Source organism: Ureibacillus chungkukjangi, assembly GCF_003217295.1.
Taxonomy (GTDB): Bacteria; Bacillota; Bacilli; order Bacillales_A; family Planococcaceae; genus Ureibacillus; species Ureibacillus chungkukjangi.
On sequence record NZ_QJTJ01000027.1, the window covers coordinates 1 to 42,296 of the forward strand.

Genomic DNA, 42,296 nt, shown 5'->3' on the forward strand with positions numbered 1-42,296 from the left:
TACGTTCTCTTTTCATTGTCATTCGTCTCGACCTCCGTGTTTTTACTTTACTATACCACGTAAGCTCGATACGACATCTATCCTAACAGAGGGGGCTATCGCGGTAGCACCAGATGAAATTTATCAGCAAGAGGTGGATATCTTCGCACCTTGTGCACTTGGGGCAATCATCAATGATGAAACAATTCCTCAATTAAAAGCAAAGGTAATTGCAGGTTCTGCCAATAACCAATTAAAAGATTCAAAACACGGCGATATCATTCATGAAATGGGTATTGTTTACGCACCTGATTACGTAATTAACGCAGGTGGAGTAATCAATGTTGCAGATGAATTATATGGTTATAATAGAGAAAGAGCTATGAAGCGTGTAGAAACAATCTACGATAGCATTGCTAAAATATTTGAAATCTCAAAACGTGATAATATTCCAACATATCTAGCGGCAAATCGTCTTGCAGAAGAACGAATTGAACGTATGGCGAAATCCCGCTCACAATTTTTACAGAACGGGAAAAATATATTAAATGGAAGATAATCTTTTGATGATTTGAAAGTCAATGAGGGAAGTGAAGTAGAAAATCTTTGCTTCCCAATTTGGTTAGGAGGGAATTTATTTGTCTCAAGAATATGATTTAGTCATTCTGGGTGGTGGAACAGGAGGCTATGTAGCTGCAATAAGAGCCGCTCAGCTTGGACTTAAAACAGCGATCGTTGAAAAAGAACAATTAGGTGGTACTTGTCTTCATAAGGGCTGTATCCCAAGTAAAGCCTTATTAAGAAGTGCGGAGGTTTACCGTCAAACAGTTAATGCAAAAAGCTTTGGAGTAGAAGCTCCTGAGGTAAAGCTGAATTTCTCGCAAGTTCAAGATAGAAAGACATCCATCGTAGAGCAGCTCCATAATGGTGTTAAAGCATTGGTTAAAAAGGGGAAAATCGATGTTTATTATGGAATGGGTAGAATTTTAGGGCCATCTATTTTTTCACCGATGCCAGGAACAATATCGGTAGAAATGGCAGGGCAAGAAAATGAAATGCTGCTACCAAAAAATGTGATTATAGCAACGGGGTCAAGCCCTCGAAATTTAAATGGGATAAATGTTGACGGTCAAACGATTCTTTCATCAGATCACGCTTTAGAATTAGAAGTATTACCAACTTCCATTATTGTAGTTGGTGGGGGAGTCATCGGTATTGAATGGGCTTCTATGTTAGTTGACTTTGGGGTGAAAGTTACAGTCATAGAGTATGGTGAACGAATATTGCCAACAGAAGATGTAGAAGTATCAAATGAAATGGAAAAACACCTTGAAAAAAGAGGCGTAGAAATCGTAAAAAACGCAAATATTCTAGCCGAATCCATAGAGCTGGAGAATGGCATTAAGATTTCTGCCAGCATAAATGGAGAGAATCAATCCTTTGTGGCGGAAAAACTATTAGTAGCTGTTGGGCGGATTGGGAATATTGACGGAATCGGTTTGGATAATACAGAAATTGAATGTGAAGGTAATTTCATAAAAGTAAATGAAGTATATCAAACGAAAGAAAAGCATATTTACGCCATTGGAGATGTCATCGGGGGTATGCAATTGGCTCATATTGCTTCACATGAAGGAATTGCAGCGGTTGAACATATTGCTAATGGTGAAAAGAAACAAATTGATTATACAAATATTGCCCGCTGTATCTACAGTTATCCAGAGGCTGCAAGTATCGGTTTAACTGAAGAGCAAGCTAGGGGTAAGGGGATCAATATCAAAGTAGGAAAGTTTCCGTTTAAAGGCATTGGAAAAGCTTTAGTTTATGGCGATGCTGAAGGGTTCGTCAAGATTATTGCAGATAAAGAAACGAATGATTTAATAGGTGTTCATATGATTGGACCACATGTAACTGATTTAATTTCAGAAACAGCATTGGGCATGCTATTAGATGCAACACCTTGGGAGATCGGTCAAACCATTCACCCTCATCCATCACTTAGTGAAATTATTGGTGAAGCAGCACTTGCTGTTGAAGGAAAAGCGATTCATTTTTAAACAATAGATTAATAGAATTTTTATTAACAAATATTGATTCCTAAACTATTTTAAGGGATAGGGTAAATTATTGAAGCTTTCCACTTTAGCGAAAGGGGATGTTTTTGTGGGAGAAGAAAAGATTAAACATCAGCAATTAGGGCTATCTGATGAAGCAGTACTAAAAATGTATGAGACGATGTTAACAGCAAGACGACTTGACGAAAGAATGTGGCTACTTAACCGAGCAGGTAAAATTCCATTTGTTATTTCTTGTCAAGGTCAAGAAGCAGCACAGGTTGGAGCGGCTTTTGCATTAGATGAAACAAAGGATTATATCGCACCGTATTATCGTGATATGGGTGTCGTTTTACATTTTGGTATGACACCAAAAGATTTAATGCTTTCTGCCTTTGCAAAAGCAGAGGACCCAAATTCTGGCGGACGTCAGATGCCTGGCCACTTTGGACAGAAGAAAAATCGGATAATTACAGGGTCATCTCCTGTGGCGACACAAATACCACATGCGGTTGGTGTAGCACTTGCAGGGAAGATGAGAAATGAAGACTACTTAGCGTTTGTGACCCTCGGGGAAGGCTCTACAAATCAAGGAGATTTTCACGAAGGAGCTAATTTTGCTGGTGTTCATAAGCTACCTGTTATTATTTTAGTTGAAAATAACCAATATGCGATTTCTGTACCAATTGAAAAGCAATTGGGGTGTGCAAAGGTTTCTGATCGAGCTATCGGCTATGGAATGCCAGGTGTAACTGTTGATGGCAAAGATCCATTAGCAGTTTATGAAGTTGTTAAAGAGGCGGCAGATCGTGCGAGACGTGGGGAAGGGCCGAGCTTAATCGAAACGGTCACTTACCGTTTGACAGCGCATTCGTCAGATGACGACGACCGTCAATATCGCACTGCTGAGGATATTGCAGAAGGTAAAGCAAATGACCCAATCAAATTATTTGAGAACTATTTAATTGAGTCAAAGACAGCAACAGAAAATGATCTTGCACAATTGAATGAAAAAATAATGAATATCGTCAATGAAGCTACAAATTATGCGGAAAATGCTCCGTATGCACCTCCAGAGCATGCACTGAAATACGTGTACGAGGAAGGAGAAGAGAGCTAATGGCAGTGATTTCTTATATTGAAGCAATTCAAATGGCTATGAAGGAAGAAATGCAACGTGATGAGCGTGTTTTTATATTAGGTGAGGATGTTGGTCTTAAAGGTGGGGTATTTAAGGCGACAGCTGGCTTATATGATGAATTTGGTGAATATCGAGTATTAGATACTCCTTTAGCAGAAAGTGCGATTGCTGGTGTGGCAATTGGTGCCGCTATGGTTGGTATGCGTCCGATTGCTGAGATGCAATTTGCTGACTTCATCATGCCGGCGGTGAACCAAATCGTTTCAGAGGCGGCTAAAATCCGTTATCGTACAAATAATGATTGGAACTGTCCTATCGTAGTTCGTGCACCATTTGGTGGTGGAATTCATGGGGCGCTCTATCACTCTCAATCAGTAGAAGCCTTATTTGCAGGTACACCAGGATTGAAAATTGTTATTCCTTCCACTCCATATGATGCGAAGGGCTTGCTAAAGGCAGCAATACGAGACGAAGACCCAGTATTATTTTTCGAGCACAAGCGTGCATATCGTTTAATAAAAGGGGAAGTACCTTCTGAGGACTATGTACTGCCTATTGGTAAGGCCGACGTAAAACGTGAAGGCGATGACATCACGGTAATAACATATGGTTTAGCTGTAAATTTCGCTATTCAAGCCGCAGAACGACTTGCAGCAGATGGTATAGAAGCCCATATTTTAGACTTACGAACTGTTTATCCATTAGATAAGGAAGCAATCATTGAAGCAGCAAGTAAGACTGGAAAAGTATTATTAGTGACAGAGGATAACAAAGAAGGTAGCATTATGAGTGAGGTTGCTGCAATTATTGCAGAGCACTGTTTATTTGATTTAGATGCACCTATTAAGCGATTAGCTGGACCAGATGTTCCTGCTATGCCATATGCACCAACAATGGAAAAATATTTCATGATTAATCCTGAAAAAATAGAACAGGCAATGCGCAGCTTAGCCGCGTTCTAAAAGGGGGATATTATATGTCTATTGAAAATATTTTAATGCCACAGCTTGGAGAAAGTGTGACCGAGGGTACAATTGAAAAATGGTTGGTTAAGCCCGGTGATCAGGTCAACAAATACGATCCAATAGCGGAAGTGGTAACTGATAAAGTAAATGCAGAAATTCCTTCTTCTTTTACTGGAACGATTAAAGAGCTCATTGCAAAAGAAGGTGAGGCACTAGAGGTTGGTACGATAATTTGTTCGGTGGAAGTAACAGATGCTGCAACTGAAAAAGTAACTGTTCAACCTAAGAATCCAAATGTCAGCTCAGCAATCTTAAATGCCAATCAGCCTCAGCAAAAGGACGAATCCAAAGCCCTGAAAAAGGAATCAAATTCTTTAGGAGCTTCAAAAAAACGTTATTCGCCAGCTGTTTTACGAATTGCCGAGGAGCATAATATTGATTTACAGCTAGTGGAGGGCACAGGTTTAGAAGGACGTATTACAAGAAAAGATCTACAAAAGCTAATAGAAGACGGTCAAATACCGCAAGCAGATACTTCAGCCAAGATTGAAATGGAAACAATAGCACAACAGGTAGAAGAAAAACCTGTATCTATACCAACCAAGGAATCTTCAGTACAAAGTGTAAATGGGGACATAGAAATACCTGTTTCATCTGTGCGAAGAGCAATTGCAAAAAATATGGTTCGAAGTACGCAAGAGGTTCCACATGCCTGGATGATGATGGAAGTGGATGTTACGAATCTTGTAAGCTATCGAGATTCTATCAAAAATGAATTCAAAGCAAAGGAAGGCTTTAATTTAACTTATTTTGCTTTCTTTATAAAAGCAATAGCAAGAGCGTTAAAAGAGTTCCCGATGATGAATTCTGTTTGGGCGGATGATAAAATTATACAAAAGAAGGATATTCACATTTCCATCGCAGTTGCAACAGAGGATGCCCTTTTTGTACCTGTCATCAAACATGCAGACGAAAAGTCTATTAAAGGTATTGCTAAGGAAATTTCTGAACTGTCCACACTTGTTAGAAACGGAAAGCTTCGTTCAGAGCATATTCAAGGTGGGACATTTACTGTCAATAATACTGGCTCATTTGGCTCAGTTCAGTCTATGGGGATTATCAATTACCCACAAGCTGCTATTGTACAGGTCGAGTCGATTGTTAAAAGGCCAGTAATCATGGAAGGTGGCATGTTTGCTGCCCGTGATATGGTGAATTTATGTCTATCCCTAGACCATCGTATTTTAGATGGACTAATTTGCGGCAAATTCCTGAATCGAGTAAAAGAGATTCTGGAAAATGTAAACAAAGATACAATGTCGGTCTATTAAAAGCTTTAAAGAATATAGGTAAAAGAAAACACAACTCGCCATTGGTGTGGAGTTGTGTTTTTTATACTTTATTGGAAAGCTTTTCTAATGTAGAATTAATATATACTTTAATCTTTAACTAGATGAGTTGTGTTATGCATGAACTAGTTAAAAATGTACTATATGATTTTAAAATAGTGTCTTAGAAATCAAAGCGGATATAGTTAAAGGGGGAAGCTTTTAAGCGAGAATATGTCAATTCAAATGAAGGATATTCAATTTCCAGCTGTTAGTTATGATGAGTGGAAAGAACAAGCAATAAAAGCATTAAAGGGGAAACCGTTTGAAACATTATTTACAAATACTATTGAAGGTGTAACATTACAGCCTCTTTATACAAAAGAAATGCTAGTGGATAAATTAGACGAGCAATTAGAACAACAAATTTCAACTATCCGCTCATTAAAAGCAAGTGATACTTTTAATATTGCACAGCAAATTTATGGGGAAACGTCTGAGCAATTTTTTAGCTCTTTACAAGCTAGTATTGAAAAAGGGAATGACTGTATAACGATCAATAGTCTTGTTTCATTTTCCTGGAACGATGAAAATTTAACTAAATTAGCTCGATTTTTATCTGAAAATTCATTTAAAATTTTTGTAGAAAATGAAAATGACCCAATTTTAAATGTTTTCAGTATAATAGATAATCCGAATATAGAAGGGTTTATTCTTAGTAACGAACCAATTAGCTCGATTAATTTTGAAAAGGTTAAAACAGCTGCAGCAAATCTTGTGCCTTATCATAATGATGGTGCAAATGCTGTCCAAGAGTTGGCTATTGCTCTTGCTTTAGCCAACAAATATGCTCAATCTGTAGGTGATTTCGAAAAGTTCACAGCCCAATTTTTTGTAAACTTTGCTATTGATACAGATTTCTTTTCGGAAATCGCAAAGCTACGAGCATTTAAAGTGATGTGGAAAGCGTTTTCACAAGCCTATGGAATGGAAGAGGCTACAAAAATTTCGGTACTAGCAGAAAGCTCATTACGCAGTTATACAAAAGCCGATGAATTTGTGAATCTATTACGTGCGGGTAATGAAGCCTTTGCTGCACTAATTGGAGGAGCAGACTATTTTACAGTCCATCCACATGATTGCTTAACAAAGCCTAATGATAAATCAATGCGAATTGCTCGCAATGTTGCGTTAGTTTTAAAAGAAGAGTCCTATGTTGAAAATGTTTTAGATGCTTCTGGAGGCTCGTACTTTATTGAAACATTAACTGCTGAATATGTAGAAAAAGCCTGGGCACTTTTTTTAGATATCGAGAAAGCTGGGGGAATTGAAGCTTACACACATTCTGGTGAATTACAGTCTGATATCGATAAGGTATACAAAAATAGAGTTAAAGCTGTTGCTACGAGAAATCACTCACTAATTGGGACTAATATTTATGCTAATCCAAATGATGAAGTACCTGCGGATACACATGCTCAATTTGCAGATATTAAAAGGTTAGCGATTCCCTTTGAAAACCTGCGTGTGAACTACAAAAACCTTCAACCGAAAATTGCGATTTTAACCTATGGAAAATTAAAAGATTTTAAACCACGTGCAGATTTTGTGGAGGGCTTTATTGCTACTGCCGGGATCGTACCCGAGAAGTCAGGAGAACTACAAAGTGTTGAAGAAGCTATAGCTTGGTTAGAAAATGCAAATTATGATTATGTAGTGATTGCCGCAAAGGACGAAGATACAAGACTACTTGTCCCTTCAATTCTAGAGTCAAAACTGGAAGGCTTGCTATTAGATGCTGCAGGCAAATTTAAAGAAGAGCAAGAGGAATGGCTTGGAAAAGGTTTAAATGGCTTTATATTTGCTGGTCAAAATATTGTCGATAAGCTATCTGAGATTCTAGAAAGCTTGAAGGAGGTACAATGATGAGTAAGCCAAATTTCGAATCGATTCAAATTAAAGATGTTTTAGTAACTGAGAAGCTACGTTCTAGTCGCAGCTTTATGACAAACGAAGGCATTGAAGTAAATGAATTTTATAATAAGAAAGATATTGAAAATGCAGCTCATCTTAATGACGTTTCTGGAGTGGCACCAAATACACGTGGACCCTATCCAACGATGTATGTAGCTCGTCCATGGACAGTTCGTCAATATGCAGGGTTTTCTACAGCAGAAGAATCGAATGCATTTTATCGTCGTAATTTAGCAATGGGTCAAAAAGGGTTATCAGTTGCATTTGACTTAGCCACTCACCGTGGCTATGACTCTACACATCCAAGGGTAAAAGGGGATGTAGGGAAAGCCGGGGTTGCCATTGATTCAATTGAGGACATGAAAATACTATTTGATGGTATTCCATTAGACCAAATGTCGGTTTCAATGACAATGAATGGTGCTGTATTACCAATTATGGCCTTCTATATTGTAGCAGCAGAAGAGCAAGGGGTGACACCTGAGCAGCTTGCGGGTACAATCCAAAATGATATTTTAAAGGAATATATGGTGCGTAATACGTACATTTATCCACCTGAGATGTCTATGAAAATTATTGCTGATATCTTTGAATACACTAGTAAGTTCATGCCAAAATTTAATTCTATTTCTATTTCCGGCTACCATATTCAAGAGGCCGGAGCTACGAATGATATTGAATTAGCTTATACATTAGCTGATGGGCTGGAATATGTTCGTACCGGCTTGAAGGCAGGAATTGATATTGATTCATTTGCTCCTAGGCTGTCATTCTTCTGGGCAATTGGGATGAACTATTACATGGAAGTAGCCAAAATGCGTGCTGCTCGACGGATTTGGGCCCAAATGATGAGCACGTTTAATCCGAAAAATCCAAAGTCTCTTGCTTTACGTACTCATTCACAAACCTCGGGCTGGTCTTTAACTGAACAGGATCCGTTTAATAATGTGACGCGAACTCTTATCGAGGCAAATGCTGCTTCAATGGGACATACACAATCTCTTCACACAAATGCATTAGATGAAGCCATTGCCTTACCAACAGACTTCTCAGCTAGAATTGCTCGTAATACTCAGCTATTTCTTCAAGAGGAAACTGGAATGACAAAGGTAATTGATCCATGGGGCGGCTCCTATTATGTAGAGAAGTTAACTGAGGAGCTTACTCGAAAAGCATGGGAATTAATCAATGAAATAGAAGAGCTAGGTGGAATGGCAAAAGCAATCGAAACAGGCTTGCCTAAAATGAAAGTAGAGGAATCTGCTGCAAAACGCCAAGCGAAAATTGATTCTAAAGCAGAAACCATTGTTGGGGTAAATAAATATCTATTAGATAAAGAGGAACCGATCGATATTCTGGATATTGATAATACTATTGTTCGTCAAAAACAAATCGAGCGTTTAGAGAGATTAAAAGCAGAGCGTGATGAAGACGAAGTACAAAAACAATTAGATCGTTTAACGAATGCTGCACAAACTGGTGAGGAAAACTTATTGGCTGTTGCTGTGGATGCTGCCCGTGCTCGAGCGTCCTTAGGAGAAATCTCTGATGCAATCGAAAAAGTTTCGGGTCGACATAAAGCAGTCATCCGTTCAATTTCTGGTGTGTACTCTTCCAATTTCTCAGATGATGAGCTGATTAAAGAAGTAAAGCAAATGACAGAAGAATTTTTAGAAAATGAAGGGCGCCGTCCTCGTATCCTTGTAGCAAAAATGGGACAGGATGGGCATGATCGTGGAGCAAAGGTAGTAGCAACAGGCTATGCAGATCTTGGCTTCGATGTAGATATATCGCCATTGTTCATGACCCCAGAAGAAGCAGCACAAATGGCTGTTGAAAATGATGTTCATTGTGTAGGTGTATCTTCGCTTGCTGCTGGACACAAAACACTGGTGCCAGAACTAATTGAAGAACTACAAAAGCTTGGTCGCGAGGATATTATTGTTATTGTTGGTGGGGTAATACCGGCTCAGGATTATCAATATATATATGATGCCGGTGCAGTGGCTATCTTTGGACCTGGTACAGTAATCCCGGTTTCTGCTATAAAAATCATCGAAGAAATTTACCGACGTTTGGGATACGAGGAAGTGTCTGAATAATGGAACGTAAGGAAAACCTTCAGCAGGATAAGGGTGCATTAAATGTTAGATCTGGTGTAGAAGGTGGTCATGATGGACTAACCATTAAACCTAAAAAGTTTAAGAAGAAAAGTCCGGATCCTGTTAATATAAATCAGCTAGTAGAAGAAATTCGATTCGGACATCGAACGTCCCTTTCAAAGGCCATCACCCTTATTGAAAGCTCGCATCATGAGCATAAGGAACAGGCTCAAAGGCTTTTACAGGAGCTCCTACCCTATACGGGGAAAAGTATTCGGATAGGGATTACGGGGGTGCCTGGTGCAGGAAAGAGTTCTTTTATAGAAGCCTTTGGAACAATGCTATGTAATATGGGGAAAAAGGTAGCAGTTTTAGCAATCGATCCTAGTTCTACACTATCTGGTGGAAGTATTTTAGGAGATAAAACACGCATGGAGGAGCTGAGCCGGAACAAGAGTGCATTTGTACGGCCATCTCCAAGTGCAGGTACTCTAGGTGGCGTTCATAAAAAATCGAGAGAAACGATGCTTTTATGTGAGGCTGCGGGATACGATGTTATTCTAATAGAAACCGTTGGAGTCGGTCAGAGTGAGACATATGTGCGCGGAATGGTAGACTTTTTCCTTCTATTAGTGCTAACAGGTGCTGGGGATGAATTACAAGGCATGAAAAAAGGGATTATGGAGCTAGCGGATGGAATAGTTGTTCATAAAAGTGATGGTGATAATGTTCAGAAGGCTCGCAGGACAGTTCGTGAGTATATGCAAATTTTGCACTTTCTACAGCCAGCAACACCTGGGTGGATGAGTAGGGCTCTCCCTGCTTCCTCGATAGAAAAAACAGGCTTATCAGATATATGGGAGATGATTTGCGAATTTGAGCAAACCATTAAAAGAACAGATATTTGGGAATCTAGGCGTCTTGAGCAAACGAAAGAGTGGTTTCATACGATGATACGAGATTCACTGATCGATTCTTTTTTCCAAAATTCTAATCGTAAAATTCAAGTAAAGTCAATAGAAGAGGCCATACTACGAGGAGAAATTACTGTTACACAGGGTGTTTCAAAATTATTTCCTTAAAAGCAAGAATGTCTGCAATTTCACAGCTTTATGTTAAAATGAATAGTTGAGAGGAGCGATAAATCATGAATATGGATTACGATTTATTTATGGAAGAAATTAAAAGAACAGCACGTGCTGAAATTGAAGGTGCGGGCTATGAACAACTACGTACACCAGAAGAGGTTGAGGAAGCATTTGCTCGTCCTGGTACAACTCTTGTAATGGTTAACTCAGTATGTGGCTGTGCAGGTGGTATTGCACGTCCAGCAGCAGCGAACGCTATTCATTATGATAAACGTCCAGATCACCTAGTAACTGTGTTTGCTGGTCAAGATAAAGAAGCGACTGCTGCTGCGCGTCATTTCTTTGGAGATGAGCATATTCCATCATCACCAGCATTTGTTTTATTAAAAGATGGTAAAGTGGTTGCAGATGTTGGAAGACATGAAATTGAAGGTCATGATCCTATGTCAGTAGTTACAAACCTGCAAGGTAACTTTGAAGAGTACTGCGAAGAACTGTAATAGTTGTTTCTATTAAGAAAACCTAGTCTTAATTCATTTTGGGACAGGCTTTATGGATAAGATAGCAAATGGCTTCTTATTGCAAAATCGAAAACGAGGGCTGGTTGCTAAAAGCTTGGCAATCAGCCTAGTTTTCTAACATTTTATTTTGTCGCAATTTTCAGTATGGATGTTTAAAGGAGGAAGTCGATATTAAAAAATATAAAATCGGCTATCGAACTATTAAAACAGCAGTAGGTGCCACAATTGCTATCGCAATCGCGAGCTATTTCAATTTAGACTTTGCATCCTCAGCAGCTATTCTAACAATACTATGCATTCAGACAACAAAAAGAAAGTCTGTACATGCAGTCTATACAAGGTTGGTAGCGAGTTTTATAGGCATGGCATTTGCCTATCTTTTGTTTGAAAGCTTTGCTTATAACCCTATTGTGCTTGGGATTATGATTCTTTTATTTATACCTACAATTGTTTCAATAAATGTATCTGCTGGATTTATATCAAGTGTAGTAATTATTATGCACATATACTCAGAAGCTAACTTCACTCTTGAATTATTTCTAAATGAGCTTACCTTGATGGCAATAGGCTTTGGTACAGGTCTAGCGGTAAATATGTATATGGGCGATTACCAGAAGGACTTAGAACGATATATTGACGAGTTAGAGACCATTTACCGTTCGATCTTCTCTGAAATCGTGAAATACCTACGTAATGGTGATACCTCTTGGGATGGGAAAGAACTCATTGAGGCGGAAAATCTTTTAAATAGAGCAAAATCTTTAGCCTTCAAGGATGTTGAAAACCATTTAACCCGAAAACAGAATGAATTCTATCTTTATTTTGATATGCGTGAGAGACAATTTGAAATTATTGAACGCGTATTACCAAAAATTACAACATTGCCTGTTATGGTACAGCAAGCGGAGTTAGTGGCGGATTTTATGGAGGATTTGGCTGAAAATGTACACTCCGGCAACACAGCGAAAAGATTTAGAGAGAAATTAGAAATTGTGAAAAAAGAATTTGCAAAAATGCCTTCGCCAGAAACTCACGAAAAATTTCTTGCAATGGCATCACTCTATCAATTTATCGAAGAGATGGATGAGTACTTAGTTATTAAACAGTCTTACAAAGGAATAAAGAAAAAGGGAAGAAAAAAGGCGATTACAGAAGAATTGTAATCGCAAGGTTTTGATTTTAGAAGAATGATAGACCAAATGCTAAAGTAGAGATTACCATAATTGCTATCATACAATATACAACTATCTTCTGAAATTTTTTATTACTCATATTCGTTCTCTCCTTTGTTTCTTATTTTTAGTTTATCAAATTTAGAAAATAACACAAGTACGTAGCCAATTGTTTTCAAATTAGTTAAAATATAAATGTACTATAACAGAGGGGTGTTAGGATGGAGAGAGTGGACCATATTGGTATTGCTGTCAAAAGCTTGGATGAGAGAATTACATATTACACGGAGACGCTTGGGCTTAAATTACTGAAAATTGAAGAAGTTCCGTCTCAGCAAGTACGTGTCGCATTTATAGATGCGGGTAATGTGAAGTTTGAATTATTAGAGCCAACAAGTGAAGATAGTGCAATCTATAAACATATTGAAAAACGTGGTGAGGGTATTCAACATATAGCTTTTGGAGTTTCTGATATTCGTGAGAGAATGCAAGAATTAAGAGAAAAAGGGGTAAGGATTCTCTCGGATGAACCAAAACCAGGTGCAGGAGGAGCTGAGGTAGCCTTCTTACACCCAAAGGATTCTTTTGGTGTTTTATATGAGCTGTGTGACAAAAGTGGAAAAGGGGATAAATAAGCTATGGATATGTTTGATAAAATAAATGAAATGTATGACCGTAAGCGTGAAATCGAGCTTGGTGGGGGAGACAAAAGAATTGAAAAGCAGCATGAAAAAGGCAAGCTAACTGCTCGTGAGCGTATTGATTTATTGCTGGATAAAGGTACCTTCGTAGAAATCAATCCTTTTATTACCCATAGAACTTCAGACTTTGGGATGGACAAGCAGGTTGGACCTGGAGATGGTGTAGTGACAGGCTTTGGTAAAGTAAATGGGCGAAATGTCTATTTATTTGCACAAGACTTTACTGTTTTTGGTGGTGCCCTTGGTGAAATGCATGCCATGAAAATTGCAGCCGTTATGGATTTAGCAGCCAAAAATGGTACACCATTTATCGGCATTAATGATTCAGGTGGTGCGCGTATTCAAGAAGGCGTATTGTCTTTAGATGGTTATGGTCATATTTTCTATCGTAATTCAATCTATTCAGGCGTAATTCCACAAATCTCAGTAATTATGGGCCCATGTGCGGGTGGTGCAGTTTACTCGCCTGCAATTACTGATTTTATTTTAATGGTTGATAAAACCTCGCAAATGTTCATTACTGGACCAAAAGTAATCGAAACGGTAACTGGAGAAAAAATTTCTTCCGAAGATTTAGGTGGTTCAAAGGTGCATAACTCCATTAGTGGAAATGCTCATTTCCGTGCACCGTCTGAAGAGGAATCTATTGATCAAATTCGTAGATTACTAAGCTACTTACCTCAAAGCTATAAAGAAAAGGCACCAAAGCAACCAAGACCTGAAACAGATGATTATCGTCCAGATATCATTGACTATGTACCTATTGAACCGACAAAGCCCTACGATGTTCGAAGAGTAGTAGAGCAAGTTGTGGATGAAGGTTCATTTATGGAAGTGCATTCTGAATTTGCAAAAAATATTGTAGTAGGCTTTGCTCGTATTGCAGGGGAATCTGTAGGGTTAGTTTGTAATCAACCGAAAGCACTTGCTGGTGGTCTAGATATTGATTCATCTGACAAAGCATCACGCTTTATAAGAACTTGTGATTCCTTCAATATTCCGATTATCACTTTTGAGGATGTTTCAGGCTTCTTCCCGGGAGTTAAACAAGAGCATGGCGGAATCATCCGACACGGTGCGAAAATCCTATATGCATATTCTGAAGCAACTGTTCCTAAAATAACAGTTATTTTACGCAAAGCATATGGTGGAGCATATGTAGCACTAAATTCTAAAGCCATCGGAGCAGACTTAGTATTTGCATGGCCGAATGCAGAAATTGCAGTAATGGGTGCAGCAGGAGCAGCAAATATTATCTTTGCTAATGAAATTGCTAAATCGCAAGATCCTGATGCTACGCGTGCTGCTAAAATTGAAGAATATAAGGAGAAATTTGCAAACCCTTATGTAGCTGCATCACGTGGGATGGTAGATGATGTTATCGATCCTAGAGAAACACGTATTAAACTGATACAGGCTCTAGATATGCTGTCCAACAAAGAAGAAACACGCCCATCCAAAAAACACGGAAATATCCCATTATAAGAAAAACGCCTAAAAAGAGTTGTTCCTATTGTTAAAGGAACAACTCTTTTATCTATAGTTTTTCTTCTTTTTTGATGTCATCGTCATCTAAAACACCTTTAGTTGACTCTTTGAAGTTTTTCATGGACTCACCAATAGAACGACCTAATTTAGGGAGTTTGGAAGGTCCAAATATTAATAAGATAATCACTAAAATAATGACTAAACCTGGAATTCCAATTGTGCTTAGCATTCAAATTTCCCTCCAATACAAACACTATTTTTTCGAGCTGTCTTCTTTTTTAAGATCCACTAAGGTGAATTCTTCCTTCACTTCTTTAAACTCTCCTGTCACGTCATCAACAATCTCTTTTGTAGAATTTTTAAATTCCTTTAAGGTCTGTCCGACAGCTTTACCTAGTTGTGGCAATTTTGAAGGACCAAATAATATTAATGCGATGACAAGTATAATAACTAATCCTGGAACGCCAATGGACTGTAGCATGAAAACTCCTCCTTTTTGTGTTAGTATGTAGCTTGTCCATTTTTTTCTTTTTAACTTGTTTTTTATAAGTTTGCTCCAAAATGATGATACTTATTAAAATTAAACACTGATAATACTGCAGTGAAGTACATCATAACTGCTATCTTTATTAATAAATTAAATTTTTATCATTTAATTAGGAGTAACAATACGTAACTTAGTTAAAAATAAATTATCAACTTCTAAATTTAGAGTGTCCTACAAATTGCTTTTGTAGGTAGAAATGGAAAGTATCTAGGAGGAATCACATGACACAATATAACCGTGAAGAGCTATCATTGATTTTTCAAGTGTTAGCTGGAATATTAATAACTATGGGTGCTGCGTATGCCTTATCTGTATATTATGGGGCAATATCAGGACTTGCTTTAATAATTGGTGCTGTTGGCTTAGCGATTATTATAGGCTGTTGGGTTGGCATCAAGCATTTAGGATTTATGGTAACCATTATTATAGGGGCAATTATTTTTGCCTTTTGTTTTAATTTTGGAGCGTTGTTTCATTAAAAATGAAACAAGATTATATAAAAGCTGGTCATCTCTATAAAGAGGTGGCCATTTTTTAATACGATCGAAACTATTTACCAAATTAAACCGTATTTATTTTAAGGGGGGATGTTCAGGTGACATGGAATCAGCTTCATAAAGAACAAGAAGAAGTTTTCATACAGTTAAAAAGAATTGAGAAACTAAATAAACAAAAGGAAAACTTAACAGAACAGCTTACACATATCAAAAGAGAAATTGATAATTATAATTTAGAGCTTAAAGAAATAAGAAAGAAGCTTCAGCATTTGGATAGTTTTTCATTCATTAATTTAATTCAAAGCTGGACAGGTAAACAAGAAGAATTACGTGCACAAAAAATTGACAAGGCTGCAATACTTGAATTGAAAATGAATGAAGCAGAAAAAATGAAAGAAGATTTAACAAATGATTTAGTATTAACAACTTCTGAGCTTCAAAAAAGCGATCAACAAAAACTAAATAATAAATTAGAGCTGCTCATAGCAAAAAAACAAATATGGCTTAAAGAATTTGAGCCGGATAAAGCATTAAAATTACAGCAATTAGAAGAAGAAGAGCTCAATTGCAGCAAATTAAAAATAGAAATAGAAGAAGCAAGAGCGACAGGAAAAGATGCAATTCGGATATTGTCTAGTACATTAAAGGTGTTGGATAGTGCAAGTAATTACTCAACCTGGGATACGTTTTTGGGTGGGGGACTACTCGCTACCCATTTAAAGCATGAAAAAATAGATGAATCGAAAAATAAAATGCATCAGGCACAAATAGCGCTCCAACGCTTTAAAAATGAGTTGCTCGATATTCAAGAAATGTCGACCAGACATTTAACTATCAATACAGATGGATTTGTGAAATTTGCTGATTATTTTTTTGATGATATATTTTCAGCTTGGTCGACTCATACGAAGATTACTTCATCAAAGGAACATATATCAAGAGTCCTTTCTGATGTTCGAAATACAATACTTAAAATTGAACAAAAATTACAACTAGTCGAGCAAAAACAAATTGAACTTATAAAGCAGAAAAATAGTATATTAATGCTAAACAAGTAATGTTTGGTTGTCTTCAAACTTTTTGAGGCGTAAAATAGAAGAATAATGAAGTATAAGGGAGTTTTATAACATGAACAGCCGTTTAGTAAATGAATTTTTAGAGCTAGTGCAAATTGATTCAGAAACAAAGCATGAAGAAATCATTGCACCAATCCTAGTAAAAAAGCTGGAAGAAATGGGATTCGATGTTTTTCAAGATGATGCCCATACTCGTAATGGTCATGGTGCAGGTAATATTATTGCCACTTTAAAGGGATCACTTGATGTAGAGCCTATTTATTTCACTGTTCATATGGATACAGTTGTTCCAGGTATCGGCATTAAGCCTGAGATTCGCGAGGATGGCTATATCTATTCTGATGGAACTACGATATTAGGAGCGGATGATAAGGCCGGAATGGCTGCATTATTCGAAATGGCTCGCCGATTAAAAGAGCAAGAAATAGAGCATGGTACAATCCAATTTATCATTACTGCTGGTGAGGAAAGTGGCTTGGTAGGAGCGAAAGAGTTAGATCCTTCTCTAATCCAGGCAAAATTAGGCTTTGCTGTAGATAGTGACGGAAAAGTTGGGGGAATTGTAACGGCTGCTCCGTTCCAAGTGAAATTAGAAACGAAAATTTTCGGTAAAACAGCTCATGCTGGTGTAGCTCCAGAAAAAGGAATTTCAGCGATTACTTTAGCTGCAAAAGCGGTAGCGAAAATGAATCTTGGAAGAATTGATGAAGAAACGACAGCTAATATTGGTCGTTTTGAGGGTGGCAAGGCGACAAATATAGTATGTGATGAGGTCTATATATTAGCTGAAGCTCGTTCAATTAATAAAGATAAATTAGATGCTCAAGTGAATCATATGAAAGAAACCTTTGAAACTGTAGCTGAAGGTTTAGGTGGCCGTGCAGAGGTTGATGTAAAATTAATGTACCCAGGCTTCTCAGTTACTGAATCTGATCGTGTTGTTCAAATAGCAATGCAGGCAGTAGAAACTATTGGAAGAAAGCCTCAGCTTGGTATTTCAGGCGGAGGAAGCGATGCGAATGTTATTGCAGGCTTTGGTATTCCTACTGTGAATTTATCGGTTGGATACGAAGAAATTCATACAACAAATGAACGTATGCCTATTGAAGAATTAGAGAAATTAGCCGATTTATTAGTAGAAGTAGTAAAATGTTCTTCAAAATAGCATTTTAGTTGAGGTGAAATAATGTCATTTGAAAAAGTTGTTATTTTTAATTGTGGTAAAGAGGAATATGCAGTTCCGGTAGGCCAGGTTGTTTCTATTGAAAAATTGAGCCATATTACACCGATTCCGCATTTGCCGAAATATTTACTCGGATTTGCAAGAGTACGTGGGGAACTAATCCCTGTAATTGACTTTAACCGTATTCTTTATAATCAGACTAGCCAAGGTGATTTAAGCAGAATGGTTGTACTAAACACCGATATTGTGAATTATGGGCTAGTTGTTGATGAGGCAAAGGAAATTTTAAATCTTACAGAAAACGAGATTAAACAAGTCGGGCTTGTAAATTATTCAAAAACTCGTTATTTTACAGCAGTGGCAAACCTAGAAGATCGTATGATAGCATGTGTAGATCCGAAAATTCTAGTAAACTCACTAGATGGAATTCGCGAAATTATTGAATATCTACATAAACTACTTGAGGATGAAAATAATCAGGTGAATTCTTAAAAGTAAGCTAGTATGGTGAAAAAGTTATTGCACCTACTAGCTTCTTTATTTGAATAATTAGTTGTGGTTTTCTGATTGGGATTCACTATTATTAGTTATCGTTGAATTTTTCTTATAAAAATGAGTTGTAAATCCATAAATACTAGGAATGAACATGATTACTGTTATTAAAACTAAGGTAAATAGCAGGTTTTCTTCAACCCATGGTATATTTCCTAGGGCAAATCCTGTACCTAACCATACAAAGGTCCAAATCAACGCACCAAGTACATTATAACGGACAAAGTTAATATAAGAATGGCCAGTAAAGCCGGCAATGAAAGGAATCATTGTACGCATTAAAGGAATAAAGCGAGAGAAGGTAATAGCAACTTTTTCATATTCATTTAAGAAGTCACTAGCTTTATCAATACTTGACATAGGTATAATTTTAGTGAGACGATTTTTTTCAGCAGGTATTCTTTTAAAAGCATGTCCGATAAGAAAATTATTACTATCAGCTAAAGAAGTTGCAACAAAGAGTAGGAAAAATAAAACAAAGATATTTAATTCACCTACTGCAGCAATTGCACCACTTGCAAACAAAAGAGAATCTCCAGGTAAAAAAGATAAGATAACAAAACCTGTTTTACCAAAGACAATTAGAAAGAGCAGTAAATATATATAGATTCCAAACCTGTCTATGTAGAAGTAAAGTTCAGAATCAAGCCTCCGTAACACTTCAAAGATTTCAGACATATCCAATGTAGCAAACTCCATTCTGTTATTTCTAAATATATATCTTATTAAATTATATTCTTAAAATAAAATAATTAACCTGCATTTATCCTTAATTTAACTTTTTTTCATCAAATTTTTATCTGAATTATAATTCAGATGACTTCTAGCGTACAGTCGCTGATAGATTTGAAACTTTTCAGGCTATTTAATCGTAGATATATCTAAAGCTTAATGTGACGTGAGGTGTAATAAATGAAAAAGTATTTGCCATATAGACCAGTTCTTTATTTACCTAAAACGAAGAGTGAAAGAATAATGGATATTATAGGGATTACCCTTTTTCTAGGAGCCATACTCTTTGTAGGAGTAAACTGGGGCAATATTCCGGAAAGTATACCTGCCCATTTCAATATTGAAGGGGAGATAGATCGTTGGGGTTCCAAATACGAGTTTATATTCCTCCCAATCATAGCAGTGTTCCTATTTGTGATTATGAGCCTTTTAGAGAAAGCTCCTCATATGCATAATTATCCAGATCGAATCAATGAAGAAAATGTAGAACAATTTTATTTGCATAGTCGCAAATTACTAAATATCGTAAAAAATTTTTGTTTGATTTTGTTTGCTTATTTAATTGTTCAGATTGGTCGTGTTGCAATAGGGGGAATAGAAAGGTTCTCGATTGGATTAGTCCCAATTATCTTGATTATCTTATTTGGTACAATCGGAATTGGAATATATAGGCAATCAAAAATAAAGTGAATTACGAGCAATTACAATTTAATTCGTGGTGGGAAGAATGGAATATCTATATTATAATATAGATAAAAATGGTAATTGAACGAGACTAGATACGGGTTGTTTTTTAAAGCTTTTGTAAAAGCATATTCAGTAAAAAATATATTATTAAAATATAATTAGTGATTCGTTCCTGATTGGGGAGAGCTTTTTGCAAAATCTGATTCAAGTATTTTTAGGTGGTATGTTAGGTAGTGCACTGCGCTATTTAGTTCAATTATATACAAATACCTCCATCATGCTTTGGATTGTAAATATTTTAGGTAGCCTTATCCTTGGTAGCTTAAATGGATACTTTTTAAAAAATGAGAAGCCGTCAAATTTATTTTTAACGACAGGAATGCTTGGTGCTTTTACTACATTCTCTACCTTTACGGGTAACTGGTTCAGCCTGCTGCAAGAGAACCTGCTTTCCGGAATTGTGTATGGTTTAGTCATGACTTTGCTATGTTTTATAGCGGCTTTATTAGGGTACATTTTGAATCGAGGTAAGCAAGCATGGAATGGATAATGGTGTCGTTCGGAGGAGGTGTAGGGGCTGCACTACGGTATTTGGTTCAACTATGGATTGTTAAAATTAAAATTTCTTCCTATTGGGCTACCGCTTCTGTGAATGTGTTAGGGTCAATTTTTCTTGGGATTGCAAGTCATGGCGTAATTGAATCAAGTACCATCCTTGCGTTTTTAACAGTTGGGATTTTAGGGGCTTTTACAACCTTTTCAACCTTTGCATTTGATATCGTAAAATTGATTGAAGCAAAAAAATGGAGAACAGTATTTTTATTTATAAGCGTGAATTTAATTGGTGGTATTCTTGGATTTTTAATAGGTTGGGCGCTTAAGTAATAATTGATATAGTAAAATACATACATTAAAGGCGGTACTGACATGAAGGCATATTTAGCAAATGGATTATTTTCAATAGGGGACAGATTGGTAAATGAAATGCTTGCCAAGGAAATTCGTAAAGAATTACCTGAAATTGATCTCTATGTTCCACAAGAAAATGATGCAATTAACGACAAACAAGCATTTGCCAATAGTATAGCAATTGCAGAGGCAGATATGGAAAAATTACAAAATAGTGATGTATTAATTGCTGTTTTAGATGGCATTGAGGTTGACTCTGGTGTAGCAGCGGAAATCGGCGCATTTTCTACCTACAACCGACCAATCATTGCGTTATTTTCGGATGTACGCCAATTAGGACGAGAAAATCAACAAAAAATTAATGCCCTTGTTGAAGATGGCACAGAAAATCAATTCATATATCGAAATTTATTTGTAATCGGCATAATTAAAAGAAATGGTGTCATCGTAAGTACAGTGGATGCTGTTGTTGAAAATGTGAAAAGGTATTTAAAGGAGGAAAAACAGTGAAAAGAACGGGTGAAAAGGTTTTAAGTATTATTGCACATGTACTTAATGTGTTAGCGGTAGGTTTATTGATTGTAATGCTATTTGGCAGCAGGATGTTTATGGATATGACCATGAGCGACCCTGTTTTACAGAGTGAATTTGAAAGTCAAATGTCTGCAAGTGGATTAACGCAAGCTGAGATGGATGATCTGCTATTATATATGGATGATTTTATTGGCTTTATAAGCGGAGTAGGCTGGGTGTTTGTAGTTTTAGGTCTCATTGCATTAGTACTTGGAATTATTGGTACATTCAGAGTCGACAAAAATGCAAAATTAGCGGGAATCTTATTTAGTATTTCAGCGGTTTTATCGGGGATTATTTCACTACAAGGTATTTTGTTGATCATTGCTGCTATAATGTGCTTTGTACGAAAACCAAAATCAGACATCTCTCTTCAAAAGACAGATGAAAATGGGTATGTTATTGATTAATTAGATTGGATTTAAAGTTCGGAAAACAGCTCTATATTGAGAGAAAGTTAAGCCTGTCTCAGTTGGCGATTATGTTATTTGGATTCGACAATTAATTGAATGATTTTAAAAAAAGTATGGCAATTCATAATGGAATGTGCCATGCTTTTTTAATTTTTAAAATTTAACTCTAATTTTCATAAAGGTAATTAAAAGGAGGAAAATTCCGGTTTACTGCTTAAAAAATGCCCAAATGAATGAATTTGGGCAATATAGACGGAAAAAATTCCTTTATTTTAAGTGAAATATGGGTTTTTTTAAATTTAAAAGGAAATTTTCCGCTTATCCCCAAACCCAAATTCCTTTAACCAACTGAATGGGAAATCACCATTTTAAATGCAAGTGTAAAATCGTCCCTAAATTACTTCAAGCCTTGTAAGCAATTTTCTCTAGTGCTAATAGCTTTTCTTTTACATCCAAGCCGCCGCTAAAGCCAGTCAGTGTTCCACTTTTACCTAATACACGATGGCAAGGGATGACGATGGCAACAGGATTAGAGCCGATTGCTGTTCCCACTGCTCTCACAGCTTTAGGGTTTCCTATCTGATTTGCAATGTCAGAGTAGCAAAAAGATTTACCATACGGAATTGCACTCAGTGCCTTCCAAACATTCATCTGAAAATTGGTACCATGAACGTCAAAAGGGAAGGTGAATTGCTTTCTTGCTCCATCAAAATACTCTTTTAATTGGTCTGTATAAGTAGTTAATTTATCTTCTGCCTCGATTAAACGACAGTCTGGAAATTGTTTTATGCTGCTTTTAGCCAAATCGTCTATTGAGGAGTGCTCTGTCCCTAGATAACATAGTCCTTTTTCAGTTGCTGCAATATAGACTTGCCATTCTTTATGTAATAGTAATTGATAATAAATAATCGTTTCTCCTGCCATAAAAAACACCTCCAATAATCTATAATCTATCATGAATATTTTAACCTATTTAAAGCCAGTGAACAGGCATTATTTAAATGATGCAAGTTTAAAAATAAAATACTTGGAAAAAGTAATAATGTTTAGTATTTCTGCCAAGAAAAATTCTTCAACTTACTTTAGAGGATAAAATGGTGACTTTTTCATCATAATTATTTGGTAGATATGAATGAAATTACTTAACAAGTTGGAGGGAAAGTTAATGTTGAAAATTGGTATAGTTTTAGGAAGTACTCGTGAAGGTCGAGTTAGTCCACAAGTTGGAGAATGGGTAAAAGGGATTGCGGATAGTCGTGGAGATGCCACATATGAAATCCTTGATATTGCAAATTACAAATTACCGTTATTAGGAGAACCAGGTGGAGATGCTTCGGGTGTCGGTGATTGGTCAGCAAGTGTTTCTAGCTGTGATGGATTTGTTTTCATCGTTCAGGAATATAATCATTCACTCTCAGGCGCTCTGAAAAATGCTTTAGACTTCTTGCGTGATGAATGGCATAACAAAGCTGCTGGTATTGTTAGTTATGGCTCTGTTGGTGGAGCCCGTGCTGCCGAGCATCTACGTGGCATATTAGGGGAATTACTTGTTGCAGACGTTCGTGTACATCCAGCACTATCATTATTTACTGATTTTGAAAATGGTACAGTATTCAAACCAAAGGATGTACAAAATCAATCTGTAAATGATATGTTAGATCAGCTAATTTCATGGAGTACAGCTCTTAAAACAATCCGTAAATAATTTATTATTAGCCCACTCATTTTTTATGAGTGGGCTTTTTTCTGAAATCAGCTCGATTATTCAAGCAATTTTCTATACAGTTTCCATACTAAGGTTTAAAATAAAGTAAATAGTTTGAAAATTACAGCTGAAAAAATCATATTTATATAGTATAGAAGATTTTCACTTTGTATGGATGGGATTAGGGGGATTCTGTTGTGAGGATTCAAATAAGTAATGTAACAGTCACTAAGAACAAAAAGGATATTTTAAAAAATGTTGAGTGGAAGGTGGAAAAAGGGCAACACTGGTCAATTTTAGGTTTAAATGGTTCCGGCAAAACGACTTTATTAAATATAATAAATGGTTATCTACACCCTACTGTTGGTCAGGTAGAAGTACTAGGGGAATTGTTTGGAAAAACGTATATACCGGATTTGCGAAAACAAATGGGACTAATTAGTTCTTCTATACAACAGCAAATACAGGAAATTGAAAGTGTTTTAAGTATTGTTTTAAGTGGGAAATTTGCCTCGATTGGTCTATGGGAGGCTGTGGACCAGGCAGATGTAGAGCAAGCGAAAGCTTATATGAGTTTACTGAAATGTGAGCATTTGCAAGATCGGGAGTACAGAACTTTGTCACAGGGGGAACGCCAGAGAATATTAATCGCAAGAGCGTTAATGGCTAGCCCTAAATTACTAATATTAGACGAGCCCTGTAACGGATTAGATATTATAGCTCGAGAAGAATTACTGAAAATCATTGAAACTGTATCAAAAACCAATGAATGTCCTACACTTATTTATGTAACACATCATGTTGAAGAAATACTTCCATGCTTTACTCACACTTTATTATTAAAAAATGGGGAAGTATTTAAACAAGGCAGATCTAACGAAATTTTAACTGAGAAAACTTTATCGGACTTTTATGACCGTCCTATTTCGGTTCAAATTGAGCAAAATCGAACATGGCTTGCTTTAAAGGAAATTGTAGAACAAAAATAGACATTAAAAACAAGGATTATACATTATTATTCATGTTAAAAGATGCTGAACATATAATTTATTGAAAATGATGAAGACTATAGGGAAATAGTAAGATATCAAAAGGGGGATAATTATGACAGAACAAACTAAACCAAAAAGCGAATTTATGTCTTGGTTAGTTGCTATTTTTTTTGGAATTGTCATTTCATTTGTATGTCGTGAATTCATTTTTTCCCCACTTATTGTTAAAGGTGCTTCCATGGTGCCTACATATGAGAATCAGGATGTAATAATTGTTAGTAAAATAAGTGAAATCAATCGTTTTGATCAGATTGTATTTGAAGCACCTTACGAAAAAGAGTATTATATCAAAAGAGTTATAGGGTTGCCCGGTGATACCGTTGAAATGAAGGACGATATCCTAATCATAAATAATACAGAATATGAAGAAGCCTATGTGAATCGAGATGATAGTAATCCATTTCAAAAACGGGTAACTGAAAACTTTACATTAGAAGAAATTACCGGATATAAAACGGTACCTAAAGGCTATTTATTTGTTTTAGGGGATAATCGGTTAAGAAGCTCTGATAGTAGACATTTTGGCTTAATACCAATTGAATCTGTATTAGGTGAATCGAAATTCCGAATCTATCCGTTAAGTAACATCAAGTTATTTAACACAAGTAAAGAATAGCAAAGTGGGACTGACATCTGTTAGTCTCACTTTTTTACAGAGGGTATACAATTGGGCTGAGAACAACTTGGCCTGATTACACATTACCGGCTTATAACAAATTTTAACTCAATAAGATGCTACATTACATTGGGTTTATATGCTGTTATTTAATATGATGGTAGAGACAACTATTCATTGGAGGGTATCTTACATGCTAGCTAAAATTTATAAGAGTGGTACAAGTTATACAGCAGAATATGAACGAGTATATGATGAACCAAGTGAAAAAGTTTGGACGTCATTAATAAGCAATGAAAAGTTTAAGTTTTGGATGGAACATCTTGAAATAACAGACCTAAGAAAAGGTGGAAATATTAATTTTCATTATAATGATGGGTCAGGTAATCTGGAGAAAATACTGATAACAGACTATGTTGAGGGGAAAGTCCTCCAGTTTGAATGGGGAGAAGATACTGTTAGATTTGAAATCACTCCTGCTGACACAGGTTCACAATTAATCATGAAACAAATTCTCACAACTATTACAGACCACACGCCGAAAGATTTAGCAGGCTGGCATGTTTGCTTGTTAGGATTCAGTGATATTGTAACAGGTGAAACAAATCTACTTCCAAACGATGAATGGGAAAAATGGTATGTAGAGTATAAGTTGTTGGTTGAGCATTTATAAAACCTTAGGGGAGTGTAGACAGGTAATAATCGTCTACACTCTTTTTTAACCACAAATAAGAACTTTCTTTTACCCCCAAAAAAAGAGAAACGAGTACGAAGTTTGAAATCTACTCGCTTCTCTATCTGTTTTAAATAATATTGGAGGTTTCTTTCTTTTCAAAGCGAACAGTCCATAGCTTAAGGCAAAATTGCAATAAGAAGATATCATCAGGATCATTTAAAGAACGATTAGTAAGAGATTCGATTTTTCGTAATCGATACAATAAGGATTGTCGATGCAAATTTAAGGCTCGTGCGGTCTGACTCACATTCCCTTGATGAATTATATACGAGGATAGTGTATGTAATAAATCAAGACCGTTATTTTTATCATAAGCTGCAATGACACCTATAGTATCGTGCATCAATTCTGTAGAAAATGTATTATTCGTTAGCGAAATTAACAGCTGATAAATCCCTGTGCTCGCAAAGGTGCTTCTCGAGCCGGCTCCTTTTTGACTTCTTCCAATTTCTAATGCAGTCCTCGCATTTTTATAGCTCAAATGAAATGTCAGTGACCCGGCATGATTTTCGCCAATTCCCCATGAAATGGAGGGTATTCTGTTTTCTTTAACATGTTCATCTAGTAAGTTTAATAGGCAATTAACATCTTGGCTGGCATCTTGCACCTTACATTCCAGAAAGACGATGAGTAAGTCCTTTTGAAAAGTATATATAACCTTTTTGTTTATTTTTTTGGCTGATGTCTCAACTAATTCTGAAAATGCCCGTATAAAGTCCTTCTCTGACTCTTTACTTTTATCCTTCTTATATAGATGGTAGAATTCTTCAACTTTTTCAGGAATACCGACCACACAAACATAAGGAACCTCAACGTCTATGCCGATTTTATGACCTTGTTTAATAAATTCCTCTTTTTCGCTCCAGTTTCCATTTAGTAACAGTTTGATATAGTCATTAATCTCCTTCTCTTTATTTTGATAAAAAGTTCTTTCTTTTTGAATCCATAGAGTTAGAATTGTCACAATTTGATTTAGTACTAACCAAGAGAGGGGAGAGGCATTAAGCTTTTTGGATTTAAACAGGATAAAACAATATTGTTGATTTAAAAGATGAATAGGGATTATTTGCATGAACATACCGCTATTAAGATGTACAATGGATGGCTCCTCTTTCTTTAAAATAAAGGATTCCTTCTGATCATGCCGCTCACATATTTCAAAAACATCATTATAAGTTAATGTTACATCCATTTGAAAGTCCTTGGAGAGATAGCGTAAAACTGTATCAATAGATTCATTGTCTAAGTAAAGCTTTAATAGCTCTCTTTGAATGTCGTCAGCTTTTATAGTTGAGGTTTGTTCCCAATTATTTAACTGCTCTAATATGATTTTAATAATATCTGAGAATCGAATCTCCCAGGGCAGCTCAATTATAGGAAAGTTATTTATATTACAAAAATCTATTACTTCCTGGGGGATATAGTGGACATGTCTTCCGATTGCAACTGCAAGTGCACTTGCTCCAGAAAGAAAAACTTCCTTCACATAAGAAACAAAAACCTCGGTGTTATTCCCACATCCAATTGCAGTAGTTAGAACTAATTCATTATTTCTGACAAAATCTTCTACAGGCAGCTCCATTACCGAAACAGAATCTACTACTTGTGTAGCGATTCTTTCCTCTCCTGATAATAGCTTAGCACTAGAAAGTAAAGGAATTGTTAGTACATCTTGTAAAGTATATTGCAATTTCGAATCCCCCCATTAATATAATTGATGTCTTTTATATATACTGTTGGATCGCGTTTGCATGAACGTCTAGGTCAACGTTGCAGCCAGTAATGATGATAACCAATTTTGTATGCGGCTGCACATGTAAGATATTGTCCAGAACTGCACCAATTCCAATTGCTGCTGCACCTTCAACAATAATTTGATGTTCTTTATATAAATAAGCCATTCCTTTTTTTATCGATTCTTCAGGAACTAAATAAGACTTATCAATAAAGCTTTTTATCATATTAAAAGTATAGTTATTGTTTACTCCAATGCCTCCGAGCAAACTATCTGCTAATGTAGGAAATTCACTGACTTCAACCGGTTTATCGGCCTTTAAGCTCTCATACATTGCAGCACCATTTTCCATCGAAACGCCAATTACCTGAATATCCGGGTTGGTTGACTTCATAACAAGACCAATACCTGAAAGTAAACCTCCTCCTGATAGGCCTCCAATGACACCGTTGACAGTGGGGAGATCCTCTAAAATTTCTAAAGATATCGTTCCTTGTCCTGCTATAACATGGGGGTGATCAAAGGGTGGAATCAAGGTTAGTCCTTGCTCTTTCATTAATTGATAGCACCTTTGTTCTGCGCTATCCTGACTTTCTCCATAAATCTCTAACTCAGCACCTAGGCTTTGTATTTTTTCGATTTTTGCTTTTGGAACATGCGTAGAGACACAAATAACCGCTCGAATACCTAATTTTTTAGCAGCTAATGCAACAGAATAGCCATGGTTTCCTGTTGAAAAAGTAATGACACCCTTGGATTTTTGAGCTTCAGATAGGCAATGAATTGCATTTACTGCTCCACGCATTTTAAAAGCGCCACTTTCATGAAGCTGCTCGAATTTTAAAAAAATCTCAGCATCTTTTAATTTTGAAATGGTAGGGGAGTACACTAAGGGACTCTTCTTGATTAATGATGAAATATTAGATTTTGCCTTCCAAACATCTTGTAAGGTAATACTCTTGTTTTCTATTAAAAGCCCATTAGAAGTTTCATGCATATTAAAACATCTCCTCTCGACAATATCTATGTAAAGTATTTTAACATAAAATAAAATGAAAATTTAGATAATATTTTAAATATTTCAGAATAATTAAAAAAGTGTCTAATAATTTCATACAAATTGTCTGATTGTTTTGGAGAAGGCTATGAATTTATAATTCAATGTAACAAATCATTACATCGTTAGTGATTTATGACAACGAAGGAGGATTCATATGGCAGTATTTGAGATTTCAGAATACAAAGAAAGACTACAAAAAACAAAAGAAAAAATGGCTTCTAAAGGAATGGATGTCCTATTAGTAACGGATCCTGCTAATTTAAATTATCTGACTGGGTATGATGGATGGTCGTTTTACGTGCATCAATGTCTAATTGTACTGTTAGATGAAGAAGAACCTTTCTGGATTGGTCGAAATCAAGATGCGAACGGTGCTAAGGTTACGACTTATCTAAACGAAAATAATATTATTCCATACCCAGATTATTATGTTCAATCTACAGAAAGACACCCAATGGATTTTGTTTGCAACATCCTAAAGGAGATTGGTAAAACAAATTGCACTATAGGTCTTGAAATGGATACGTATTACTTTACTGCTAAATGCTTCACTCAATTACAGCTTGGTCTTCCACAAGCTACCTTCACAGATGCCACATCACTCGTAAACTATGTAAGAATTATTAAATCAGATACAGAAATTGAATATATGAGAAAAGCTGCAAGAATTGTAGAAAATGCTATGCAGGTTGGAATTGATGCTATTGATGAAGGTGTCCGTGAATGTGATGTTGTTGCTAAAATTATGCATGCACAAATAAGTGGAACTGTTGAATTTGGCGGTGATTATCCAGCAATCATGCCACTATTGCCATCAGGTGAAAGAACATCTACACCTCATTTAACATGGACTGATGAAAAATATAAATCTGGTATTCCGGTTATTTTGGAGCTTGCAGGCTGTTATAATCGCTACCATTCTCCACTATCTAGAACAGTTTTCATCGGTGAACCTGATCCGAAAATTAAATATTTGGCTGATGTTGTAACAGAAGGGCTAAATATTACACTAGATTCTATTAAACCAGGTGTTACATGTGAGGAAGTAGAAGAAGTTTGGCGCAAAACAATCGCAAAGAGTGGTTTTGAAAAGGAATCTCGTATTGGTTATTCAATGGGGTTAAATTATCCACCAGATTGGGGCGAGCATACTGCAAGCTTACGTCCTGGGGACAATACAATTTTACAGCCTAATATGACTTTCCACTGTATCCCTGGCATTTGGCTGGATGAATATGGGGTGGAGTTAAGTGAATCCTTCCGTGTAACCGAAAGTGGAATTGAAGTTTTTGCAAACTTCCCAAGACAGCTATTTGTAAAAAATACAACAAAAGTATTTTAAGGTGTGAAAACTATGAACCTTTTTAAGGAAGAAGAGATTAGAAAGTATGTGGCAGTAAATGAGAAGGCTATTGAAATTGTAGAAGAGGGCTTCATGGCTCTAGCTAATGGAAAAGTGACACTGCCGCCGATTATGAGAATTGATATCCCTGAAAATAATGGGGAAATTGATGTGAAAACTGCTTATATCAAAGGTTTAGACACTTTTGCTATTAAAATTTCATCAGGTTTTTTTAATAATTCAAGTCTTGGACTGCCAAGTTTAAGTGGCATGATGATTCTCTTTAACACTACAACAGGCAAAACAGAATCTATATTACTTGATAATGGCTATTTGACAGATGTTCGAACGGCTGCTGCTGGTGCTGTTTCTGCAAAATATTTAGCAAAAGATAACATACAGCATGTTGGTGTAATCGGCACTGGAACACAGGCAAGATACCAAATTGAAGCACTTTCTAAAGTTCGTGAATTTGATACAATTCATATCTTTGGTCGTAATGAAGAGGCTGCAAAAAAATACGCAGTCGAAATGGAAGCAAAATTAGGCAAAAAAGTAATTATAGCTAAAAGCCCGGAGCAAGTAGTAAAGGAAAGTGAAATTGTAGTCACAACAACGCCTTCAACTACTCCCTTAATTCAAGCAGAGTGGTTGCATCCAGGTCTTCATATTACAGCAATTGGGTCTGATGCAGAGCATAAACAAGAGCTAGATGAGAAAATCTTCAGTCAGGTAGATATGATTGTGTGTGATGTGAAATCCCAAGTGTTCCGTCTAGGGGAACTGCATCACGCTAAGAAGCAAAATATCATTCAGGATGATTCAACAATTATAGAACTTGGTGAAATCACGGCTGGATTTAAAAAAGGTCGAGAAAATGACGGACAAATTACGGTGTGTGATTTAACAGGGACAGGAGTTCAAGATACTGTGATTGCACGATTTGCCTATGAGCAATTACACACTAAAATCAAAGAGTTTCAATTATAAATTGGAGGGATTTAAATGACAGAAAAAATTAATGTAGGAACAAAAGCTGTTTGGTCAGGAGAAAAAGAAGTGCTTGTACACGGGGCAACTCAAGTACCTGTTATTGTAAGTGTAGCCTACAACTATGATGATATGGACGAATGGTACGATGTTGCTGTTGGAAAAAAACAAGGACATATCTATGGACGTAATACAAATCCAACTGTTCAAGCCTTCGAGGATAAGGTGAAAATTCTAGAAGGTGCAGAGGCCGCAACAAGCTTTTCAACTGGAATGGCTGCAATTAGTAATACACTATATACATTCTTAAAGCCTGGTGATCGAATCGTTTCAATTAAGGATACTTATGGTGGGACGAATAAAATTTTCACTGAATTTTTACCGAAAATGAATATAGAAGTAGCTTTATGTGATACAGGTGATCATGAAGCGATTGAAGAAGAACTTGAAAAAGGATGTACTATTCTGTATTTAGAAACGCCAACAAATCCAACAGTAAAAATAACAGATATCGAAAGAATGGCTAAGAAGGGGAAAGAAGCAGGTGCCATAGTTGTTGTGGATAATACTTTCGCAACACCTATTAATCAAAATCCACTTGAGCTTGGGGCAGATCTTGTTTTACACAGTGCAACGAAATTTTTAGGTGGGCATGCAGATGCTCTTGGTGGTGTGGTTTGCGGTGCGAAGGAATTAATCGAGCCAATCTATCATTATCGTGAAATTAACGGGGCTACATTAGATCCGTGGGCAGCGTACTTATTATTACGTGGAATGAAAACATTAAAATTAAGAGTTGTTCAGCAAGAAAAGAACGCCTTAGCCATTGCTCAGTATCTACAGCAGCAGGAGCTTGTGGAAGACGTTTTCTATCCTGGGCTCGCAACACATACAAACCATGACATTGCTAAAAAACAAATGAAAGGGTTTGGCGGAATGCTAAGCTTCTCATTAAAGGGCGGTATGGATGCAGTAAAAATTCTATTACCGGCATTAAAATACGCAAATAGAGCAGCGAATTTAGGTGCTGTCGAAACTACTTATGGTCCAGCTAGAACTACAAGCCACGTTGAATGTACACCTGAAGAAAGAGCAGCAATGGGCATTCCAGAGGGCTTAGTAAGAATTTCAGCAGGAATTGAGGATACGGAAGACTTAATCCAAGATTTAGAGCAAGCATTTGCATTATTAAAAGAAAACACTGTAACAGTTTAAAGGTAGAAGGTGAAACAAATGGAAATGAATACCCTTTTATATGTTCATAAATTATCTGATGAAATTATTAGACTACGAAGATATCTTCATCAGCATCCTGAATTAAGCTTTGAAGAATATGAAACATCGAAATTTGTATACCAACAGCTATCAAATATTGAGGGGATGCAAGTAGAAAAGGGTATTGGGGTGGAAACATCTGTAGTTGGAACTTTAACAAGAGGGAATGGTCCAACTGTAGCGATAAGAGCTGATATGGATGCTCTTCCAATCTTAGAAACTACTGAGCATTCATTTCCTTCAGCGAATAGTGGCGTCATGCATGCATGTGGACATGACGCCCATACTGCTATTGCATTGTCAGTGGCAACTATTATGGGTGAAATTTGGAGAAATAGTGACATTCAAGGAACTGTGAAATTTATTTTTCAACCAGCTGAAGAAAATACTGATGAATCAGGAAAAACAGGTTCTCCTTATTTGATTGAGGCTGGAGTTCTCAAAGATATAGATTGCATTATCGCACTACATATGGATCCAGAGCATGAAGTTGGAACGACACGAATACATGACGGATATAGCATGGCCAACGTAGATGTATTCCAAGCTAAAATCTTTGGAACTGGTGGACATGGTGCATATCCTCATCTTGGAACAGATCCTATTTGGATGCTCGGACCGGTACTACAGGCGCTACACGGGATTGTTGCAAGAAATATATCTCCATTAGATGCAGCAGTTGTAAGTATTGGTGAAATAAAAGCAGGCTCCGCGAGTAATATCATTCCAACTGAAGTCTATTTACAGGGGACACTTCGAAGCTATACACCTGAGGTTCGTATAGAATTGGAGCAACGTTTAGAAAAAGCATTTTCAATTGTAGAAGCATTCGGTGGGTCTTATGAATTAGAGGTTTTACATGGGGAGCCCGCTTTATATAACAGCCCACTAGTAAATACCACATTAAAAGAAGTAGTATCAGAGCTTTACCCAACAATGAACATTATTGATATCCCCTTTGGTTTAGGGGGGGAGGATTTCTCTTATATGACAAAAGTTGTTCCTGGCTCAATGATTTTCTTGGGTTGTTCGATTCCAGATGGTATGAAGCGGGATCTCCATACACCTATTTTTGATATTGATGAAAGATGCTTACCGATAGGGACTGCAATATTAACTCAAACATTATTAAATTATTTGCTTGGAAGAGCACAGCTTCCGCAGAATTATCTGAATAGTGAAAATGAAGCGATGTGAATGGAAGGAGGAAGATTTATGAAGCATCATATTGCAATACTTGGATTTGGAGTGGTCGGCCAAGGATTCGCCGAAATTATTCAAAACAAGAAGCGACAACTAAAAGAGCAATTTGGACTTGATGCAGTCATAGTAGCGGTTAGTGACGTGATGAAGGGCTCACTCTATCATCCTGAGGGACTTTCAATAGAAAATTTATTAAAAGTCGTAAAAGAAACAGGAAAGCTAGATGCATATCCAGATCAAAAGGGGTTAGTTCGCGGGTTAAATAGTTTTGAAACAATTCGAAATTCTAACGCAAACACAATTGTTGAGGTTACTTTTACTGATGTAAAAACGGGCCAACCAGCAATCGATCATTGTAAATGTGCCTTTGAACATAGAAGAAATGTCATCATGAGCAATAAGGGACCAGTTGCTTTAGCTTATCCCCAATTGCATGCCTTAGCACAGAAAATGCAGGTACAATGGGGCTATGAGGGCTCTGTAATGAGTGGTACACCTGCTCTACGTATGCCAATAACTTCATTGGCAGGAAATGATATTTCAGAAATACAAGGTATTTTAAATGGTACTACAAATTATATGCTGACACGCATGGAACAAGGCTTCTCTTATGAAGAGGCTTTGAAGGAAGCGCAAGCTCTTGGCTACGCAGAGGCAGATCCAACAAGTGATGTTGAAGGATTTGATGCTCTATATAAAATTGTCATTCTATCGAATGTTATTTTAAACTATCCATTAAAAATTACTGATGTACAGTGTCAGGGTATCTCTCACTTAACTAAAAACCAAATTGAACAGGCAAAGGCAGAGGGGAAAACCTGGAAGCTAATTGCCAAATTGAAAAAAGAGGAAGATAACATTATCGCCTCTGTAAAACCAGAAATGATAGCTTTAGATCATCCTCTAGCTAATATTACTGGCGCAACAAATGCTATTACTTACACTTGCGATCTTGCAGGACCAATTACTTTAATAGGGGCTGGAGCAGGAAAGGTAGAAACAGGTTTTTCTATATTAATCGATTTGATAAATATTCATCGAACGAGAAAGTCTGTGGAGGAGGGAGCTTGTGGAAAGGACATTATTACAGAAGAGAATGTTGTTAGCAGGTGAGTGGGTAATCGGTACAAATTTAATAGATGTTGAAAATCCACAGGATGGAGAGATTATTGCTCAAGTGCCTGCTGCAACTAAGGAAGAAGTGCTTTTTGCTATTCAAGAAGGGGTACAGGGTGCAGAGATTGCAAGTCGTTTATCAACCTTTGAAAGAATGGGCATTTTGAAAAGGGCAGCGGATTGGATTGATGAAAAGCAATCACTTTTTGCAGAAACCATAGCTACAGAAGGCAGTAAAACAATTCGTGAAGCTAGAAAAGAAGTTATGCGCTGTATTGAAACTATCCGAATTTCTGCCGAGGAAGCAAGACGAATCCATGGTGAAACAATCCCCTTTGACCAAACGGCAGGAAACGAGAATCGAGTGGGCTATTACCAGCGGTTCCCGATTGGATTAATCGTTGCAATTACGCCCTTTAATGACCCTTTGAATTTGGTTGCCCATAAATTAGGACCAGCAATTGCAGCTGGTAATTCAATCATCATCAAACCATCCTCAGTAACGCCAATTAGTGCTTTGTTGCTTGCAGAAGCATTCACACAGGCAGGCCTACCTAAAAAGATTTTGTCAGTTATTACAGGTCATTCAAGTGAAATTGGAGATGTTCTTGTTTCACATCCAGACGTTCGTATGATTTCCTTTACTGGCGGCTATGAAGCAGGAAAAATAATTTCATCTAAGGCAGGCATTAAAAAACTAAGTATGGAGCTTGGATCTAATTCTCCTTGTATCGTGCTAAAGGATGCAGACATTCTTGAGGCGGTTAAAGCAATTGCTTCAGGTGCATTTTGGGCAGCGGGACAAAACTGCCTGGGTGTCCAAAGAGTTTATATTGAAAAGGAAGTTTACAAGATTTTTGAAGAATTAGTAGCAGAAGCAACGAAGCAACTTTCAGTAGGAGATAAGTTAAGCGAAGAGACGGAAATGGGTCCTTTGATTACAGAAAGAGAAGCTATTCGAATTGAAAAACTAGTACAGGAAGCGCTAAGAAATGGGGCATCACTTCTTTGTGGGGGTACGAGAAAAGGTGCTTTCTATTCACCTACCGTCCTAACTAATGTCGATTCAAATAGTAAAATCGCTCAGGAGGAAATCTTTGGTCCGGTTTTAATCCTTGAAAAAGTTAATGATTTAGAAGAAGCAATACAAAAATCAAATAATGTCTCCTATGGTCTTCAGGCAGGTATCTTTACACAAAACCTTGATAATGCCTTTAAAGCCATTCGCGAATTGGAATGCGGTGGCGTTATTGTAAATGATAGCAGTGATTTCCGAATTGACGCAATGCCATTTGGTGGTGTTAAACAGTCAGGGATTGGAAGAGAAGGGGTAGCATTTTCTATACAGGAGATGACCGAGCAAAAGGTAGTATGCTTTAAACTTAACTCTAATTTCTAATCTAATAGATTGTTCATTTAAAAAACTAGGAGGTTGGTTTTCGATGAAAAAAATTGCACTAATGTTTTTAGCAGCATTAACCATGCTTGTATTGGCAGCGTGTGGTGGAGAGGGTGAAGCATCAACTGATGGTGCCGGAAAACTTGCACAGCTACAAGACGCAGGTAAAGTTAAAATCGGTTTTGCAAATGAAGTACCTTATGCATATGAAGAAAATGGTGAGATAAAAGGAGCCAATGTAGATATTGCAAAAGCTGTATTTAAAGAGCTTGGAATTGAAGAGGTTGAAGCACAATTAGCGGACTTTAGTCAGCTTATTCCTGGAGTACAAGCGAATCAGTTTGATGTTATCACAGCAGGAATGGCCATCAAGGCAGATCGTTGTGAACGTGTTTTATTTAGCGAACCTGAGATGAAATACGGTGAAGGATTAATCGTTGCAGCTGGTAACCCAAAAAATATTCAAAGCTATAAAGATATTGCAGCAAATTCAGATTTAAAAGTGGTAGTAATGGAAGGCACAACTGAAATTGAATTTTTAAAACAAGAAGGGGTAAGCCCAGAGCAAATTATTACAGCTCCTGATATTCCTGCAACCTTCTCTGCTGTTCAAGCAGGTCGTGCAGATGCAACAACAGGTACTGAAATGACGGTGAAGATGGCATTGGAATCGGCAGGTACTGACAAATTAGAATTTGTTGAAACATTTGAGCAACCAGCAGTTGATGGAGTACCGAGCTATGGTGCAGCAGCTTTCAACTTAAATAACGAGGAATTACGTACTGCCTATAATGAGAAGCTAGAAGAGCTAAAAGAAAACGGAACAATTGCAAAAATACTAGAGGAAAATGGCTTTAGTGAAATTAGTAACATGGTTGAAGTTGGATCAGTTACAACTGAGCAGCTTTGCGGTGGAGAAGGTTAAGCTGAAATTAAATACTAGTAAAAGAAATGGTTTCTTAATAGGGACAAGCTTCTTTCGTGAGGAAGTCCCTTTTTTTTCATAACCATTTATAGTTTTCTAATTATTCAATAAGAAAGGGATGATCAATATGAATGCCATTATTGAAATACTTCCACAACTACTGCGAGGCTTACAGATAACTGTTTCAGTTTTACTAGCTTCAGCAATTATTGCCTACATAGTAGCGTTTATTGCAGGTCTTGCAAGAGCATCTAAAAATACAATTTTAAATAAAATTGCAGGTGTCTATATTGAAATCTTTCGAGGCACTTCTTTGATCGTTCAATTGTTCTGGCTGTATTACGCTATTCCTATGCTCTTTGGCATTCAATTGGGTTCAAATTGGTGGACGGGTGTAATTGCGATTGGACTTAACTATGGTGCTTATTTAGCTGAAGTTGTTCGTGGTTCTATTTTAGCTGTAGACAAAGGACAGACAGAAGCATCAATTGCTTTAAATATGTCGAGTTATCAAAGAATGCGTTTGATTATCTTGCCACAAGCAGTCAGGATGATGCTCCCGGAGGTTGGAAATTATACGATTCAAATGATGAAAGCAACCTCACTCGTATCGCTTATCGGAATGAGAGATATTTTATACTACGGAGATATCATGCGTAGCACTAATTTAGCTCAGGCTCCTTTAGTGTATGTTGTTGTTTTACTAATGTATTTCATTCTTGCACTTCCATTCATCTGGTTAACTAGAAAAGGAGAAACACTATCGAAGAAAGGGGTGGCTAGCCAATGAGTTCAAACTTTAGATGGGAAACATTTGTAGAAGCATTTCCACTTGTATTGCAAGGGTTAGGTTTGACTGTCGGATTGACCTTCGCATGTTTTGGATTTGCATTACTCTTCGGTTTTGTATGGATATTCTTAAGACGGATACCTAATAAGCCAATCGTTTGGATTTGTACATGGGTAATGGAGTTTATCCGGTCGACCCCACCATTAGTTCAGCTATTCTTTCTTTACTATGCTTGGCCAGTGGTACCAGTTGTGGGTGTTACATTAGAGCCTTTTACATGTGCTGTTTTAGGTATTGGTATACATTACAGTACGTATATTGGTGAAATTTATCGTTCAGGGATTGAAGGTGTTGACAAAGGACAATGGGAGGCTTCGACTGCACTAAACTTTTCAAATGCAGATAAATGGAAAAAGATTATATTGCCTCAAGCCATACCGCCAACAATCCCAATGCTAGGAAACTATTTCATTATTATGTTCAAAGAAGTTCCATTAGCATCGGTAATAGGTGTGGGAGGAATCCTATTTATGGCAAATTCCTATGGAGCTTCACATTTTGCATATCTAGAACCACTAACAATTGTTGGAATAATTTTCTTAGCATTAAGCTACCCATCATCCATTTTAATTAGGAAATTAGAAGTGAAAATGAATACACGCTTTGACAAGAATGCAGTTTTATCAAAATCGAAAATGAAAACAATCCAAGGAATGAATCTTGAGGGGAGCGATCGTATTGTCTGAGACATTAGTGAAAGATAAAAAGAGTAGTATTTTATTAAATTCTGAGCCAATTGTTAAATATCGTGATGTCACGAAATCTTTTGGTGACGTACATGTACTCAAGGGCATCAATCTTGATATCCATCCAGGTGAGAAAATTGCGGTAATTGGACCAAGTGGTTCAGGTAAAACAACAATTATTCGCATGCTAATGACTCTAGAGGAACCGAGCTCAGGGGACATAATTGTCAATGGAACAAATTTATGGAAGATGGACAAAAAGGGTTTAAGTATTCGTGCAAATGAAAAACATCTACGTGATGTTCGCGGAGACATTGGAATGGTCTTTCAGCATTTTAATTTATTCCCCCATATGACGATTTTAGAAAATTGTATGTCTGCACCAATACATGTCAAAAAAGAAAATAAGGAAGAGGTCCGAGAAAGATCTATAAAAATGCTGGACCGTGTAGGACTGGGCGATAAATTAGAATTCTATCCATCACAGCTTTCTGGAGGACAAAAGCAACGTGTAGCAATGGCTCGCGCTTTAGTCATGAGACCGAAAATCATGCTGTTCGATGAAGTTACATCAGCGCTTGATCCTGAATTAGTAGGTGAAGTATTAGAGGTAATCCGTGATATCGCAAAAAATGACGATATGGCAATGGTATTAGTTACACATGAAATGGACTTCGCTCTTGATGTGGCAGATAAAGTATTATTTCTAGATCAAGGGGTAATTGCAGAACAGGGGGCAGCTAGGGATGTACTCGAACATACAGAAAATGAACGAGTACAAGCATTCTTAAAAAGATTTAGAAGGGGATAAGCAAAAAAACGAGTAGAATTTCACTTAACTGAAATTCTACTCGTTTATTGATATTAATATACTTTATCTCCATTGAAGATAGAATTTTTTACTACTACATAGTCGACTGTACGGATTGAGTCTAGTTTACTTCCACCAGCATAAGAAATAGATGATTGTAAATCCTGTTCCATTTCTACTAAAGTATCCATTAAAGATCCTTTATGTTCCACGTACATTTTTTTACCTTCAACGTTTTTCTTTTCGCCCTTTTGGAACTCAGAAGCAGAACCAAAGTATTCTTTAAACATTTTACCGTCTTTAACAACTGTTTGGCCTGGAGATTCCTCATGACCAGCAAATAGAGAACCGATCATTACCATTGAAGCGCCGAATCGAACTGATTTTGCGATGTCACCATTTGTACGAATACCACCGTCAGCAATAATTGGTTTAGTTGCTGCCTTTGAACACCAACGAAGTGCTGCTAATTGCCAACCACCAGTACCAAATCCTGTTTTAATCTTCGTGATACATACTTTACCTGGTCCAATACCAACTTTAGTTGCATCGGCTCCTGCATTTTCAAGCTCGCGAACTGCTTCAGGAGTACCTACATTGCCAGCGATAACAAAGCTTTGTGGTAAATGATGCTTAATATGCTTAATCATATTAATAACAGCGTTCGAATGTCCATGAGCAATATCGATTGTTATGAATTCAGGAATTAACTCTTCTACAGCTAATTGCTCAATGAATGCATACTCTTCTTCTTTAACACCAACAGAAATAGAAGCAATCAATTTGCGAGAGTGCATATTTTTTATGAATTCTGAACGAGTTTCCGGGTTAAATCGATGCATGATATAAAAGTAACCATTTTCAGCTAGGTTAATGGCAATCGTTTCATCAATAATAGTTTGCATGTTTGCAGGTACTACTGGCAATTTAAATTTATGACCCCCAAACATAATGGAAGTATCACATTCTGATCGACTATTTACTATACATTTATTTGGGATTAATTGAATATCTTCATAATCAAATACGTTTTCCATTTAAGAACACCTCTAAATCACGAATATTTTTTAGTAATAGGCATTAATTGTTCGCCCTTTGGTAATTTACCTTATTTTTGAGACTATGTCAAAGTATTTCTAAATAAAGCGCGTATTTTTTAGCTTGTCCGAAAGAAGTGAGTATATAAACCAAAATAGATGAAACTTTTAATAATATATATTATGTAAGAATTATTGACATAAAGTTAAATATATTTGAATAAAAGTAGGGCATTGTAATCATATTAAATTTCGAAGGAGATGATATGATGCCAAGAAGATCAGAAAATCAACATGTAGAAGCAACACCACATTTTGATGGCAAAGAGACGTTAAATAATCCACCAGGTACTGCAAACGAAAAGCTAACAGTCATACAATCAAACACTCGAGAAGAATTTGGAATTGAAAAAAATCCTTTTAAATTTAAACCTAGAATCGATCCTGTGATGCAACGATTTGAAAAACTGATGCGAGGAACAAAAAGAGACTAAAAAATACATCTCGTTCAATTTGAACGGGATTATTTTATCGTTTGGGGGGAGTTTTGTATAAGTAATTATTTTGAATCAAAAATAACACGAAACTAAAAATCAATTTTACATATAAGGCTAACGCACAATAGGCTTACATCTCTCCTCATAAACTAGAGGAAGGAGGGAGCTAATCGATGCTTGATAAAATCAAACTTTTAATTGGTCAGCCGATTGGCGTTGCGTTTAAAAATGGACTTAGCGTCTCGGGTGTCTTATGTGATGCAGATGAAGACGAAATTTGTTTATTAGAATACTTATATCAACAAAAATTTGTACAAAAATATTATGATTATGAGCTAATACAAGGTATTTATATATTCCCTAGCTGTGATAATGATTTACTAAATTAATAAAAACTTGAATAATATACAATGAGGTATCTTAATAGTAGGGTACCTTATTTTTTTTAAAACCACTCTAAAAAGGCAAAATGTGCGGACAAGTATTTAATTTTGTCCGCACATTGTCTCATTCTTTAAGTTTTCTCCATAATGTAGCTCTGTTTATGCCAAGCCGCTCAGCTGTTTTCGACTGATTAAAGTTTTCTTCTTTTAATACAAGCTCAATGATTTCCTTTTCGATATCCTTTAATGTTCCCTTAAAGGATAGAGCCTTTAAAGCAAGTTTTTCTACATTTAAAACATTTTCAACTGTCTCATGTTGAATGACAATATAATTTTCTTTTAAAGCAATTTGTTTCATGACAAATCGTAAATCATCAATATTGAAGGGATAGGTAGTTTCCTTTAACAAAGACAACGATTCGTCTTTGATCTTAACAGCAACAGTTCCATATTTTTCATGGAAGGAGGATAAAAAATATTGTACAAAGCCTTCAATATCCTCTTTTCGTTCATTCAAAGGTGGAAGTTCAACTATATTAGAAATTTTACTTGTAAAAGGTTCAAATTGAATGATGTTTTCTAATAGTACAAACACATGTATTTTTAAGTTAAGGCACATTTCGATAAAAGCTGACAACTTATCATGATTATCTTTGATTCGTGATAAATTTTGAAATTTAATTGTACGGACACTGTTTAAGGGAATCTTATCCAATTGGTTGATATTATATTTTTCAAAATTAATTGTTAAAAGTAAGCCTTCATTACACTGGTCATGTATATAAGTAGAAATAAAATCCTTACCGGTTCCTTTTTCACCGATTAAAAGGATAGGCTCGTTTATTTGATAAAGAGTTTTGATTTGCTGCAATATAAACTGGATTCTATCTGAATTAGCAATTAATGGCGCATATAAATTTTCTGTATGTACCTTTAAGCCTTCTTGATTTAAAAGCTGGTCATGTTTATTGAAGATATATATTTTATATGAAAAGGTGGGCGAATAGTGTCCCTTGATTTCGATTATACAATCTTCTACAACATAATTTTTTGTAGCTTTTTCATTATTTAGATTAATGTCCGTATTTAATATGTACATCTTGTTTAGTGCAAAATAGAAGTACAGAGTTTTGAAAAGGAAAAGTACATAACGTTGCAACTCAAGTTTCAACAAAAAAAGGCTTGCCAGCCTCACA

Annotated in this window: 46 protein-coding genes; 37 read left to right on the top strand and 9 right to left on the bottom strand. The window is 36.5% G+C overall.

Going from position 1 to position 42,296, the window contains the following annotated elements; translation table 11 throughout:
- From BJ095_RS15030 to BJ095_RS15075, 10 genes are all read left to right on the top strand, one after another.
- Positions 1 to 538: Glu/Leu/Phe/Val dehydrogenase family protein (locus BJ095_RS15030; protein WP_235867682.1), on the top strand; the 538-nt coding region annotated here is incomplete at its 5' end.
- A 79-nt stretch (positions 539 to 617) separates the two neighbouring features.
- Positions 618 to 2,036 carry a dihydrolipoyl dehydrogenase gene (gene lpdA, locus BJ095_RS15035; protein ID WP_107934867.1) on the top strand — a complete coding sequence of 473 codons (1,419 nt, stop codon included), beginning with the start codon at positions 618 to 620 and terminating at the stop codon, positions 2,034 to 2,036.
- A gap of 166 nt (positions 2,037 to 2,202) precedes the next feature.
- The gene (locus BJ095_RS15040) at positions 2,203 to 3,153 is read left to right on the top strand and encodes a thiamine pyrophosphate-dependent dehydrogenase E1 component subunit alpha (protein WP_107934915.1); all 951 of its coding nucleotides are present in this window, start codon (positions 2,203 to 2,205) and stop codon (positions 3,151 to 3,153) included.
- On the top strand, positions 3,153 to 4,136 hold the full coding sequence (locus BJ095_RS15045) for an alpha-ketoacid dehydrogenase subunit beta (RefSeq protein WP_107934868.1): 984 nt from the start codon (positions 3,153 to 3,155) through the stop codon (positions 4,134 to 4,136). The genes BJ095_RS15040 and BJ095_RS15045 overlap by 1 nt, the downstream gene beginning before the upstream one ends.
- Positions 4,137 to 4,150: 14 nt before the next feature.
- Positions 4,151 to 5,470, top strand: a complete 1,320-nt coding sequence (locus BJ095_RS15050; RefSeq protein WP_107934869.1) for a dihydrolipoamide acetyltransferase family protein — start codon at positions 4,151 to 4,153, stop codon at positions 5,468 to 5,470.
- Positions 5,471 to 5,701: 231 nt separating this feature from the next.
- On the top strand, positions 5,702 to 7,393 hold the full coding sequence (locus tag BJ095_RS15055) for a methylmalonyl-CoA mutase family protein (protein WP_107934870.1): 1,692 nt from the start codon (positions 5,702 to 5,704) through the stop codon (positions 7,391 to 7,393).
- Positions 7,393 to 9,543 carry a methylmalonyl-CoA mutase gene (gene scpA / locus BJ095_RS15060; protein ID WP_107934871.1) on the top strand — a complete coding sequence of 717 codons (2,151 nt, stop codon included), beginning with the start codon at positions 7,393 to 7,395 and terminating at the stop codon, positions 9,541 to 9,543. Before BJ095_RS15055 ends, scpA begins: the two co-directional genes overlap by 1 nt.
- The gene (meaB, locus tag BJ095_RS15065) at positions 9,543 to 10,625 is read left to right on the top strand and encodes a methylmalonyl Co-A mutase-associated GTPase MeaB (RefSeq protein WP_107934872.1); all 1,083 of its coding nucleotides are present in this window, start codon (positions 9,543 to 9,545) and stop codon (positions 10,623 to 10,625) included. The genes scpA and meaB overlap by 1 nt, the downstream gene beginning before the upstream one ends.
- Positions 10,626 to 10,690: 65 nt before the next feature.
- Positions 10,691 to 11,131, top strand: coding sequence for a BrxA/BrxB family bacilliredoxin (locus tag BJ095_RS15070; RefSeq protein WP_107934873.1), 441 nt, complete (start codon positions 10,691 to 10,693; stop codon positions 11,129 to 11,131).
- A gap of 191 nt (positions 11,132 to 11,322) precedes the next feature.
- Positions 11,323 to 12,315, top strand: coding sequence for an aromatic acid exporter family protein (locus BJ095_RS15075; RefSeq protein ID WP_107934874.1), 993 nt, complete (start codon positions 11,323 to 11,325; stop codon positions 12,313 to 12,315).
- Between the two features lie 16 nt (positions 12,316 to 12,331).
- Here BJ095_RS15075 and prli42 read toward each other — a convergent pair whose 3' ends face one another.
- Positions 12,332 to 12,424 carry a stressosome-associated protein Prli42 gene (gene prli42, locus BJ095_RS19110; RefSeq protein ID WP_153062698.1) on the bottom strand — a complete coding sequence of 31 codons (93 nt, stop codon included), beginning with the start codon at positions 12,422 to 12,424 and terminating at the stop codon, positions 12,332 to 12,334.
- A 121-nt stretch (positions 12,425 to 12,545) separates the two neighbouring features.
- On the opposite strand from prli42, the gene mce reads away from it, so the two are divergent.
- Positions 12,546 to 12,959 (top strand): methylmalonyl-CoA epimerase, encoded by a 414-nt coding sequence (gene mce / locus BJ095_RS15080; protein ID WP_107934875.1) that lies wholly within the window; start codon positions 12,546 to 12,548, stop codon positions 12,957 to 12,959.
- Between the two features lie 3 nt (positions 12,960 to 12,962).
- Positions 12,963 to 14,510 (top strand): acyl-CoA carboxylase subunit beta, encoded by a 1,548-nt coding sequence (locus tag BJ095_RS15085; RefSeq protein WP_107934876.1) that lies wholly within the window; start codon positions 12,963 to 12,965, stop codon positions 14,508 to 14,510.
- Between the two features lie 52 nt (positions 14,511 to 14,562).
- On the opposite strand, the gene tatA is transcribed toward BJ095_RS15085, so the two are convergent.
- Both tatA and BJ095_RS15095 read right to left on the bottom strand, forming a co-directional pair.
- Positions 14,563 to 14,742 carry a twin-arginine translocase TatA/TatE family subunit gene (gene tatA, locus BJ095_RS15090; protein ID WP_107934877.1) on the bottom strand — a complete coding sequence of 60 codons (180 nt, stop codon included), beginning with the start codon at positions 14,740 to 14,742 and terminating at the stop codon, positions 14,563 to 14,565.
- A 24-nt stretch (positions 14,743 to 14,766) separates the two neighbouring features.
- On the bottom strand, positions 14,767 to 14,994 hold the full coding sequence (locus tag BJ095_RS15095; RefSeq protein ID WP_107934878.1) for a twin-arginine translocase TatA/TatE family subunit: 228 nt from the start codon (positions 14,992 to 14,994) through the stop codon (positions 14,767 to 14,769).
- 287 nt (positions 14,995 to 15,281) lie between these two features.
- Between BJ095_RS15095 and BJ095_RS15100 the strand changes: the two genes are divergently transcribed.
- The 4 genes from BJ095_RS15100 (at position 15,282) to BJ095_RS15115 (ending at position 18,308) form a co-directional block, all read left to right on the top strand.
- Positions 15,282 to 15,539: a hypothetical protein gene (locus BJ095_RS15100; RefSeq protein ID WP_107934879.1), complete on the top strand. Its 258-nt coding sequence runs from the start codon at positions 15,282 to 15,284 to the stop codon at positions 15,537 to 15,539.
- Between the two features lie 116 nt (positions 15,540 to 15,655).
- On the top strand, positions 15,656 to 16,615 hold the full coding sequence (locus BJ095_RS15105) for a hypothetical protein (protein ID WP_107934880.1): 960 nt from the start codon (positions 15,656 to 15,658) through the stop codon (positions 16,613 to 16,615).
- A 70-nt stretch (positions 16,616 to 16,685) separates the two neighbouring features.
- Positions 16,686 to 17,798: a M20/M25/M40 family metallo-hydrolase gene (locus BJ095_RS15110; protein ID WP_107934881.1), complete on the top strand. Its 1,113-nt coding sequence runs from the start codon at positions 16,686 to 16,688 to the stop codon at positions 17,796 to 17,798.
- A 21-nt stretch (positions 17,799 to 17,819) separates the two neighbouring features.
- Positions 17,820 to 18,308, top strand: coding sequence for a chemotaxis protein CheW (locus tag BJ095_RS15115; RefSeq protein WP_107934882.1), 489 nt, complete (start codon positions 17,820 to 17,822; stop codon positions 18,306 to 18,308).
- Between the two features lie 57 nt (positions 18,309 to 18,365).
- Here the strand turns inward: BJ095_RS15115 and BJ095_RS15120 are convergent, their stop codons facing one another.
- Positions 18,366 to 19,046 carry a VTT domain-containing protein gene (locus BJ095_RS15120; protein ID WP_107934916.1) on the bottom strand — a complete coding sequence of 227 codons (681 nt, stop codon included), beginning with the start codon at positions 19,044 to 19,046 and terminating at the stop codon, positions 18,366 to 18,368.
- Positions 19,047 to 19,280: 234 nt separating this feature from the next.
- Between BJ095_RS15120 and BJ095_RS15125 the strand changes: the two genes are divergently transcribed.
- The 5 genes from BJ095_RS15125 to BJ095_RS15145 all read left to right on the top strand — a co-directional run bounded on the left by BJ095_RS15125 (position 19,281) and on the right by BJ095_RS15145 (position 21,679).
- On the top strand, positions 19,281 to 19,790 hold the full coding sequence (locus BJ095_RS15125) for a DUF1648 domain-containing protein (RefSeq protein WP_107934883.1): 510 nt from the start codon (positions 19,281 to 19,283) through the stop codon (positions 19,788 to 19,790).
- Positions 19,791 to 19,977: 187 nt separating this feature from the next.
- Complete coding sequence (locus BJ095_RS15130) at positions 19,978 to 20,337, top strand: fluoride efflux transporter FluC (RefSeq protein ID WP_107934884.1); 360 nt, start codon at positions 19,978 to 19,980, stop codon at positions 20,335 to 20,337.
- Positions 20,338 to 20,339: 2 nt separating this feature from the next.
- Complete coding sequence (locus BJ095_RS15135; protein WP_181418090.1) at positions 20,340 to 20,672, top strand: fluoride efflux transporter FluC; 333 nt, start codon at positions 20,340 to 20,342, stop codon at positions 20,670 to 20,672.
- A gap of 42 nt (positions 20,673 to 20,714) precedes the next feature.
- On the top strand, positions 20,715 to 21,206 hold the full coding sequence (locus tag BJ095_RS15140; RefSeq protein ID WP_107934886.1) for a nucleoside 2-deoxyribosyltransferase: 492 nt from the start codon (positions 20,715 to 20,717) through the stop codon (positions 21,204 to 21,206).
- Positions 21,203 to 21,679 carry a DUF4064 domain-containing protein gene (locus tag BJ095_RS15145; protein ID WP_107934887.1) on the top strand — a complete coding sequence of 159 codons (477 nt, stop codon included), beginning with the start codon at positions 21,203 to 21,205 and terminating at the stop codon, positions 21,677 to 21,679. Before BJ095_RS15140 ends, BJ095_RS15145 begins: the two co-directional genes overlap by 4 nt.
- Positions 21,680 to 22,084: 405 nt before the next feature.
- Here BJ095_RS15145 and BJ095_RS15150 read toward each other — a convergent pair whose 3' ends face one another.
- Positions 22,085 to 22,606 carry a methylated-DNA--[protein]-cysteine S-methyltransferase gene (locus BJ095_RS15150; RefSeq protein ID WP_107934888.1) on the bottom strand — a complete coding sequence of 174 codons (522 nt, stop codon included), beginning with the start codon at positions 22,604 to 22,606 and terminating at the stop codon, positions 22,085 to 22,087.
- A gap of 241 nt (positions 22,607 to 22,847) precedes the next feature.
- Here BJ095_RS15150 and BJ095_RS15155 point away from each other — a divergent pair, with 241 nt between their 5' ends.
- The 4 genes from BJ095_RS15155 to BJ095_RS15170 all read left to right on the top strand — a co-directional run bounded on the left by BJ095_RS15155 (position 22,848) and on the right by BJ095_RS15170 (position 25,728).
- The gene (locus BJ095_RS15155) at positions 22,848 to 23,387 is read left to right on the top strand and encodes an NADPH-dependent FMN reductase (protein ID WP_181418091.1); all 540 of its coding nucleotides are present in this window, start codon (positions 22,848 to 22,850) and stop codon (positions 23,385 to 23,387) included.
- 197 nt (positions 23,388 to 23,584) lie between these two features.
- On the top strand, positions 23,585 to 24,376 hold the full coding sequence (locus BJ095_RS15160) for an ABC transporter ATP-binding protein (RefSeq protein ID WP_181418092.1): 792 nt from the start codon (positions 23,585 to 23,587) through the stop codon (positions 24,374 to 24,376).
- 115 nt (positions 24,377 to 24,491) lie between these two features.
- Positions 24,492 to 25,055 (top strand): signal peptidase I, encoded by a 564-nt coding sequence (lepB, locus tag BJ095_RS15165; protein WP_107934890.1) that lies wholly within the window; start codon positions 24,492 to 24,494, stop codon positions 25,053 to 25,055.
- A 193-nt stretch (positions 25,056 to 25,248) separates the two neighbouring features.
- The gene (locus BJ095_RS15170; RefSeq protein ID WP_181418093.1) at positions 25,249 to 25,728 is read left to right on the top strand and encodes an SRPBCC domain-containing protein; all 480 of its coding nucleotides are present in this window, start codon (positions 25,249 to 25,251) and stop codon (positions 25,726 to 25,728) included.
- Between the two features lie 130 nt (positions 25,729 to 25,858).
- Here BJ095_RS15170 and BJ095_RS15175 read toward each other — a convergent pair whose 3' ends face one another.
- Together BJ095_RS15175 and eutB are read right to left on the bottom strand one after the other, a co-directional pair.
- A complete protein-coding gene (locus BJ095_RS15175) occupies positions 25,859 to 27,481 on the bottom strand; it encodes a PucR family transcriptional regulator (RefSeq protein WP_107934892.1) in 1,623 nt (540 codons plus the stop codon).
- A 34-nt stretch (positions 27,482 to 27,515) separates the two neighbouring features.
- Complete coding sequence (eutB, locus tag BJ095_RS15180; RefSeq protein ID WP_107934893.1) at positions 27,516 to 28,523, bottom strand: hydroxyectoine utilization dehydratase EutB; 1,008 nt, start codon at positions 28,521 to 28,523, stop codon at positions 27,516 to 27,518.
- Positions 28,524 to 28,740: 217 nt separating this feature from the next.
- Here eutB and BJ095_RS15185 point away from each other — a divergent pair, with 217 nt between their 5' ends.
- The 10 genes from BJ095_RS15185 (at position 28,741) to ehuA (ending at position 39,183) form a co-directional block, all read left to right on the top strand.
- Positions 28,741 to 29,928, top strand: a complete 1,188-nt coding sequence (locus BJ095_RS15185; protein WP_107934894.1) for a M24 family metallopeptidase — start codon at positions 28,741 to 28,743, stop codon at positions 29,926 to 29,928.
- Positions 29,929 to 29,940: 12 nt separating this feature from the next.
- The gene (locus BJ095_RS15190; protein WP_107934895.1) at positions 29,941 to 30,918 is read left to right on the top strand and encodes a cyclodeaminase; all 978 of its coding nucleotides are present in this window, start codon (positions 29,941 to 29,943) and stop codon (positions 30,916 to 30,918) included.
- Between the two features lie 15 nt (positions 30,919 to 30,933).
- Positions 30,934 to 32,133 carry a cystathionine gamma-synthase family protein gene (locus tag BJ095_RS15195; protein ID WP_107934896.1) on the top strand — a complete coding sequence of 400 codons (1,200 nt, stop codon included), beginning with the start codon at positions 30,934 to 30,936 and terminating at the stop codon, positions 32,131 to 32,133.
- A gap of 18 nt (positions 32,134 to 32,151) precedes the next feature.
- Positions 32,152 to 33,390, top strand: coding sequence for a M20 metallopeptidase family protein (locus BJ095_RS15200; protein WP_107934897.1), 1,239 nt, complete (start codon positions 32,152 to 32,154; stop codon positions 33,388 to 33,390).
- Between the two features lie 18 nt (positions 33,391 to 33,408).
- Positions 33,409 to 34,509, top strand: coding sequence for a homoserine dehydrogenase (locus BJ095_RS15205; RefSeq protein ID WP_107934918.1), 1,101 nt, complete (start codon positions 33,409 to 33,411; stop codon positions 34,507 to 34,509).
- Positions 34,493 to 35,911 (top strand): aldehyde dehydrogenase family protein, encoded by a 1,419-nt coding sequence (locus tag BJ095_RS15210; RefSeq protein ID WP_107934919.1) that lies wholly within the window; start codon positions 34,493 to 34,495, stop codon positions 35,909 to 35,911. Before BJ095_RS15205 ends, BJ095_RS15210 begins: the two co-directional genes overlap by 17 nt.
- Positions 35,912 to 35,954: 43 nt before the next feature.
- The gene (gene ehuB / locus BJ095_RS15215; RefSeq protein WP_107934898.1) at positions 35,955 to 36,836 is read left to right on the top strand and encodes an ectoine/hydroxyectoine ABC transporter substrate-binding protein EhuB; all 882 of its coding nucleotides are present in this window, start codon (positions 35,955 to 35,957) and stop codon (positions 36,834 to 36,836) included.
- Positions 36,837 to 36,963: 127 nt separating this feature from the next.
- Positions 36,964 to 37,626 (top strand): amino acid ABC transporter permease, encoded by a 663-nt coding sequence (locus BJ095_RS15220; protein WP_107934899.1) that lies wholly within the window; start codon positions 36,964 to 36,966, stop codon positions 37,624 to 37,626.
- Positions 37,623 to 38,372 carry an ectoine/hydroxyectoine ABC transporter permease subunit EhuD gene (gene ehuD / locus BJ095_RS15225; RefSeq protein ID WP_107934900.1) on the top strand — a complete coding sequence of 250 codons (750 nt, stop codon included), beginning with the start codon at positions 37,623 to 37,625 and terminating at the stop codon, positions 38,370 to 38,372. Before BJ095_RS15220 ends, ehuD begins: the two co-directional genes overlap by 4 nt.
- Complete coding sequence (gene ehuA / locus BJ095_RS15230; RefSeq protein WP_282433272.1) at positions 38,365 to 39,183, top strand: ectoine/hydroxyectoine ABC transporter ATP-binding protein EhuA; 819 nt, start codon at positions 38,365 to 38,367, stop codon at positions 39,181 to 39,183. The genes ehuD and ehuA overlap by 8 nt, the downstream gene beginning before the upstream one ends.
- 53 nt (positions 39,184 to 39,236) lie before the next feature.
- Here ehuA and guaC read toward each other — a convergent pair whose 3' ends face one another.
- Positions 39,237 to 40,220 (bottom strand): GMP reductase, encoded by a 984-nt coding sequence (gene guaC / locus BJ095_RS15235; RefSeq protein WP_107934901.1) that lies wholly within the window; start codon positions 40,218 to 40,220, stop codon positions 39,237 to 39,239.
- 269 nt (positions 40,221 to 40,489) lie between these two features.
- Here guaC and BJ095_RS15240 point away from each other — a divergent pair, with 269 nt between their 5' ends.
- Entirely contained in the window at positions 40,490 to 40,714 is a 225-nt protein-coding gene (locus BJ095_RS15240; RefSeq protein ID WP_107934902.1) for a hypothetical protein, read from the top strand.
- A 176-nt stretch (positions 40,715 to 40,890) separates the two neighbouring features.
- Complete coding sequence (locus tag BJ095_RS15245; protein ID WP_107934903.1) at positions 40,891 to 41,106, top strand: hypothetical protein; 216 nt, start codon at positions 40,891 to 40,893, stop codon at positions 41,104 to 41,106.
- Positions 41,107 to 41,224: 118 nt separating this feature from the next.
- Here BJ095_RS15245 and BJ095_RS15250 read toward each other — a convergent pair whose 3' ends face one another.
- Complete coding sequence (locus BJ095_RS15250) at positions 41,225 to 42,199, bottom strand: helix-turn-helix domain-containing protein (protein WP_146223224.1); 975 nt, start codon at positions 42,197 to 42,199, stop codon at positions 41,225 to 41,227.
- Between the last annotated feature and the right edge of the window lie 97 nt (positions 42,200 to 42,296).

Coding starts and splice junctions, on each gene's coding strand:
- BJ095_RS15050 (WP_107934869.1), top strand. CDS start 4,151: ATGTCTATTGAAAATATTTTAATGCCACAGCTTGGAGAAAGTGTGACC.
- BJ095_RS15200 (WP_107934897.1), top strand. CDS start 32,152: ATGGAAATGAATACCCTTTTATATGTTCATAAATTATCTGATGAAATT.
- BJ095_RS15115 (WP_107934882.1), top strand. CDS start 17,820: ATGTCATTTGAAAAAGTTGTTATTTTTAATTGTGGTAAAGAGGAATAT.
- BJ095_RS15240 (WP_107934902.1), top strand. CDS start 40,490: ATGCCAAGAAGATCAGAAAATCAACATGTAGAAGCAACACCACATTTT.
- BJ095_RS15070 (WP_107934873.1), top strand. CDS start 10,691: ATGAATATGGATTACGATTTATTTATGGAAGAAATTAAAAGAACAGCA.
- BJ095_RS15100 (WP_107934879.1), top strand. CDS start 15,282: ATGACACAATATAACCGTGAAGAGCTATCATTGATTTTTCAAGTGTTA.
- scpA (WP_107934871.1), top strand. CDS start 7,393: ATGAGTAAGCCAAATTTCGAATCGATTCAAATTAAAGATGTTTTAGTA.
- tatA (WP_107934877.1), bottom strand. CDS start 14,742: ATGCTAAGCACAATTGGAATTCCAGGTTTAGTCATTATTTTAGTGATT.
- prli42 (WP_153062698.1), bottom strand. CDS start 12,424: ATGAGTAATAAAAAATTTCAGAAGATAGTTGTATATTGTATGATAGCA.
- guaC (WP_107934901.1), bottom strand. CDS start 40,220: ATGGAAAACGTATTTGATTATGAAGATATTCAATTAATCCCAAATAAA.
- BJ095_RS15045 (WP_107934868.1), top strand. CDS start 3,153: ATGGCAGTGATTTCTTATATTGAAGCAATTCAAATGGCTATGAAGGAA.
- BJ095_RS15040 (WP_107934915.1), top strand. CDS start 2,203: ATGTATGAGACGATGTTAACAGCAAGACGACTTGACGAAAGAATGTGG.
- BJ095_RS15110 (WP_107934881.1), top strand. CDS start 16,686: ATGAACAGCCGTTTAGTAAATGAATTTTTAGAGCTAGTGCAAATTGAT.
- meaB (WP_107934872.1), top strand. CDS start 9,543: ATGGAACGTAAGGAAAACCTTCAGCAGGATAAGGGTGCATTAAATGTT.
- BJ095_RS15120 (WP_107934916.1), bottom strand. CDS start 19,046: ATGTCTGAAATCTTTGAAGTGTTACGGAGGCTTGATTCTGAACTTTAC.
- lepB (WP_107934890.1), top strand. CDS start 24,492: ATGACAGAACAAACTAAACCAAAAAGCGAATTTATGTCTTGGTTAGTT.
- BJ095_RS15155 (WP_181418091.1), top strand. CDS start 22,848: ATGTTGAAAATTGGTATAGTTTTAGGAAGTACTCGTGAAGGTCGAGTT.
- BJ095_RS15170 (WP_181418093.1), top strand. CDS start 25,249: ATGCTAGCTAAAATTTATAAGAGTGGTACAAGTTATACAGCAGAATAT.
- BJ095_RS15205 (WP_107934918.1), top strand. CDS start 33,409: ATGAAGCATCATATTGCAATACTTGGATTTGGAGTGGTCGGCCAAGGA.
- BJ095_RS15245 (WP_107934903.1), top strand. CDS start 40,891: ATGCTTGATAAAATCAAACTTTTAATTGGTCAGCCGATTGGCGTTGCG.
- ehuB (WP_107934898.1), top strand. CDS start 35,955: ATGAAAAAAATTGCACTAATGTTTTTAGCAGCATTAACCATGCTTGTA.
- BJ095_RS15190 (WP_107934895.1), top strand. CDS start 29,941: ATGAACCTTTTTAAGGAAGAAGAGATTAGAAAGTATGTGGCAGTAAAT.
- BJ095_RS15055 (WP_107934870.1), top strand. CDS start 5,702: ATGTCAATTCAAATGAAGGATATTCAATTTCCAGCTGTTAGTTATGAT.
- BJ095_RS15195 (WP_107934896.1), top strand. CDS start 30,934: ATGACAGAAAAAATTAATGTAGGAACAAAAGCTGTTTGGTCAGGAGAA.
- BJ095_RS15095 (WP_107934878.1), bottom strand. CDS start 14,994: ATGCTACAGTCCATTGGCGTTCCAGGATTAGTTATTATACTTGTCATC.
- BJ095_RS15250 (WP_146223224.1), bottom strand. CDS start 42,199: ATGTACATATTAAATACGGACATTAATCTAAATAATGAAAAAGCTACA.
- BJ095_RS15210 (WP_107934919.1), top strand. CDS start 34,493: ATGTTGTTAGCAGGTGAGTGGGTAATCGGTACAAATTTAATAGATGTT.
- BJ095_RS15085 (WP_107934876.1), top strand. CDS start 12,963: ATGGATATGTTTGATAAAATAAATGAAATGTATGACCGTAAGCGTGAA.
- BJ095_RS15185 (WP_107934894.1), top strand. CDS start 28,741: ATGGCAGTATTTGAGATTTCAGAATACAAAGAAAGACTACAAAAAACA.
- BJ095_RS15140 (WP_107934886.1), top strand. CDS start 20,715: ATGAAGGCATATTTAGCAAATGGATTATTTTCAATAGGGGACAGATTG.
- BJ095_RS15125 (WP_107934883.1), top strand. CDS start 19,281: ATGAAAAAGTATTTGCCATATAGACCAGTTCTTTATTTACCTAAAACG.
- ehuD (WP_107934900.1), top strand. CDS start 37,623: ATGAGTTCAAACTTTAGATGGGAAACATTTGTAGAAGCATTTCCACTT.
- BJ095_RS15220 (WP_107934899.1), top strand. CDS start 36,964: ATGAATGCCATTATTGAAATACTTCCACAACTACTGCGAGGCTTACAG.
- eutB (WP_107934893.1), bottom strand. CDS start 28,523: ATGCATGAAACTTCTAATGGGCTTTTAATAGAAAACAAGAGTATTACC.
- BJ095_RS15150 (WP_107934888.1), bottom strand. CDS start 22,606: ATGGCAGGAGAAACGATTATTTATTATCAATTACTATTACATAAAGAA.
- mce (WP_107934875.1), top strand. CDS start 12,546: ATGGAGAGAGTGGACCATATTGGTATTGCTGTCAAAAGCTTGGATGAG.